Raw genomic sequence first — 54,478 nt, forward strand, 5'->3', positions numbered from 1 at the left:
AGCCGCGCGGCCTGATCGACTATATGGCGCTGAAGGACGAATCGGCGGAACGCGCGGGGGCCAAACCGAAATCCGTCATCAAGCACGTCCTGCGGCCCCGGACGCTTCTTTATTTCACGCTCTGGTCCGGGATCGGTGTGGGCCTGATCGTGGCGCTGTTCCTGCGCTCGCCCATCGACCTGAACGTGACGCCTGTCCGCAACCCGGTCTATGTGCTTCTGGCCGACGGCTCGATCCGCAACACCTATGAGCTGCGGATTCGCAACAAGCAGGCCGAAGTGCGCGATTTCGCGATCACCGCGACGCTGCCGGGGCCGGACGGGGCGCCGGTCGAGCTTCCGCTGACGCTGGAAGGGGTTGAGGGCAACGTGGCCCGTGTCGCGGCGGACGAAACGCTGACGCAGCGGGTCTATGTCACCGCCCCCCCGGGCAACGACATGGCGAACGCGGGGCTGACCGACATCACGATCTGGCTTCAGGATCAGGGTGGCTCGGATCGTGCAAGCGCCGGGACCGTGTTTACCGGGAAGGATGGCTGAGATGACGAAACCGCTGTCCGGCCGCAAGGTTCTGGCGATCACCGTTTCGGCCTTCGCCATCATCATCGGGGTGAACGTGCTGATGGCCTACAAGGCCGTCAGCACCTTCCCCGGCCTTGAGGTGCCGAATTCCTACGTCGCGTCGCAGACCTTCGACGCGGAGCGGAAGGCGCAGCAGGCGCTGGGCTGGACGTTGACCGAAAGCCATGCCGACGGGCAGTTGCGCCTTGCCTTCCGCGACCGTGACGGGCTGCCGGTTCGGGTCAAGGACCTGTCGGCGCTTGTCGGGCGCACGACCGAGGCGGCGCAGGACATCCACCCGGATTTCAGCTATGTGAACGGTGACTATGTCGCCGACGCGCCCCTGGCGCCGGGCAAGTGGATGATCCTGCTTGAGGCGTTTTCGGATGACGGCACAAGGTTCCACCAGAGGCTCGATCTTTTCGTGAAAGGCTGATGTCTACTTCGGCGACAAATATCTCTGCCTGCCCGGCCTGCGTTGCGGCCCCTTCGGCGGAATCCATCGCGGCGAAACGGGCGGAGCGGGACGCGGGCATCATCCTGTCGCTGCCGACCGCGCATTGCGCCGTGTGCATTTCGGACGTGGAGCGCACGCTGAACGCCATGCCCGGCGTGAAATCGGCGCGGGTCAACCTGACGCAAAAGCGGGTCTCGGTCGCCGCCGCGCCCTCGGTCACGGCAGATACGTTGATCGAGGCGCTGAAGGGGGCCGGCTTCCCGGCGCATGAGCTTGACCCCGGCCTTCTGTCGACCACCGCCACCGACCGCGCCGGGCGCGAGTTGCTGATGCGGCTGGGCGTTGCCGCCTTCGCGATGATGAACGTCATGATCCTGTCCTTCGCCGTCTGGTCGGGGGCCGAGGATGCGACGCGCGATCTGTTCCACTGGATTTCCGCCGCGATTACGCTGCCGACGCTGGTCTTTGCCGGGCAGCCCTTTTTCCGCTCCGCCTGGGCCTCGCTGAAAGCGCGGCGGCTGGGCATGGATGTGCCGATCTCGCTGGCGCTGATCCTGGCCGCCTCCATCTCTCTATACGAGACGATGATGGGCGGGGAGCATGCCTATTTCGATGCCGCCGTGTCGCTGTGTTTCTTCCTGCTGGCGGGGCGCTATCTCGACTATCGCAGCCGCGCCGCCGCGCGTTCGGCGGCCGAGGAGCTGGCCGCGCTTGAAGTTCCCCGCGCGACGCGGATCGGGGAAAACGGGGAAGAGATCGTCCCCGTCGCCGATCTGGCGGCCGGGGAACTGGTTCTGGTCCGCCCCGGCGCGCGGATGCCGGTCGATGGCGTGGTGACGGACGGCACGTCCGAGATAGACCGTTCCCTTTTGACCGGCGAAACGGTGCCGCTTTACGCAGGCGCCGGGACCGTCGTCAGCGCGGGGGAGGTCAACCTGACCGGCCCGCTGACGCTGCGGGTCACGGCGGCCGGGCGGGACAGTTCACTGCATCGGATGGCCGATCTGGTCGCCGTCGCGGAAAGCGCCAAGACCCGCTACACCTCGCTTGCCGACCGGATGGCGCGGCTTTATTCGCCGTCGGTCCATATCCTTGCGCTGGGCGCGTTCCTGTCCTGGCTTTTGCTGACGCATGACCTCAGGCTTGCCATCAACATCGCGGCGGCGGTCCTCATCATCACCTGCCCCTGCGCGCTGGCGCTGGCGGTTCCGGCGGTGGTGACCTCGGCCTCCGGGCGGCTGTTCCGCAAGGGGCTGCTGATCAAGGACGGCACCGCGCTGGAACGTCTGGCCGAGGTCGATACCGTCGTGTTCGACAAGACCGGGACACTGACTCTTGGCGCGCCGACGCCGCTGGCGCTGGATAGGCAGGACCCGCGCGACCTGTCGCTTGTCGCGGCGCTTGCGGGCGTTTCGGGCCATCCGTTGTCGCGCGCGCTGGATGCCGCGTTGTCGGGGATGGCGGTCGCGCCCGCGACGGTCACGGAGGCGCACGAGGTTCCGGGCTACGGGGTCGAGGCGCGCTGGCAGGGTCAGGCGGTCCGGCTTGGCCGCGCCGAATGGGTCGGCGGCGGCGAAAGCGAGGAAACCGCGACATGGCTTCGCATCGGCGATGCGGCGCCGGTGGCGTTCCGCTTTACCGACAGCGCCCGTCCCGGCGCGGAAGAGGCGATCGCTGCGCTCAAAGCCGCGGGCAAGCGGCTGATCCTGTTGTCGGGCGACAGCGAGGCGCCGGTGGCGCGGCTGGCCGCGACCCTTGGGCTGAACGAATGGCAGTCCCACGCGCTGCCCGAGGACAAGGCGGCGCTGATCGGGGCGCTTCAGGGTGAGGGTCACAAGGTGCTGATGGTCGGCGACGGTCTGAACGACACCGCCGCCCTTGCCTCGGCCCATGTCTCCATCTCGCCCGCCTCGGCGCTGGACGCGGCGCGGGTGGCCTCGGACATCGTGCTTCTGGGGCAGGACATGTCGCCGCTGCCCGACGCGCTCAGCGTGGCGGTCAAGGCCCGCCGCCGGATCAAGCAGAACTTCGCGCTGTCGCTGGCCTATAACATGATCGCGGTGCCGGTCGCGCTTCTGGGCTTCGCGACGCCGCTGATCGCGGCCTTGGCGATGTCGTCTTCCTCGATTACCGTCTCGCTCAACGCGCTTCGTCTGCGTTAAGGGCCGGTGCCATGGAAACGCTCGTCTATCTGATCCCGATTTCGTTGTTTCTGGGGGGCGTCGGCCTTGTCGCCTTCATCTGGGCGCTTCGAAGCAACCAGTTCGACGATCCCGACGGCGACGGTCACCGCGTGCTGCGCGATGACTGGGACGATCATCCGAAACCGTAAAGCGCCGGCCCTTCAGGGACCGACGACGCTGCATTCGGTCTGCCGCGCGGTCAGGCGGCGGCAGGCGAGGCTGGCCATCTCTTCGGTCATGCCGACGAAGTTGGCGTCATAACCGCCCTTGCGCGGGGTGACCTTGCGCAGCGCCTCATCCAGGGTGTTCATCTCGATCAGCGCGGTCTGAAGAAGAACCCGTTCGGCGGCATAGCGCGACGGGTAATTGCCGACATTGATCGCCCATTCGCGACCGCCGGAGGTGGAAACGCGGGTGACGACCTCAAGCGGTTCCTCGGCGACAGGGGCGGCCGGGGCCGAGGCAAGGATGATCTCTTCCGGGCGCGCTTTCGGCGCGACGATGGTCATGGTTTCGGCGGTCATGGTTTCGGCAGGCGCGACGGCGGCCAGCGCGACGGCGTCCTGCCTCACGGGCTCTTCCAGCGTCTCAACGGCTTCGGCGACGGTGGCCGGTTCGGCGACGGCCGGATTGGCCGGGGGTGGCGTCAGGGCAGCCTCGGCCAGTGCGGCGACGTCTTCGGCGGGTGCTTCGACCACGGCTTCGGCGACATCGACCGCTTCCGGCGCGGCCTCTGCCGGTCGCGGCGCGGCCTGCGGTACGGGGGAGGAGGCGAGCGCCAGCGCGGTGTCGCTTTCGGCCTGAAGCCCAAGCGTTTCGGGCTGCGGGGTGGTGGTCTGGGCGAAGGCCGGGCCTTCGGCGGCTTTTTCCTCGGCCTCGGCGGTGACCGCCGCGACCTTTTCGGCCGTTTCCTCACCCGCGAGCGTGGTCTGCGCCTCGGCCAGGGCTGCGGCGATGTCGTCCTGCATCGACGACAGCAGCATTTCGTCCAGCGCCTGTTCCGGCACGGCTGCCGGGGCGGGGGCGTTCGGGTCGGGCCGCGATTTCGGCCGCAGGCTTTTCGCGACCGCGACCTGAAGCCGGATCGTCTTGCCCGCCGCGACGCCAGAGCCGCTGTCGATGTCGCTGTCAGGCGTCAGATTCTCGGGCGCGGAGGCGACATAGGTCGGCCGCCCCGGCTTTTGCACCAGCGCGCGGTTCGGCGACTTGCGGAAGCCGAGGTCAAGCAGTTCGGCCATCCGCGCGTTGCGCATCGCGGTCGAGGTGCCGCCGAAGATGACGCCGATCACCCGCTTGTTGCCACGCTGGGCGGAGGCGACGAGGTTGAAACCCGCCGCCGAGGTATAGCCGGTCTTGATCCCGTCGGCGCCCTCATAGGCGTCAAGGAAACGGCGGTTGGTCGATCGCACCGTCGCGATCCCCGCATCGGCGGAGCGGCGGGAGAAGAGGTTGTAATATTGCGGATAGTCGAAGAAGAGATGCCGCCCCAGCGTCACCATGTCACCGGCGGTCGACAGGTGCCCGGATGCCGTCAGGCCGTTGGCATTGACGAAATTCGTCCGGGTCATGCCCAGCGATTTGGCGGTGCGGTTCATGCGTCGGGCAAAAGCCGCCTCAGACCCCTCGATCGCCTCGCCGATGGCCGTGGCCGCATCGTTGGCCGATTTGATCGCGGCGGCGCGGATCAGGTAGCGCAGGGCGATGGTCTGGCCGGGCCGCAGGCCAAGCTTCGACGGCGGTTCAGCGGCCGCGTTCTTCGTGATCGTCACCCGGCTGTCGAGCGAAATCTCGCCATGTTCGATCGCCTCGAACGCGATGTAGAGCGTCATCATCTTGGTCAGAGAGGCGGGGTTGAGACGGGTATCGGCGTTCTTCGACCGCAGCACCTCGCCGGTGCGCATGTCCATGACCAGTTCCGCATAGGGAACCGCGCCGGAAATTACCGGGTTGAGAAGCAGCATCACAAGGATCGCTGCAAACACGCCAATGCGACGGACGCACTGCCCCGGACAAGCAAACACCTGTCTCACTGTTCCTGCCTCGTTACCCCGATCTTTTGCCGGGATTTGGTGATTTGCGGAAACGATAGCACAGAGGCGTCAGGACGAAAACAGCTTGTTTTGAAAACAGTTGCGGCGTGTTTCTGCCGCAAGATCGGGGGCGGGTGAGCCTAAATCTCGCCCATGCCCCCGGCCGGACCACAACACTGGCCTTAGCCCGCCGCCTCGATCCGGTCGAGAAGCGCGGGAAGCTGGCCGAGATCGTCAATCAGACGGAAACGCGGGGCATGTTCGGGGGCGGTGTCATGTTCAAGCGCCCAGGTCAGGTCATGGGGGACATGAACGCCCCAGCCGCCCAGTGCCAGAACCGGCAGCACGTCGGATTTCAACGAATTGCCGACCATCATCGCGGCGTCGGCCCGGATCGCGCGGCGGCGGAAGATCTCGGCATAGACCTCGGGCGTCTTGGTGGAGACGATTTCGACCCCGTCGAAGACCTCGCCCAGCCCGGACTGCGCGATCTTGCGTTCCTGGTCGATCAGGTCGCCCTTGGTGATGACGAGCAGCGGGTAGCGGCCCTTCAGTTGCGCCAGCGCCGCCTCGGCATGGGGCAAAAGCTCGATCGGGTGGCCCAGCATCTCGCGCCCCGCCGCGACAATCTCGCCGATGACGGCGCCGGGGACGCGATTGCCGGTCACCTCAAGCGCGGTTTCGATCATCGAGAGGACAAAGCCCTTGATGCCGAACCCGTAGCGCCCGACGTTGCGCCGTTCGGCCGCCAACAGGCGCTCCTCCAGATGGTCGCGCCCGGCATAGTCGGACAAGAGGTCGGAGAAGTGATCATGCGTCAGGCGAAAAAAGCGTTCGTGGTGCCAGAGCGTATCGTCGGCGTCGAAGCAAACTGCGTGAAGCATCAATCGAATCGCCCATTCATGTCACACCTTGGCTTTTTGAAACCAATATAGTGCTCTGCAGCCCCAGAAATGAACTTCAAGTCAGAGAAGCCAGCGGCGAGCGCAAGAGACGATATCCCGGATATGAGATCGAGAACATACATTGGGTCTGGTTCAGAATAGCCCTCGTTCCTAGCTGCGTAGTTCGGGTTGTAGTTGGTTCGAGACAGGCCGCGAGTAATCGTTTCATCTTTTGACAAATAAAGATGTGACACTGATACAATTGCGGTGCCGTTTGGCTTTAGTACTCGCCAAGCTTCGGATAGCGCCCGCTCTATACCGAAGTAAGATGACTGGTATGTTTTTAGACAGTAGTAAACATCGAATGTAAGCGTTGTTGGCAAATCCTCAGCTTCACCGACATTGACATTTCGAAAATGTTTCGTTGCGATTTCCACGGCGCCTGCAGCTATGTCAAAAGCAAAGAACTCTTTAAATTTATCGTAAAAACCAACGCCCTCGGGTTTTGAGCCTATTCCAACGCAGATACAGCTCAATTGGCCAATTTCAGGGACTCCCATGAACTGAGAGACAAATGTAATCTCTTTAAGCCAGTCATTCCCATCGACTTCCCTCTCGTCTGGAGAGTCAATCTTCTTCCCGTACTTGGTGTTAAAGAGTTTGGATCGAGCGTCGGAAGCGATTGATTTCGCCGTCTCATATGGCATATTTGCAATACTGGAGATGTGATGAGCCGCCCCCTCGATCGAGCGAGAATATATTTGCCTATCTTCTCCAAAGCTGTAATTTATCTCAGTGAGAATATGGTTCCAGAATAGTTGCGCTGACTTGAGTTCATGAAAAACTGATAGTTTAGCAACGCTATGCTTTCTAATTTCTTTGTCTAAAGCAGTCCTTAATATATTATAATCCTGATTGCCAGCTTCATCGTGCTTGAAGAAGCATCTGATCAGCCGATTGGCGATTTCTTCATTCAGGCCTTTGCCTTTTTTGTAATTTATAATTGTATTAACGCTTTTTCTAAGCATTATTGCAATAGCGGCGTTTGTTAGCGGCTCGGATGCCCCTACAGAGTATCCGGCGCGCTTCCCCTCTTTCATTAGCTTATTTATAATAGATTGAAGGGTATAACTATTATTCAATATGCCCTCCTCAGTTGTGATGTCGTTGTGATCAGCCGTTGTGATGTTGTGAGCCGAACATCTTTACGATTGTGAAGAAAATCTGATCCGATGCACGAGTCAAGAGGAGGGCGCAATGAGTTCGGATCTCGTCGAAATCCTGGTGTATGTCGAACTGTCATTCGTGCATGCGTCGATGTGCTCGAGAAATCAGCGGTACCTAATCGCTGCTATCTGCTACCTTCTCCTGTCCTATGCAAAGCTCCAAGGCATGCCTTGACAAGGTGACGCGGCAGAAAACCGCGATCAATGCAGGGGCCGCCGACGTTTCCGCGGTTCGTCGCGAGAGCCAAATGGCCCCGGCACTGTCGCGCGGGCTGGCGCCGGGATCAATCCCCGGACAAACCAACCCTTTTCTCGCCGGGCACAGGCCCTATATTGTGGCCTCGACCCGAACCCCGCGAATCCCGGCCCCGGTGATGGAGTTTTTCGACTTGCCCTTGCACCCGCTGCATATGTCGGACCGCAAAGACGGCAATGATCAGGATGCCTCGGTCATTACCAAGACGCGCGCCAAGACGCAGCGGCCGCCGCTTTACAAGGTGCTTCTGCTGAACGACGACTACACGCCGATGGAATTCGTCGTGCATATCCTTGAACGGTTCTTCGGCATGACCCATGCCCAGGCGTTCGAGATCATGCTGACGGTCCACAAGAAGGGCGTGGCGGTCGTGGGCGTCTTTTCCTTCGAGGTGGCCGAGACGAAGGTCGCGCAGGTGATGGATTTCGCGCGGCGGCATCAGCACCCGCTTCAATGCACCATGGAAAAGGAATAGGGGCTTCGGCCCGTTCCCGAGATGCTTTCCCAACGCCTTCCCCTGGCCCTTGCCGATGCGGGGCCGCTGCCTGCCACAGGGGCCGTTCTGGTCCATGGCGCGCGGGCGGATGGTGGGCTGTCGGCGCTGCCGCGTGACCGGGTGGTGGTGGTGCAGGGCTTTCGTCCCGACCATGACGCGCTGGCGGGGCAGGGCTTTACCGTGGTGCCGCAGGCGTCGGATGTGACCGATCCCGCTGCGGCGGCCATCGTCAGCCTGCCGCGCGCCAGGGCGGCGGCGCGGGATGCGGTCGCCTCGGTCTTGCGCGGGCTGCGGCCCGGCGCGCCGGTCTGGATCGACGGGCAAAAGACCGATGGCGTCGATTCCATGCTGAAGGAGTTGCGCGCCCGCGTTGCCGTCTCGCAGCCCATCGCCAAGGCGCATGGCAAGATCTTCCGCTTCGACCGCCCCGCCGATGACAGCTTTTCCGACTGGCTGGCCGGTGACATCACGCCCGCGTCGGGCTTTGTCACCCGGCCCGGCGTGTTTTCCGCCGATGCCGTCGATCGCGGTTCGGCGCTGCTGGCCTCGGCCTTGCCTGAAAGGCTGGGCGCGCGGGTGGCGGATTTCGGCGCCGGCTGGGGCTGGCTTTCGGCGCAGATCCTTGCGCGTGACGGCGTCGCGGCGCTGGATCTGGTCGAGGCGGATCACCTCGCCCTTGCCTGCGCGCGGCGCAACGTGACCGATCCGCGCGCCGCCTTTCACTGGGCCGATGCGACACGATTCCGGCCCGAACGGCGTTATGATGCGGTTGTCACCAATCCGCCCTTCCATACCGGCCGCGCCGCCGAGCCGGGTCTGGGCGTTGCTTTCATCACCGCCGCCGCCGCGTCGCTTGCCCCGCAGGGGGCGCTCTGGCTTGTCGCCAATCGCCAGTTGCCCTACGAAGCGGCGCTGACCCGCCTGTTCCGCGACGTGCGCGAGGTCGGCGGTGACAAGGGGTTCAAGGTTCTGAGTGCTTCGGGTGTTGTCAACGCGCCTCGTTCCGGGGCGTGAAATCCACTACTCTGCCGCCAGGCAGAATCGCTGACGGATCTCATATGTCTCTTTCTCTTGCCGGCAAGACGGCCATCGTGACGGGCGCGGCCAAGGGCATCGGCCTTGCCATCGCGCGTCATTTCGTCGATCGCGGCGCCCGCGTCATGTTCGCCGATTGCGACGAAACCGCCCTTGCCGAAGCGGTCGACGGCCAGACGGGCGAGGACAGCCCGATCCGCGGCTATGGTGGCGATCTGAGCCAGAAGCTTGCCATGGCGAACTTGCTTTCGGCCACCGTCGATGCGTTCGACCGGATCGACATCCTGGTCAATGCCAGCCGCAATTGCCTTCTGAGCGATCCGTTGAACCCCGAGGATCAGAGCCTTGAGGCGATGCTGAAGCAGAACCTGATGACCTCGCTCAGGCTGTCGCAGATGACCGCGAAGCGGATGATCGCGCAGGCGGAGAAGGACGGGAATGAAGACGGGCCGGTGGGCGCGATCGTCAATATCTCCTCGCTGGCCGCGCAGCGCACCCAGCCGGAGCTTCTGGCCTATTCCATCGCCGGGGCGGCGCTCGATCAGGCGACGCGCTCGCTGGCGCTGGCGCTGGCGCCGCAGCGTATCCGCGTGAACGGCATCGCCATCGCCAGCGTGATGACGGCAAGCCTTCAGGCCGCGCTGCGCGACAACCCCGACTGGCGCGGTGAGATCGAGGAGAAAACCCCCCTTGGCCGTATCGCCGCCCCGTCCGAGCTTGTGGATGCGGTGCAGTTCCTGTCGGCCGACGGGGCCGGGTTCGTCACCGGGCAGATCCTGACCATCGACGGTGGTCGTGGTCTTCTGGATGTGGTGGCGGCGCCGGGCTATTAAAGCGTTTCGGGTTTGCGTTGAGAAAGTAACTATCAGAATTCGAACGAAATAAGTTCAAATTCTGATTCAGCGCAAACCCGAAATGCTATAGGCCCAGCGCTATTCGGGATATTGCGCCTTGCAGGCGGCGATTGCGGGGGCGGCCTGACTGGCCAGCACCTTGCGCCGCGCTGTCAGCGCCGCCAGCTTGCGGTTTTCGGCTGCCGGGTCGATGGCGACGGGCTTGCGCACCGTCCGCTCATAGGGTTCCCAGCACATGTCGCGGCCGGTACCCGCCACGTTCGGGCGGCTGGGGAAGCAGGGCTCCCAGTCCCAGTCGGTGACGGTCTGTTCGTCATAGCCATAGCCGCGTGACAGGTTGGCGCGGGTTTCGGCGATCAGCGCATCGACCTGGCGCAGTTCCTTGGTATTGGCGCGGATGCACTGTTCCTGCGGTGTGCCGCAGGCGGTCAGCGTCAGGACAAGGGCCAGCCCGGTGGCCGTGGCCAGTTTCATCGTCATGTCAGGCCCCTCCGGCCGTGCATTGCGCCGTCCTGGCGTTGATCGTGGAGCGCAGGGCCATGCGCCTCGCCTCAAGCGCCTTCAGCTTGCGTTCCTCGGCGGTAAGGTCGATGGCGACGGGCCGGGTCCTGGTCGAGGGATCGGTGCAAAGCGCCGCCCCGACATGGGACCCGCCGCCGCCAAGGCAGAAGTTGAAGCTGCCCCCGGTCTGGTCGCGTTCAGTCCGGTACCCGCGTGCGATGGCGGCCTGCGTATCCTCGATCAGCTTGTCGACGGTGCGCAGCTCGCGCATCTCCTCGCGCGCGCAACTGGCGCCGCTGTCGACGCAGGCGGGCAGGGCGGCGAGAAGGATCAGGGCGGGGAGGTGGCGAAAGGGGACCATGGCGGGCGACTCATCACTGGTGTGCGGGGTGGGGCCAGCTTACAGCCTGTTGCCCACGGGGCCAAATCAAGTTGCGGGCTGCCGATATGGCGGGTGCCGCGCAAAGCTGATAGGCCCAAGGGGAACGCCCTGACGGAGGCCCCCTTGTCCGACCCATTCGACACCCGCAAGGACCGTGCCGCGCGCTGGTTCCGCAGCCTGCGCGACGACATTACCGCCGCCTTCGAGGCGCTGGAGGACAGCCAGTCCACCGGCCCCTTCGCCGACCGTCCCGCCGGACGGTTCGAGATGGCCGAAACCCGCCGGCAGTCCGAAGATGGCAGCGACGCGGGTGGCGGGCTGATGAGCGTGATGCGCGGCGGACGGGTGTTCGAGAAGGTCGGCGTCAACGTCTCGACCGTCCATGGCCGCCTTGGCCCCCGCGCGCAGGCGGCGATGGCCGCGCGCGGCGTGCCGGGGATGGCAGAGGACCCGCGCTTCTGGGCGTCCGGCATCAGCCTTGTCGCCCATATGCAGAACCCGCATACGCCCGCCGTCCACATGAACACGCGGATGTTCTGGACCCCCCATGCCTGGTGGTTCGGCGGCGGGGCCGACCTGAACCCCTGCATCGACTATGCCGAGGACACGGCGCATTTCCATTCGGTGCTGGCGGCGGCCTGCGATGCCCATGATCCGGGCTATTACACCCGTTTCAAAAGCTGGGCCGACGAATATTTCTTTGTCCCGCACCGGGGCCGGGCGCGCGGTGTCGGCGGCATCTTCTACGACGATCTGAACACCGGCGACTGGGAGGCGGATTTTGCCTTCACCCAATCCGTCGGCCGCGCCTTCCTGCCCGCTTTCGTGCCGGTGACAGAGCGTCGCCGCGACACGGTTTGGGATGACGGCGACAAGGACCGCCAGCTTGTCCATCGCGGGCTTTATGCGGAATACAACCTTGTCTACGACCGCGGGACCAAGTTCGGGCTTGAGACGGGCCATGACGCCAATGCCGTGTTGATGAGCCTTCCGCCAATGGCCAAGTGGGTCTGACGGCGATGATCCCCACCGGCCTGCCGGCCTTCGTCCTCGCCTCCACGCTGATCGAGCTGACGCCGGGGCCGAACATGGCCTGGCTCGCCATGGTCGCGGCGACCGAGGGGCGGCGGCCGGGCTTGGCCGCCGTCGGGGGCGTGGCGCTGGGCCTTGGCGTGATCGGCGTCGCCGCCGCCTTTGGGCTGGCCGCGATCATCGCCGCCACGCCCGCGCTTTACCAGGCGTTGCGCTGGGCGGGGGTGCTGTATCTGCTCTGGCTCGCCTGGGACGGCTGGCGCGATGGCGGGGCAGAGGACGGGAACACCCATGCGGGCATCACCCTGCGCCGTGCGTTCCGGCGCGGGCTTGTCACCAACCTTCTGAACCCGAAGGCCGCGCTTTTCTACATCGCGGTTCTGCCGGGCTTCACCGATCCCGGCGCCTCTGTGCTGGTGGAGACACTGATCCTGACCGCTGCCTATGTCGCCGTGGCAACCGCGATCCATGCCGGGATCGTGGCGCTGGCGGGGTCCGCCCATGCGCTGCTCGACGATCCGGTGAAAAGCCGTATCGTGCGGCGGGTCCTGTCCGCCGCGCTTGCCCTTGTCGCGCTCTGGTTCGCCTGGTCCAGCCGTACCGGCGGCGCCTGACGCCTATAGCATTTCGGGTTTGCGCTGAATCAGAGTTTGACCCTATTTCGTTCTAATTCTGTTACTTACGTTCTCAACGCAAACCCGAAGCGCTTTAACTCCCGCGATAGGTCGAATAGCCGAAAGGCGACAGCAGCAGCGGTACATGGTAATGCGCGCTGTCGTCCGAAATGCCGAAGCGGATCGGGATCTGGTCAAGGAAGCGCGGGCTTTCCGGCGCCGCGCCGGTGCTGTCCAGATAATCGCCCGCGTGAAAGATCAGCTCATACCGTCCCGCCACGAAATCGCCCTTGGGCAGGATCGGGCCGTCGGTGCGGCCATCGGCATTCGTCACCATCCGCGCCAGCGCCACGCGCCCCTCTGCCGTCAGCCGGAAAAGCTCCACCACCATGCCCGCCGCCGGGCAGCCCCGCGCGGTGTCCAGAACATGCGTCGTCAGATAGCCCTCGACCATTCCCTACCTCTCCGCTGCATCCGGGCCAGCTTAGCGGACCGCCCGCGAAAGGCGAGCGTCGGAATTCCCGTCAAGTACTTCTGGAATTTCTTGATAATATCGCATCCAATCCGGGGCTAGGGTGCAGGCAGATCTGGAAGGGGCCGCGAATGAACCGCTATCCGCGCAACATGATCGGCTATGGTGCCAATCCGCCCGATGCCGCCTGGCCCGGCGGGGCGAAGATCGCCGTCAGCCTCGTGTTGAACTACGAGGAAGGCGGCGAGAATTGCGTCCTGCACGGCGATGCCGCGTCCGAGGCGTTCCTGTCCGACATTGCCGGGGCCGCGATGTGGCCGGGGCAGCGCCACTGGAACATGGAATCGATCTACGAATACGGCGCGCGGGCCGGGTTCTGGCGGCTCCACCGCCTGTTCACTGGCATGGACATCCCGGTGACGATCTACGGTGTGGCCACCGCGCTTGCCCGGTCCCCCGAACAGGTCGCCGCGATGAAGGAAGCGGGGTGGGAGATTGCGTCCCACGGCCTGAAATGGGTCGAACACAAGGACATGCCGGAAGAGGAAGAGAGGCGCCAGATCGCCGAGGCCATCCGCCTGCATACGGAGGTGACCGGCAGCCGCCCGACCGGATGGTATACCGGGCGCTGTTCGCTCAACACCGTGCGCCTGACGGCCGAGGCCGGGTTCGACTGGATTTCCGACACCTATGACGACGATCTGCCTTATTGGATCGAGGCGGGAGGGCGCGACCAGCTGGTGATCCCCTACACGCTTGAAGCCAACGACATGCGCTTTGCCACCGCGCCGGGCTATATCACGGGGGAGCAGTTCTTTCAGTATCTGAAAGACGCTTTCGACGTGCTTTATGCCGAAGGGCAGGCGGGCGCGGCGAAGATGATGTCGGTCGGCCTTCACTGCCGCCTGATCGGCCGGCCGGGCAAGATGGCGGGGCTGAAGCGGTTCCTCGACTACGCGCAGGCGCATGAGGGCGTGTGGTTCCCGCGCCGTATCGACATCGCGCGCCACTGGGCCGCGACCCATCCGCCGCGTCGCTTCGACCGGCCAAGCCGGATGGACAGGGCGACGTTCACCGCCCGCTTCGGCGGCATCTTCGAACATTCCCCCTGGATCGCCGACCGCGCCTGGGCGCTTGAGCTTGGTCCGGCGCATGACACCGCCGCCGGGCTCCACAACGCGCTCGCCCGTGCCTTCCGCTCGGCCAGCCGGGCCGAACGCCTTGGCGTCCTGACCGCGCATCCCGACCTTGCGGGCAAGCTTGCCGCCGCCAGGCGCCTTACCGCCGAAAGCACCGCCGAACAGGCCTCTGCCGGGCTGGATGCCCTGACCGATGCCGAACGGATCGAGTTCACCGAGCTGAACAACGCCTATACCGCGCGCCACGGCTTTCCCTTCATCATCGCCGTGCGCGACCACACCAAGGCGACGATCCTCGACGCCTTCCGCCGCCGTCTGGAACAGGACAATGAGGTGGAATTCGATGAGGCCTGCCGTCAGGTGGAACGGATCGCCGAACTGCGCCTCAAGGACATGCTGATATGACCGGCTATTACACCCCGCCCGGCGGCCTGCCGCCCCAGACCGCCCTGATGACCGGCCGCGCGGTCTTTACCGATGCCTATTGCGTCATCCCCAAGGGCTGCTTTTCCGACATCGTGACCAGCAACCTGCCGGGCTGGAAGAACACCCGCCTCTGGCTTATCGCGCGGCCCATGTCGGGCTTTTCCGAAACCTTCAGCCAATATGTGATGGAGGTCGGCCCCGGCGGCGGCGCAGACCTGCCCGAGCCTGACCCGGTCGCCGAAGGCGTGATTTTCGTGACCGGGGGGGAAATCTGGCTTTCCCTCGACGGCAAGGAACATGAACTCGGCGCGGGCGGCTATGCCTATATCCCGCCCGGCTGCGACTGGCGGCTGCATAACGGCAGCGATCATCCCGCCCGCTTCCACTGGATCCGCAAGCTTTACGAATACGCGCCGGGTCTGACTGCGCCCGCCGCCTTCGTCACCTCGGACCAGGAGGTGAAACCCATCGCCATGCCTGACACCGAAGGCCGCTGGGCGACGACCCGTTTCGCCGACCCCGACGATTTGCGCCACGACATGCATGTCAACATCGTCACCTTCCAGCCCGGCGGCGTGATCCCGTTCGAGGAAACCCATGTGATGGAACACGGGCTTTACGTCCTTGAGGGCAAGGCGGTCTACAAGCTCAACCAGGACTGGGTGGAGGTGGAGGCAGGCGATTTCATGTGGCTGCGCGCCTATTGCCCACAGGCTTGCTACGCCGCCGGTCCCGGCCCCTTCCGCTATCTGCTTTACAAGGACGTGAACCGCCACGCCAAACTGCGCGGCCCCGGCGCCTTCGGCCGCTAGGGCTTCTTCGTTGCGCAAAATACTCCACGGGGGGTTGCCATTCTTGCGCCATTGGTTCGAGCAACAATGGCGACGGGTGTGAAACCCCAGGCCCGGGCCAGAGGAAAGCGATGACTCGAACAATCGAAGCCGAACCCATCATCGCACACACCTTCGCCGCCTTCGGCGATGTCCTCGACGCGACGGGCGACTTCCGGCTTATCAATGACGGTCTTTGCCACCGTCACCACGACCGCGCGCGGCTCGATTTCGGTTCGGGCCGGGCCGGGATTTCCATCTTCGACGCGGTTCCGCGCGCCTTGCCTTACGACTTCGATCTTGTCGAACGCCACCCCGAGGGGTCGCAGGCCTTCCTGCCGATGACCGAACACCCGTTCCTTGTCATCGTCGCCCCGGATGCGGGCGGTCGCCCCGGCAGCCCGCGCGCCTTCCTGACCGCGCCGGGGCAGGGGATCAACCTTCTGCGCGGGACCTGGCATGGCGTGCTGACCCCGCTCGCCGCGCCCGGCCGCTTTGCCGTTGTGGATCGCATCGGCGACGGCCCGAACCTTGAGGAGTTCCGCTATCCCGCCCCTTGGCAGGTCATCGGTCCCGCCTGATCGCCCTAAAGGCTACCCATCCGCGCCGCCACGTCCAGCATCCGGTTGGCAAAACCCCATTCGTTGTCATACCAGCCGAAAAGCCGCAGCAGGCCGCCACTGGTGACGCGGGTCTCCGGCAGGGCCATGACGATACTTTCGGGTCGCGCGCGCAGGTCCGACGACACCAGCGGCCGGTCGGTCCGGCCGATCACGCCCCCCGCCGCCGCCAGTGCCGCGTTGACCGTCGCCACGTCCGGCCGCGCCCGTGTCATCACCGTCAGGTCCACGGCCGAGACGGAGGCGACCGGCACCCGGACCGCTGCGCCCTCGATCCGCCCGGCGATGCCCGGCAGCACCACGTCCAGCAGGCGCTGGGCCGAGGTCGTCGTCGGCACCATCGACAGCGCCGCCGCGCGGCTTCGGGCATATTCCGCCCCCGGCGCGTCGATCGTCGGCTGGCTGCCGGTGTAGCAGTGGATCGTGGTCATCCATCCCGTCTCCACGCCCCATTCTGCCTCGACCAGCCGCACCAGCGGCGCCAGCGCGTTGGTCGTGCAGGAGGCGTTTGAGACGATCCGATGCTCCGGCCCCAGCTTTTCATCATTCGCGCCCAGCACGACGGTGAAATCGGCGGTATCCGAGGGGCCTGAAACCAGCACCCGCTTCGCCCCGGCGCGCAGACCGGCCTCGGCAAAGGAGCGTTCCCCACCCAGCCCGGTGCATTCCATCACGATGTCGATGTCCGACAGGTCGAGCGATGCCAGATCGCGCGCCCCGGTCAGACGAATGCGCACCCCGTCGATGACCAGCGCGCCGTTCTCCAGCGCGACTGACCCCTTCCAGGGGCCAAAGGTCGAATCGTATTCGAAAAGATAGGCCGCCATCTCAGGCTTCGCGATGTCATTGACCGCGACGATCTCCACATCGCCCGCGCCGTCCGACAGCGCCGCGCGCAGCACCGACCGGCCGATGCGGCCAAACCCGTTGATCGCGACTCTCACCGCCATGGCGTTCCTTCCCGGATGGCTTTCACGCCAAGAAGCACGGGACGGCGCCCCGCCGCAACCACGCGATTGTGACCGTCACATCGGCTCAAGCCTGCATTTCATTGTGGTTAAAGTACTCCGGGGTCCGGGGCGGAGCCCCGGCGCTTTCCACCGGTGCGGGCGACATTGGCCTCAGCGCACCCGTTCCATCAGCGCATCCTTCATCCGGCAGTCCCGCGCGGCATCGTCGCCGCAGGGGCGGGGGGTCAGGTCGCGGGTCAGGCAAATGCGCACCTCGTCGATCCGGCCCGCCTCGCATGTGACGGTGATCATCGACCGTTCAAGGCCCGGATTGGCTTCAACGAACGCGTCCTCCACCACCTGCGCGGGCAGCTTCACGTCGCGGTCCAGATGGGCCAATACAGGCGGTATAGAGACGTTTTCATAGGCTTTCCGCGACAGCGCGAAGTAGTCATCCGCGCTTAGCCCCGAACAGCGGCCGTGCTTTTTCCATTCATGCCAGGCCAGCCCGCCGGACCCCATGATGTCGGCCATCGCGGCCGTTTCGCGCCGCGACGGATCGCGCGCGCCGGTGCGGCAGTCGCTTGGCCAGCCATAGTCGTTCTGCGGCCAAAGCCCGTGCAGGGTGAAACCGAAGTCGTGGCGCGTGTCGCACTGGTCGTCGCGGCGCGCATCGCCGGTCAGCGCGCACCAGGTCGGCGACCAGCCCAGCGACAGGATGTAATAGTCGAAATCCCCGGCCCGCTCGCCCCCGGCATGGGCGGGCAGGGCCAGGCAGATCAGGGCGGCCAGAACACGCATTTACTCTTCCCTCCAACGCGGCTTGGGACTATATAGCCCCACAACTTCCCCGAAATCGAGGAGTGGCGGTCCAAGGACCGCAGCCGATTTCCCGGCGCGGGAGAGATTTGTAAAGGAGAGATCCAGATGTCGAAACCGCTTATGGCCAAGGCCACGGCCGTCTGGCTCGTGGATAACACGACGCTCAGCTTCAAGCAGATCGCCGATTTCACCGGCATGCACGAACTTGAGATTCAGGGCATCGCGGATGGTGACGTCGCGACGGGCGTCAAGGGGTTCGATCCGATCGCCAACAACCAGCTTGACGCGGTGGAGATCGAGAAGGGCCAGAAGGACCCGCTTTACAAGCTGAAGCTGAAATTCAACCCTGCCTCGGTGGGCGAGGAAAAGCGCCGCGGCCCGCGCTACACGCCGCTGTCCAAGCGTCAGGACCGCCCGGCGGCGATTCTCTGGCTGGTGAAGTTCCACCCGGAGCTGGCGGATGCGCAAATCTCGAAACTTGTCGGCACGACGAAGCCCACGATTGCCGCGATCCGCGACCGGACCCACTGGAACATCAACAACATCACGCCGATCGACCCGGTCGCGCTGGGCCTGTGCCGCCAGACGGAGCTTGACGCCGCCGTGCAGAAGGCCGCCAAGAAGAAGGCCGCCGAGGGTGTGATGAGCGATGATGAGCGGCGCAGGCTCGTCTCGACCGAACAGTCGCTTGGCATGTCGACCGAACCGAAGATTCCGACCGCCATTGCGGGGCTTGAGAACTTCACCCTCTCCGGCACCTCCGATGAGGAAGAGAAGAACCCGGCGGATTATTCCAATGCCGACAGCTTCTTCAACCTGCCGGACAATGACGACGACGAAGACGAAGACGACGACAACTGATCCCGAAACCCCGGCCCCCCGCGCCGGGGTTTTCGTTTCTGCCGCGTCAGACCGATTTTCGCGCCCGAAGCGCCGCCTGGATCGTGCCGTCGTCAAGGTAGTCCAACTCCCCCCCGACCGGCACGCCCTGGGCCAGAGAGGTGACGCGCGCGCCCGCCCCTTCCAGCGCGTCGGCGATGTAATGGGCGGTCGTCTGGCCATCGACGGTTGCGTTCAGCGCCAGGATCACCTCGGCGATCCCCTCATCCCGCACCCGCGACAGCAGTTTCGGGATGCGCAGATCCTCCGGTCCCACGGCATCCAGCGCCGACAGCGTGCCGCCAAGGACGTGATAGCGGCCCTTGAAGCTTTGCCCGCGCTCCATCGCCCACAGGTCGGCCACATCCTCGACCACGCAGATCTCCCCCGTCGCGCGGCGATCGTCGCGGCAGATGTCGCAGATGTCGGCGGTGCCGATATTGCCGCAACTGACGCATTCGCGCGCCGTTGCCGCCACCTCGGCCATCGCCTGTGCAAGCGGCGCCATCACCTGCCCGCGCTTCTTCAGAAGATGCAGCACCGCGCGGCGCGCCGAGCGTGGCCCCAGCCCCGGCAGGCGGGACATGAGGGCGATCAACGCCTCGATGTCGCGGGTGGCGTCGGACAAGGCCGCCTCAGATCGGCAGCTTCATGTCGGCCGGCAGGCCGAGGCTTTCGTAAAGCCGCTTCATCTCATCCTGCTTGCGGTCGGCGGCCTTTTTCTGCGCGTCCTTGATCGCGGCAAGGATCAGGTCCTCGACCACTTCCTTCTGGCTGGGGTCAAAGATCGAGGGGTCGATCTCAAGCGCCTTCAGGTCGCCCTCCAGCGTGCAGGTCGCGGTGACAAGGCCCGCTCCAGCCTCGCCCACAGCGTTCATGGTCTTGAAGCTTTCCTGAAGCTCCGCCACCTTGCCCTGCATCTCCTGCGCGGCCTTCATCATCTTGGCCATGTCGCCGAGGCCTCCGAGGCCCCCAAGTCCCTTGATCATTTCCTACTCCTCAATTTTCCTCAAACGGGTCCCATTCATCCTCGACCTCGGGCAGGGCATCTGCCGTCGCCTCGGCCTTGGCCTCTTCGGGGGTCCTTATGGCGGTGATCTTCGCCTCTGGAAAGGCCGCGAAGACGGCCTGGACCAGCGGATTGTCGCGCGCCTTCTCCCGCGCCGCGATGTCCTTCGCGTCACGCTCCTCGGCGATGGTGGCGGCGCCGCCACCGGCCACGACCGACACGCCCCAGCGGGTGCCGGTCCAGCCCTGAAGCTTCTGGCCAAGTGTCTGCGCAAGGTCGGCGGGCGCATCCACCGTCGGTTCGAACTCGATCCGGCCGGGGGCGTAGCGGACAAGGCGCAGGTGGTTTTCCACCTCAAGCAGCAGCTTCACGTCGCGGTTGGCGCGGATCAGCTCCACCACCGCCGGAAAGCTCGCATAGCGGGCCAGCGCGGTTTCCGGCGCGCGGGCAAGGGCGGTTGCGGTGCCGTTTCCGGTCGGGGCCGATGTCACCTGTGCGCGGGGGGCTGCATGGGTGACGGCGCCGCCGGGGGCAGGGCCACGGCCCGCCGGGGCAGAGGGGCCGGGGCCTTCGGCCAGGCGGCGCATCAACTGTTCCGGGTCGGGCAGGTCGGCGACATGGGTCATGCGGATGACGGCCATTTCGGCGGCCATCATCGCGTTCGGCGCCGCGGCGACCTCTTCCAGCGCTTTCAGCAGCATCTGCCACATCCGCGTCAGCACCCGCATCGGCAGCGCCCCGGCCATGGCGATGCCGCGCGCGCGTTCCTCGGGCGGCACGGTCGGGTCGTCGGCCGCATCCGGCGTGATCTTGATGACGCTGACCCAATGGGTGATCTCGGCCAGATCGCGCAGCACCGCCATCGGGTCTGCGCCGTCGGCATATTGTGCCGAAAGCTCATTCAGCGCGCCTGCCGCGTCGCCTTTCAGGATCATGTCGAACAGGTCCAGCACGCGGCCCCGGTCGGCCAGGCCCAGCATGGCGCGGACCTGATCGGCGGTGGTTTCCCCCGCCCCGTGGCTGATCGCCTGGTCAAGAAGCGATGTCGCATCGCGCGCCGACCCTTCGGCGGCCCGCGTGATAAGGGCCAGCGCGTCGTCGGTAATCTCTGCCTTCTCCGCGCCGGCGATCTTTTGCAGCAGCGCGATCATCACCTCAGGCTCGATCCGGCGCAGGTCGAAGCGCTGGCAGCGCGACAGGACCGTGACCGGCACCTTGCGGATCTCGGTCGTGGCGAAGATGAATTTCACATGCGCGGGCGGTTCCTCAAGCGTCTTCAGGAGCGCGTTGAAGGCGTTCGTCGACAGCATGTGAACTTCGTCGATGATGTAGATCTTGTAGCGCGCGCTGGCGGCCCGGTAGTGGACGGAATCGATGATCTCGCGAATGTCGCCCACGCCGGTACGGCTGGCGGCGTCCATCTCCATCACGTCGACATGGCGGCCTTCCATGATCGCCACGCAATGTTCGCATTGGCCGCAAGGCTCTGTCGTCGGCCCGCCGGTGCCGTCCGGCCCGACGCAGTTCATGCCCTTGGCGATGATCCGGGCCGTGGTCGTTTTCCCGGTGCCGCGGATGCCGGTCATGATGAAGGCCTGCGCGATCCGGTCGGCGGCAAAGGCGTTCTTCAGCGTGCGCACCATCGCGTCCTGCCCGACGAGGTCGGCGAAGGTCTCGGGTCGGTACTTGCGGGCGAGGACCTGATACTTGGTCCCTTGGGTCTCGGTCATTTGGCTTCCCGGATTCGGATTGGCGGTCAGGTTAGGGCCGCGCGGGGGCGGCGTCCACCCGGCGGGTCGTATGTGAGTTGCCGCTACAGGAAAACTACGCGGAAACGACGGAAACGCGACAGGTATCCTACGGAGATTTTTCTGCAAATTCAGCGTCTTGCCCGGCAGGCGCCGTTTCAGGCAGAAACCCCATTAACCTTCCCGCAACCCTGACCTATCCTTTGCCCGACCCGGACCACCGAAAAGAGAGGCCCCATGTCCATCCATATCGGCGCAAAGCCCGGCGAGATTGCCGAAACCGTCCTGATGCCCGGCGATCCCTACCGCGCCAAATGGGCGGCGGAGACCTTTCTGAAAGACGTCGTCTGCATCAACCAGGTGCGCGGGATGCTGGGTTTTACCGGGACGTGGAATGGCCAGCGCGTGACGATCCAGGGGTCGGGCATGGGGATGCCATCGCTGTCGATCTACGCCAATGAGCTGATCCGCGATTATGGGGCCAAGTCCTTGATCCGCATAGGGTCTGCGGGCGCGATGCAGCATCACGTCAAGGTCCGCGACATCGTCATCGCGATGACCGCCTCGACGATTTCGACACCGTCGCGGGGGTTTTTCAAGGAGCTGAGCTTTGCCCCCTGCGCCGATTTCGGCCTGCTGGAAAAGGCCGTCGCCGCCGCCCGCGCCAAGGGGACGCCGACCCATGTCGGCGGCATCTATTCGGCGGATGTCTTCTATGACGAACGCCCCGACCTGAATGAGATGATGACCCGCCACGGCGTTCTGGCGGTGGAAATGGAAGCGGCAGAGCTTTACACCGTCGCCGCCCGCCACGGCATCCGCGCGCTGGCCGTGCTGACCGTGTCAGACCACCTTTTGACGCATGAGGCGCTGCCATCCGAGGATCGTGAACGGTCCTTTGGCGACATGGTCGAAGTTGCGCTAACCGCCGCGTTTTCCTAGGTTTTTCTAGCGCTAAACCGCCCCGTGGCTGCGGTTATAGACGTTCCTCTCCGGCGGCTCCCGCCCTGTCAGGGCCGCCGGATCGGGGGCGAGGATTTCCACCTTCAGCGGATAGCAGGCGGCGGTGTCCGAGGAATGCTCTGCCGAACAATCGCCCCCCGGACAGGCCGACAGCGCGCCCAGCAGGTCGATCTCGGCGAAGAACTCAAGGTAGTCGCCGGGGCGCACCGGGCTGGCCTTCATGAAGTACTGCCCGGTATCGCGGGTAAAGCCGGTACACATGAAAACGTTAAGAACATCATGAACATAGCCCTCGGCCTCAGGCAGCGGCAGGCCGGTTTCCGTAGCCAGCGCGCGGGTCAGGTTGGAATGGCAGCAGTGGTGATACTGGCCGCCATGGCTGAGCAAGGCGTGGGTATAGGGGTCGCAGCGGGTGCCGATGACGTCATGCACGGACCCGCCAAAGGCGTCGATCCCGTACCAGTCCAGCGTGTCATGGGTGATCGTCGCCATTGGCCGCAGATGCGGGAAGGCGGACCAGAGCCGTTCGCCCGTGGTCACATGGGTGCCATGCAGGGCGCGGGTCTTGCCGGAATAGAACTTCTCGGAAAGATCGTTTGCGTTCCAGAGGTTAAGGTCCCCGACCTGTGGCCCGTCAACCGAATGGATGCGAAAGAAATGCCCGGCGGGAACGCGGAAACAGCAGGCGTCGCGGGGCGGGGCGATGACTTCGTCCACCGGGCGCAGCGTGGCGCGGGCGGCGCTGTAGATCGCCATCGGGGCGGGGGGCAACGTATCGTTCGGATAGCAGATGACCGGGCGGATGGCGCGGCGGGCGTCGGCGTCGTCGGGGGCGGGCATCGTGATCTCCTCCGCTATGGGCGGTGTGACTTTGCCCGATGTGGTCCGGCTTTCAAGCCCCTCCGTCGCGTTCCAGCACCTCCACCGACAGGATCGTCGGCAGGTGGCGGGCGATCTCTGTCCAGGTTTCGCCCTCATCGTCGCTGGCGAAGACGGAACCGGAATTTGTGCCGAAATAGACACCTGCGGGGGTTCTTCTGTCCCCTGCCATGGCCTGACGCAGAACGGTGAAATAGCACCCCCTTTGCGGCAGCCCTTCGCGCATCGCCTGCCAGCTTCGGCCGCCGTCGCGCGACCGCCAGACGGCCGCTTTCGCGTCGGGCGGAAAGCGCCCGGCCATGTCGCCGTTCAGCGGCAGCACCCAAAGCGTGTCGGGGTCGCGCGGGTGAACGCGGATCGGGAAGCCGAAGGTGGAGGGCAGGCCCGCGGTGATGTCGTCCCAGCTTCGCCCGCCATCGCCCGAGCGCCAGACACCGTGGTGGTTCTGCTGGTAAAGCACCTCTCCCCCGCCCGGCGCTCGCATCATGTTGTGAACGCAATGGCCGATCTCGCCGTCCCTTGGTGCGGCGGGATGATCGTGACCGGAACAATTTCCGGCGTTGGAGAGACGATTCCGGCGTTCCCACGTCTTGCCGCCATCCCCGCTTGCAAAGACTCCGGCGGCAGAGATTCCGACCCAGAGTTTCGCAGGGTCCGCCGGATCGCCGACAATCGTGTGCAGGACCAGCCCTGCCGCGCCGGGGTTCCAATCGTCATGCGAGGGGTGGTTGGTCAGCCCTTCGACCACCGCCCATGTCGTGCCGCGATCGTCGCTGGCCAGAAGCGTCGCAGGCTTGGTCCCGGCGTGAAGCGTGCCGTGGTTCAGGCCCAGCGACCAGACCTGCTGAAAGTCGCTGCCAAAGGGCAGCGGACCGTCGGTCCAGCCGATCATTGCAGCGAAATCAGGGTCTTTTTCGGCCCAATCGTCCATTGTGCCGCGCGTCAGCCGGGTCACGGTCCAGCTTTGCCCGCCATCGTCGCTTTGCCAGATCCCGGCGCCGTGCCAGTCGCCACCGCCGCCTGCCCAGATGGTGCCAGTGTCCGGGTCGCCGATGACGTGGTTGATCGGCCAGCCGCCGCAATGCGGGCCGTTGACCTGCCAGTCCCCCGGACCGTGCAGCAGAAAGGCCCCCTTCGTCGTTCCGATGAGGAGTGTCAGTTCACCCGGCATGTGCGCGCCCTCCCTTGCGGGTCCGGGATCAGGATAGCACGGGCGGGGGGGGCCTCACAGCCGCTCGCGCGGCCTCAGGCAGTCTTTCGGCGGTCCTTCGCAGACCGCGCCACAGGCGGCACAGCGGTAATGGTCGGGACCGGCGGCGCGATCCAGACGCCAGCGGCAGTCCCGCGTCAGGGTCTTTCCGCGTCGGGACCACCAAGCATAGGCAAAGACGCCGATGGCCAGAAGGATCAGGAGAAGCGGCATCGCGCGGGCCGGGTCAGCCCGGCATCCCGCCGTCCGCGTCGTCGGCCGCCTCTTCGATAAGCCGGTCGATGTCGGGAACGTGGACGGTGCGCTTGCCCGCCAGCTCGATGATCCCTTCCCGCTTCAGGGCAGAGATCTGGCGGCTGACGGTTTCCAGCGTGAGGCCGAGGTAATCCGCCATCGCCTCGCGCGTCAGCGGCAGGTCGAAGGTCACCTGGCGCTGGCGGACCTGCCCCTGAAGGCCGGCGTCGCGGCGGGCGACGATGGCCAGAAGGCTGGCGATCTTTTCGCGCGCGGTCTTGCGGCCGAGAAGCAGCATCCATTCCCGCGCGGCGTCAAGCTCATCCAGCGTCATTTCCAGAAGCCGCTGGCCGATATGGGGTGTGCGCGCCATCAATTCTTCGAACGGTTTCTTGCGGAAACAGCACATCATCACGTCGGTCGTGGCGATCACATTATAGGGAGCGGTATCGCGCCCCGGACGTCCGACGAAGTCTGACGGGAAGAGGAGCCCGACCGTCTGGGTGCGCCCGTCCTCCATCACCTGGGTCAGCGTGGCGACGCCGGTGACGACCGAGGCGACAAAGTCCATCCGGTCGCCGGACCAGATAAGTGTCTGACCGGCCTGAAAACTCCGGTAGAACTTGATGTCTTCCAGCGCGGCGAGTTCGGTGGATTCACAGCGCGCGCAGACCGCGCGATGGCGGATCGGGCAACTGCCGCAATTCGGGGCGATGTGTAAGTCTTCGTCGAGGAGCATGGGACTCTTTGATCTGCGTCAAAGCAGGTGCGATTTCCTACCAATAACCCTAGTCCCATGGACACGAAATCGCAACTCGCTCAGCTGGGGTTATTCGAGGCGCGCGTACCGCGTTACACGAGTTATCCGACGGCCCCGCACTTCAACACCGCCGTCGGCCCGGACGAGTCGCGGTCGTGGCTGTCCCATATTCCGCAGGGCGGCGAGATTTCCCTTTATATTCATGTGCCTTTCTGTCGCAGGCTGTGCTGGTTCTGCGCCTGCCGGACACAGGGAACGACGTCGGATGACCCGGTCGTGGCCTATGTCGATACGCTGCTGGCAGAGCTGGAACTGCTGCGCGCCAGCCTGCCGGGGGGCGTCACCTTGTCGCGGCTGCACTGGGGCGGGGGAACGCCGACATTGCTGCCTCCGGCCTCGATCCGGCGCCTTTCCGCTGCAATTTTCGACGTTGTGCCGATGGCGGAGAACGGCGAATTCTCGGTCGAGATCGACCCGAACGAGATCGACGAATCGCGTCTGGCGGCGCTGGCCGAGGCGGGAATGAACCGCGCTTCGATCGGGGTCCAGGACTTCGATCCGCTGATCCAGAAGACCATCGGCCGCGATCAGAGTTTCGAGATCACGCAAGCGGCGGCCGATGCGTTGCGCGCGCATGGCATCCGGTCGCTGAACGCCGACATCCTTTACGGCCTGCCGCACCAGACGCCGGAGCGTATCGCGGTTTCGATCCAGAAGCTTCTGTCGCTGAACCCCGACCGGATCGCGCTTTACGGCTATGCGCATGTGCCGTGGATGGCGCGGCGTCAGGTGATGATCCCGTCCGACGCCCTGCCGCGCCCGGAAGAGCGGCTGAACCTGTTCGAGACGGCCCGCGACCTTCTGGTCTGGGACGGGTATGACGAGATCGGGATCGACCATTTCGCCCGCCCCGATGACGGGCTGGCCGTCGCGCTGAAGGCCGGGCGGCTGCGGCGGAATTTTCAGGGCTATACTGATGATCTTGCAACCGCTCTGGTCGGGCTTGGCGCCTCGGCCATCTCCCGTTTTCCAGAGGGTTATGCACAAAACGCCTCTGGCACCTCGGCCTATGTGAAGGCGGTGCGCGAGGGTCGTTTCGCTACTTCTCGCGGCCATGTCTTCGCGGGTGAGGATCTGGCCCGCGCCCGCATGATCGAGGCGCTGATGTGCGATTTCCGCATCGACGCGGATGAGATCGTGCGCGATTACGGCCTGCCCCGCGCCAAGCTGGACGAATATTTTTCTAGCGTTTCCAAAGAGTTCGGGAAGATGGTCAGGGTGGACGCCGATGGGCTGTCGATCCCGGTCGAAGCGCGCCCGCTGACCCGGATGATCGCGCGCTGTTTCGACAGCTACGAACTGGCCAAGGCCGGGCATAGCCACGCCGTCTGACGGGGGCGTCAGTCGATTCGCTTGCCCCTGCGTCATGCGGGTGCGTCGGGTTATCCACAGGCGCTTTGAGGGCTGTCCGGCGGGCCGGGGCAGTCAGGCGCCTTGCCCGCTTTCGACGAAATCCACCAGCCGGGGAAGGCAGTTCGACCGCAGGTCATAGCGCGTGACGACCGTTTCGCGCGCCGCCTTGCGCAGGGGGGCGGCAGCCTCGGGATCGCAGAGCGCATCGGTCAGCGCCGTGGACCAGCCCGCGACGTCGAAGAAATCCACCAGTCGGCCGTTTTCGCCGTCGCGGATCACTTCTTCGACCGGCGGGGTGCGGGAACCGATGACCATCGCCCCCATGCTCATCGCTTCCAAGAGCGACCAGGACAGGACGAAGGGATAGGTCAGGTAGGCGTGGACCCGGCTGATCTGCATCAGCGCGATGAATTGCGGGTAGGGGACTTGGCCGGTGAAATGCACCCGCGACAGGTCCAGCCCGTCCGCCACCTCATCCAGGAAGGTCTGCTTCCAGCTTTTGTCGCCCTTGGGGCGCGCGCCGTAGCTTTGCCCGTCGCCGCCGATGATCACGACATGGGCCTTGGGGCGGGCGCGGAGGACGGCGGGAAGCGCGCGCATGAAGATGTGGAACCCGCGATAGGGTTCAAGGTTGCGGCTGACATAGGTCAGCACCTCATCGCCATGGGACAGCCGCGTTCCATCGGCAAGCTGCACCTTCGCTCCGGGGTTGGGGATCAGCCGTAACGTGTCTATTCCGTCATGAATCACGCTGATTTTCGGCCGCCATTCCGCCGGGAAGGTAGAGGCCTGCCATTCGGTCGGCGACAGCGCCGCGTCGGCATCGGCGATCGCTTGGAGCACATGCGCCTTGCGGGCGGTGACGGCGATCTTCGGCATCAGGCCCGGCTGGGTGAATTCGGGGTCGAACCCGGTGTCGCGGCCGGTCGCGGCATAGAAGAACTCGGCATAGGTCAGGTGGCGGGCGTTCGGCCAGACATCGCGCAGGAACAGCGTCTCGCCCCAGCCGCCATGGCCGAAGACCACGTCAGGGACAAAACCCGTTTTGGCCGTGATCTGGTCCGCCGCCCGCGCCGCGATCAGGCCGCGGCCCGACATTTCGGCATAGACGCGGCCCGCGCCTTCGACGGTGGTTTCGGGCGGGTTGCGGTAGCGAAAGACGGGGACCGGGGACTTGCGGGCGTTGCGTTCGGCGGTCAGGGCGCGCACCTCATGCCCGCGCGCGGCCAGCGCCGGGGCGAGGTGCGGGAACTGGCCGGGAAAGTTCTGGTGGACGAAAAGGATCTTCATTCCGCCGCCAGTTCGTCAAGGAAGGCGGCCGCCATCAGTTCGCGCGTGTAATCGGTTTGCGGCGTGGCGAAGACATCGTGGGCGGAACCGGATTCGACCACATCGCCGCGCCGCATCACGATCAGCTTGTGCGACATGGCGCGGACGACGCGCAGGTCGTGGCTGATGAACAGGTAGGCAAGGCCGTAGCGGTCCTGCAAGCGGCGCAGCAGGTCGACGATCTGCACCTGCACCGTCATGTCCAGTGCCGAGGTCGGTTCGTCCAGCACGACAAGCTTTGGGCGCAGGATCATGGCGCGGGCGATGGCGATCCGCTGACGCTGTCCGCCAGAGAACTCATGCGGGTAGCGTTCCATCATCGCGGGGTCGAGGCCGACCTCGGTCATGATCTCGGCCACCAGCGTGCGTTCGTCGCGTCCGTCTTCGGTGCCGTGGACCCACAGCCCTTCGGCGATGATCTGTGCGGCGGTCATGCGCGGGCTGAGGCTTCCGTAGGGGTCCTGGAACACGATCTGCATGTCGCGGCGCAGGCCGCGCAATTGCCGGGTGGACCAGCCGGAGATGTCATCGCCCTGAAAGACGATCCGCCCTTCGGACGCGATCAGCCGCATGATCGCCAGCGCCAGCGTGGTCTTGCCCGACCCGCTTTCGCCGACGATCCCCAGCGTCTCCCCCGCCCTGACCGACAGGGTCGCGTCGTTGACGGCGTGGATATGGCCCACGGTCTTGCGCAGCAGCCCACGCTGGATCGGGAACCAGACGCGCAGCGCCTCGGTCCGCACCATCTCGGCGGCGGCTTCGGGGACCGGGTCGGGGCGGCCCGTCGGTTCGGCGGCGAGGAGTTTTTGGGTATAGGGGTGCTGCGGATCGGCGAAGATCGTCTCTACCGGCCCCTGTTCGACGATCTCGCCGCCCTGCATCACGCAGACCCGATCCGCGATCCGCCGCACGATGTTGAGGTCGTGGGAGATGAACAGAAGGCTTAGCCCCTCACGCGCCTTCAGCTCGGCCAGCAGGGCAAGGATCTGGGCCTGAATGGTGACGTCAAGCGCGGTGGTCGGCTCGTCGGCGATCAGAAGCTCTGGCCCGTTGGCAAGGGCCATGGCGATCATCACGCGCTGGCGCTGGCCGCCGGACAGCTGGTGGGGGTAGGATGGCAGCCGCTCCTCGGGCCGGTCGATGCCGACCTTGTCCAGAAGCTCCACCACCTTTGCCCGCGCGTCCGTGCCGCACAGGCCCTGATGCAGCTCGATACTTTCCGTCAGCTGCTTTTCGATCGTGTGGAGCGGGTTCAGCGATGTCATCGGCTCCTGAAAGATGAAGCTGATGTCATTGCCGCGCACCTCGCGCAGCACCTTCTCGGTGGCGCCGATCATTTCCTGTCCGTCATAGCGGATCGACCCGGTCAGTTCCGCATTGTCGCCCAGAAGGCCGACGGTAGAGAGCGCGGTTACCGACTTCCCCGACCCGCTTTCGCCGACCAGGGCCACGGTTTCGCCCTTCTCAACGTCAAAGCTGACGCCGCGCACGGCGTGGATCAGCTTGCCGTCCTGGCGGAAGTCGACCGACAGATCGCGAACCTCAAGCACCGCCGTCATTTGAAGGTCTTTCTGGGGTCGAAGGCATCGCGGACGCCTTCGAAGATGAAGACCAGAAGCGACAGCATGATGGCGTAGGTGAAGAAGGCGGAAAGACCCAGCCAGGGCGCCTGAAGGTTGTTCTTGCCCTGCAACGCCAGTTCCCCCAGCGAGGGTAGCGAGGAGGGCAGGCCAAAGCCGAGGTAGTCGAGACCCGCAAGGCTGCTGATCGCGCCGGTGACGATGAAGGGCAGGAAGGTCAGCGTCGCCACCATGGCGTTCGGCAGGACGTGGCGGACGATGATGGTGCGGTCACGCACGCCCAGCGCGCGGGCGGCGCGGACATATTCGAAGTTCCGCGCGCGCAGGAATTCGGCCCGCACCACGCCGACCAGCGCGGGCCAGCTGAAAAGGATCATCACGAAGACCAGAAGCCAGAAGCTTCGCCCGAGGATCGCGAAGAGGATGATGATGACATAAAGCTCGGGCGTCGATCCCCAGATCTCAAGGATACGCTGGAAGATCAGGTCGGTGCGGCCGCCGAAATAGCCCTGCACGGCGCCCGCCGCGATACCGATCACGCTGGCGACGGAAGAGACGAGCAGCGCGAAAAGGACGGAAAGGCGAAAGCCGTAGATGACCCGCGCCAGCACGTCGCGGGACGTGTCGTCGGTGCCAAGCCAGTGCTTTCCGTCCGGCGCCGAGGGGGCGATGCCGACATTGTTGATGGTGGTGTAGCTGTAGGGAATGGGTGGCCAGACGATCCAGCCCTTTTCAGCCGTCTCACCGTCCACCGCCCCGGTGGTCGCGGCTTGCGCGGCGACGCCTTCGGGATCGTCCCAGCAGGCTTCCATCCCGCCGGTCTTGATCAGGCACTGGATCGCGGGGTCGGAATAGACCGCCTCGGTCTGGAAATCGCCGCCGAATGCGGTCTCGGGGTAGAATTTCAGGACCGGGACGTAAAGATCGCCGCGATAGCTGACGAGGATCGGTTTGTCATTGGCCACGAACTCCGCAAAGAGCGAGATCACGAAGAGGATGCCGAAGATCCACAGCGACCAGAAGGCGCGGCCATTGGCGCGGAAGTTGCGCCAGCGGCGCCGGTTAAGGGGGGAAAGCGCCATCAGCCGCCCCGGCTTTCGAAGTCGATCCGCGGATCGACCAGCACATAGGTCAGGTCGGACAGGAGCCGGATCACAAGGCCGAGAAGGCCGAAGACGTAGAGCGTGCCGAAGACGATGGGATAATCCCGCGCCACCGCCGCCTCATACCCCAGCCGCCCAAGGCCATCGAGCGAGAAGATGGTCTCGATCAGCACGTTTCCGGTGAACAGGACCGACAGGAACAGCCCCGGAAAGCCCGCGATCACGATCAGCATCGCGTTGCGGAAGACGTGCCCGTAAAGCACCCTGCGCTCGGTCAGGCCCTTGGCCTTGGCGGTCAGGACATATTGCTTGCCGATCTCGTCCAGAAAGCTGTTCTTGGTCAGCAGCGTCAGCGTGGCGAAGCTTGAGATCGTCATCGCCACCACGGGCAGGGTGATATGCCAGAAATAATCCGCGATCTTGCCGATCAGGGACAGGCTGTCCCAATTATCGGATGTCAGGCCGCGCAGCGGAAATATGCGCCAGTAGCTGCCACCTGCGAAGAGCACGATCAGAAGGACGGCGAAGAGAAAGCCGGGGATGGCATAGCCGACGATGATCGTGCCGCTGGTCCAGGTGTCGAAGCGCGATCCATTCCGTACCGCCTTGCGGATGCCAAGGGGGATGGAGATCAGGTAGGCCAGAAGCGTCGACCAGAGACCGAGAGAGATGGAGACTGGCAGCTTGTCGATGATCAGGCTGACGACTGAGGTTGAGCGGAAATAGCTGTCCCCGAAATCGAAGCGCAGATAGTCGCCGATCATCTTGGCGAAGCGTTCCGCCGGCGGCTTGTCAAAGCCGAACTGCTTTTCCAGATCGGCGATGAATTCGGGCGGCAATCCGCGCGCGCCCATGTACTTTTCGCCTGCGCCACTACCCACCTGCATGTCCGAAGGGCTGCTGTCGCCGCTGCTGCCCGAGATACCCTTGAACACATCGCCCTGGCCTTCCATCCGGGCGATGATCTGTTCGATCGGCCCGCCGGGGACGAATTGCGTCAGCGAGAAGTTGATAAGCATGATGCCGAACAGGGTCGGAATCATCAAAAGCAGCCGTCTCAGGATATAGGCGCCCATGGGCCGTCCGCTCTTTCCCCTTGCCGCGCGGGCCTAGTTATAGGCGCCCGCAGCCTTCAGTTCGGCAGCCTTATCGGCGTCGTACCACCAGAAATCAAGCTGGCCGACCTGCAAGGGCGGCAGCGTGTCCGGGTGGCGGTAGAAATCGTAATAGGCGACCCAGTTGTCCGGGTTGTACCACAGCGGAATATCGAACGCCTTGGCCCGCAGCGCGCGGTCGAGCGCGTGGACCGAGGTCGTCAGATCCTGAACCGTCTTGGCGGCGATCACATCGCCGATCAGCGCATCCACCGCCGGGTCACGCAGCCGCATCAGGTTGCGGGAGCTGTCATCGGCGGTTTTGGAGCCGAACCACTGCTCCAGCCCGATGGAGGGTTCGAAATTCATGTCGAAGGCCTGATTGGCCAGGTCGAAGTCGCCCTTGCGGCGGCGTTCGACATATTGCGCGGTATCGACCCGTTCCAGTTTCGCCTGCACCCCGATCAGTTTCAGGTTCTCGATGAACGGATTGACGACCTTGTCGTAGAAAGGGTTGTACTGGATGATCGTCAGGCTCAGCACCTCGCCCTTGTCGTTGCGGCGGATGCCGTCGGACCCGGTCTTCCACCCGGCCTCTTCCAGAAGGGCCGCCGCGGCGCGGGCGTTTTTCCGTTCGGGGCGGTTGGTGGCGGCGGCGTTTTCGGGCGGGGCGGCCGCGTCGTCGGTCAGGATCGCGGCGTCGAGAAGGCCCTTGTCCACCAGCGGTTTCAGTAGGGCCACCTCACCCTCGGTCGGGGTGCCGGTCGCGGCAAGGTCGGTGTTCGGCCAGAACGACACGGGGCGGCTGTAAAGCCCGTGGAACAGGGTCTGGTTGCTCCAGGGGAAGTTGAACGCCATCCCGATGGCCTGACGTACCCGCGCGTCCTGCCAATGCGGCCGGTCGAGGTTGAAGACCCAGGACAGGTGGGTGCCGACATTACCGTCGGGAATCGTCTCTATCCTGGCCCAACCCTTCCTGATCGCGTCGAAATTGTAGCCGGTAGACCAGTTCTCCGGGTCGGTTTCGGTGCGGAAGGTATAGTCGCCCGCCTTGAACCCCTCAAACGCGGCGTCGCTGTCGCCGTAATACTCCACCCGGATACGGTCAAAGTTGTTGCGGCCCCTGTTCAGCGGAATGTCATTGCCCCAGTAGTCAGGGTTGCGCTTGTAGACCACGCGGCGGTTGTAGTCGAAGCTGTCCAGCACATAGGCGCCGGTGGACAGGAACGGCTCTTTCGTCGACTTGTCGAGCCGCGCGCCGGTCTTTTCGAACCAGGCTTTTGAGAAGACGGGGGTACCGCCCGCGACGCCGACCCGGTCGCGGAGCGAGGCTTCGGGCTTGAAGTAGAAGGTGATGCGGTGCGGGGTTTCGACCTCGACCCTGTCGATGAAGCCTTCGACGATGCGGCGGTATTCGCTGATGCCCTGCGTCTGGAACAGGTTGAAGCTGAAGGCAACATCCTCGGCCGTCATCGGCGTGCCGTCGGAAAAGGTCACGTCGTCGCGCAGGTTGAAGGTCACGAAGGACAGGTCGGCGGGATATTCCAGCGTGGTGCAAAGCAGGCAATAGGCGCCATAGGGGTCGTCGTAGGTGTTGGTCAACATGCTTTCGCTGCCGATGGTGTTCAGCGCGGCAGCGACGCCGTCGCGGGCATATTGGTTGAAGCTGTCAAAGCTGCCCTGCGACCAGAGAGAGATCTCGCCCCCTTTCGGCGCGTCGGGATTGACGTAGTCGAGATTGTCGAAATCGGCGGGGTATTTCAGCGCGCCAAAGTTGGAAAAGCCGTAAGAGACGGTCACATCCCCGGCCGCCTTCGCCCCCGGCAGCGTCGCGACGGTCAGCGCGACGATGGCGGCTGCGGCGAAAAACACCTGCCGCGACGGTCCCCTTTGCCCCATCGGGCGGCGGCAATCCTGCACCTGCATAGATACTCCCTTCGCGGGTCCGACCCTGGCCCGCACTGCTTTGCCGAAGCTAGAACGGCAGGCGCGCCGGATTCAAGTTGCGAATGCGTGAGGGGGGCGTCATGCAAAGGGCCGCCCCGCAGGACGGCCCCCTAATCCTGCGATGGCAGGTCGGCTTAACCGCCCAGCGTCGCCAGATAGGCGATGATATTTGCGCGATCCTCGACCTTGGGGAGGCCCGCGAAGGACATCTTGGTCCCCGGCACGACGCCCTTGGGGTTGGCGAGGAAGGCTTCCAGCACTTCCGGCGTCCAGTCGCCGCCATGGGCCACCATCGGGTCCGAATAGCCAAATCCGGCGACCGAGGCGACCGCGCGGTCGACGACGCCGTCAAGATGCGGGCCGGTGGCGTTGGTGCCGTCGATCTTGTGGCAGGCCTTGCACTTCGAAAAGACCTTTTCGCCCTTCGCCGCGTCGGCCGAGGCGTAGAGAGTGGCGAAGTCCGGCCCGGTATCGGCCTCGGCGGTGTCGCCGCTGTCGCCCGCGTCGCCGGTGTCGATCGTATAGGCCTGCGCGACCTCATCGCCGTGGCTGACGGTGCCGGTGTGGTAAAGGCCTTCCGCCGCCCACTTCCCCAGCAGGAAGATGAGGAAAGCCCCGCACAGCGCGCCGCCGGCCTTGGTTATCGTCATCGTGTCGAACATGTCGCGCCTCGTCCCTGACAATTTGGCTTGCGGCGTATCTATCCGCTTCCCCCGCCGGGTTTCAAGGTATAGTTAGCGCGGCGGATTGCCCAATATCGGGCCTGTCGCCAAGGAGCCACCCCCCATGACCGGCCGTATCGCCTTTCAGGGAGAGCCGGGTGCCTATTCGCACCAGGCTTGCATCGACGCCCGCCCGGACCTTGAACCCCTGCCCTGCCGCACGTTCGAGGACGTGATCGAGGCGACCCGTTCGGGCGCGGCAGAGCTTGCCATGCTACCGGTCGAGAACTCCACCTACGGCCGGGTTGCCGACATTCACCGGCTGCTTCCCGAAAGCGGGCTGCATATCGTGGATGAGGCCTTCGTGCGCGTCCATATCAGCCTGATGGCCAATCGCGGCGTGTCGATCGACCAGATCAAGACGGTGCGCGCGCATCTCGTCCTGTTGCCGCAATGCGCCGATTTCCTGCGCAAGCATGGCATCCGGGGCCTTGCCGCCGCCGACAGCGCCGGGGCCGCCGCCGATCTTGCGGCCTCGGGCGGGCGGGACGAGGGGGCGCTGGCCTCAGACCTCGCGGCCGAGATCCACGGCCTCGACATCCTCGCCCGGCATATCGAGGATCACGCCCATAACACCACCCGCTTCCTTGTGATGGCGCGGCAGCCGGACCTTGCCCGGCGCGGGACGTCGGGCATGATGACCACCTTCGTCTTCGAGGTGCGCAACATCCCCGCCGCGCTTTACAAGGCGATGGGCGGGTTCGCGACCAATGGCGTCAACATGACCAAGCTGGAAAGCTATATGGTCGACGGGTCCTTCACCGCGACGCAGTTTTACGCGGATATCGAAGGCCATCCCGACGATCAGAACGTCCGCCTGGCGCTTGAGGAACTGGCGTATTTCACCTCCTCGCTGACGATCCTTGGCGTCTATCCGGCCGATCCCAGCCGTCACTGATGCGGCTCAGCCCGCGGGGCGAAAGCGGTTGCGCTCGATCTTTTTCGCAAAGTTCTGCACGCCCGCCTCGAACTTGCGGGAATATCCGCCCTTCGACAGGCGCAGCGATTGCAGAAGAAGCCGCCCCGACATGGTGCGCGGGCGGATGTCCAGTTCCACCCCCATGCGGGTGCGGGCCTTTGACAGCGCGATCAGGGTCAGCGTCGCCTCGATCTGAAAACTCCGGCTTTCACCCGCGAAGCCCAGATGCTCCGGCCGTTCGAGCCGGACAAGGGAGACGATGACGCTGCGCATCTTGCCCCGAAGCCGGAATTGCAGGTCCCAGGCGCCCTCGCCCTCTGTCGTCGCGCGCCGGGTCACGCCAAGGCCGCGTTTCAGCGCCGCGCGTTCATAGGCATCGAAATTCGACAGGTTGTCGAAGACGGCCTCGATCGGGGATTCGATGTCCTGTCTGGTCGAAAACTTCATGCACTCATTCCTTTGCCATCAGGCTTGCCCTTAATCGAGCCTGTCGGCAACCCAGTTGGTCAGCAGGAACCCGGCGATGGCCCCGGCGCGGGGTTTGCGGATCTTGGGGTGTTCGCCCGCCAGAACCTGCGCCATCTCCTCGCGGCTGATCCACAGCGCTTCCTCAAGTTCTGCCGGGTCGAGGGTGATGTCGGTGCTGATCGCCTCGCCCACGCAGCCAAGCATGATGGAGCTGGGATAGGGCCAGGGCTGGCTGGCGAGGTAGTTCACGCGGCCGACGCGGATGCCGGTTTCCTCGGCCACCTCGCGCCGCACGGCGGCCTCCATCGTCTCCCCCGGCTCCATGAAGCCTGCAAGGCAGGAATACATCCCCTCGGGCCAGCCGGGCGACCGGCCGAGAAGCGTGCGGTTGCCGTGCTGGATCAGCATGATGACGACCGGGTCGGTGCGCGGGAAATGCTGGGCTCCGCAGGCGGGGCAGGACCGTTGCCACCCGGCCTGGACCACCGCGCTTTCCTTGCCGCAGGCGGAACAGAAGCGGTGGCTGCGATGCCAGCCAAGGATCGCCTTCGCGGTCGCCACCCAGTCGGCATCGGCGCGCGGCAGCATCGCCATGACGCCGCGCAACTCGGTCAGGCGCCAGTCATCGGGCAGGCCGGGAATGCGTTGTTCGGTCTGATCAAGGAAGCCGGGCTGCGGCAGGTCGGTCCCTTCCGGCGGCTGCCAGGAGGAGATGTCGCGGGCGAACAGCGCGCCGGCCTCGTCAAGGCCGAGAAAGACGGTTTCACCCCCGGTGGCGGTCAGGAACGGGTGGGTCGCGGGCAGGAACCCGGCGCCGGCGTCGCAGATCAGCGGCTTGCCGCGCCAGATCGGCAGGACGCGGGTGGCAGGGTCCGCAAGGTGCCGCGCGATCGCCCCGGCATCGCCGCGCAGCCAGGCGGCACGGTCGTTCGACGCGCCCGCAAAGGTCACCGATTCCGCGATCCGCATGGCATCCCCCCGGTTTTCGGGCGATGTTCCACGCGGCTGTTGGAATGTAAACCGGCCGCAATCCTTCCCCTACGTCACCATTATCAACCCGGGGCTGTAAAATGAAAAATCTTGGCATCCGCCGGTGGTGATTTCCACCGTCACGAGATAGATTCGTTCCATGACTAGAATAGATTAGGATGATCCCCGACAGATGATGGGAGCCTTGCCATGGCACAGCCTGAAATCAGCCGCCGAACCTTCCTTACCACGACCGGAGTCGGGGCAACCGTGATCGCGCTCCATCCCTTTTCGGCCCGCGCCGCCGCCAATCAGGCGCATCTGAGGATCATGGAAACGACGGACATCCACGTCCATGTCTTTCCCTACGACTATTACTCTGACAAGCCGGTCGATACGGTCGGTCTGGCCCGCACCGCCGCCCATGTGAAGGCGATCCGGGCCGAGGCTGCGAATTCTCTTCTGCTCGACAATGGCGATTTCCTGCAAGGCAACCCGATGGGCGATTACATCGCCTATGAACGGGGCATGAAAGAGGGCGACATGCACCCCGTCATCGCCGCGCTGAACGCCGTGGGGATCGAGGCATCGACCCTTGGCAACCATGAATTCAACTATGGTCTCGACTTCCTGATGAAGTCGCTGGCGGGGGCGGCGTTTCCCGTCGTTTCGGCCAATGTGGTGACGGAACTGGGGGGCGATCCGACGAAGGATACCGGCCTTTTCAAGCCTTACGTCATCCTCGACCGGATGCTGAAGGACGGCGACGGGGCGGAACATGCGATCCGCATCGGGCTGATCGGTTTCGTGCCGCCGCAGATCCTGCAATGGGATCGCGGGCATCTGGAGGGCAAGGTGCAGACCCGCGATATCGTTCAGGCGGCGCGGGCCTGGGTCCCGGTGATGCGGGAGGAGGGGGCAGACATCATCATCGCGCTCTCGCATTCCGGCATCGGATCGGCCCGGCATACGGAAGGGATGGAAAACGCCTCGGTCCCCTTGGCGGAGGTCGATGGCATCGACGCGCTGCTGACCGGGCATTCGCACCTTGTCTACCCCTCGCCCACCTTCGAAGGCTTCGACATGGTCGATGCCAAAACCGGGCTGATCCATGGCAAGCCCGCCGTCATGGCCGGGTTCTGGGGTGACAATCTTGGCGTGATCGACCTCCTGCTGGAGCGTGACGGCGGGGAATGGCGTGTCCTCTCCTCCGCCGTCGAGACGCGGCCGATCTACAAGCGGAATGAGGATCGCTCCGTCACGGCGCTGGTGGAGTCCGTGGCCGAGGTCGAAGCTGCCGTCGCGCCGGAACATCAGGAAACGCTGGCCTATGTCCGCCGCGCCGTGGGCAAGACCTCCGCCCCGCTTTACAGCTATTTCGCGCTGGTGGCCGATGATCCCTCGGTCCAGATCGTCAGCCAGGCGCAGGTCTGGTATATCGCCCAGATGCTGAAGGGGACGGAGTATGAAGCGCTGCCGCTTCTCTCTGCCGCCGCACCCTTCAAGGCCGGGGGGCGTGGCGGGCCGGAGTATTACACCGACGTGCCTGCGGGCGATGTGGCGATCAAGAACGTGGCCGACCTTTACCTTTACCCGAACACGATCCGCGCGGTGAAGGTGACGGGGGCGCAGTTGAAGGACTGGCTGGAACGCTCGGCCGGGATGTTCAACCAGGTCACGCCGGGCGGGCAGGATCAGCTTCTCCTCAACCCCGATTTCCCCAGCTACAATTTCGACGTCATCGACGGCGTGACCTATGGCATCGACCTGTCGCAGCCGTCGAAATACGACGCCAAGGGCGGCGATCTGAACCCCGATGCCAGCCGGATCGTGGATCTGGCCCATAACGGCAGGCCGGTGGACCCGGCGGATGAATTCGTGATCGCGACCAACAATTACCGCGCCAGCGGCGGCGGCGATTTTCCCGGCGCGAAGGGGGACACGATCATCTTCGAAGGCCCGGATACGAATCGCGACATCATCGTCCGCTTTATCGTCGAACAGGGGACGATCAACCCGACCGCCGATGCCAACTGGCATTTCAGGGCGCTGCCGGGGACCAGCGTCCTGTTCGATACCGGGCCGAAGGCGGTGGCCTATCTGGACGCGGTGAAGGGTCTTGCGATCGAAGCGGCGGGTGACGGGCCGGACGGCTTCGCGCGGTTCCGTATCCGGCTTTGATCCGGCCCTTGTCGCGCGCCGCCCCGGCGGGGCATAAGGGCGTGCAGGCCGGACAAGGGGGGCAAGATGCGGTTGTTTATGGGGTTTCTCGTGGTACTGGTGATCGTCGCCGGGGTGGCCATGCTGACAAGGCCGGGTGAGGCGGCGTTCGACGCGATGCTGAAAGAGGCGGTGCAGCAGAAGATCGCCACGACCGACATCGACAGTCAGGGCGACGATGTGATCGGCACCGTCGCGCTGATCGGGTGCAAGCTGCAACCGACCGATTGCGTCGCCATCCTTCGCGACATGCTGGACGTGACGGTCAAGGATCACACGCTTTACACCAGCTACGCGGTGAAGGGCCTGAAGCGCGAAACGACCTGCACCGGCGCCTTCACGAAGATCTGGTGCCAGCGCCCGGTGATGGGGGACTAGCGGCCCAGTCGTATTGCGCGTCGGTTTCCACTGCGCAGGGCCGGGCGGCGCGCAGGCGGGGCAGGGCGGCCTCTGGCGCCTCGCCCAGTTCGACTATCAGCCGCAGGACCGCCATCCCCGACCGGCCGCAGCCGCTCCGGCAATGGGCCAGAACCCGGCCGCCTTGCGCAAGGATCGCGCGCGCCTGGGTTGAGGTCGCCGCCCATCCTGCGGCCAGCGCCGGGCTGTCGGCCTGATAATCCTCAACCGGCAGATGGCGCCAGCCGATGCCCCTTTCGCGCAGGTCCGCGCCGATCCCGGCGGCGCCGAAGCGCGCCAGTTCCGCCGCCGTCGCCATCGTCAGGACCAGCGCCGGACCCCAGCCGGTCACGCGGGCCAGATCGCCCGCGTAGTCCCCGCCCGCGCCCGGCATCGGGCAAAGCGCCAGCCAGCCGCCCCCTGCCTCGACCGCCGCGATTTCGAACTTCGTCATCGAACCCTCCGTTATTGCCTTCCATCCTGCCCTGCCCTATATCGGAAGGCGAGAGGTTGGCGCGGGCGAGCGCCTCGCCAACCCGGTCAGGTCCGGAAGGAAGCAGCCGTAACGAGCCCCGCTTGGGTCGTTGTCCAGCCTCTCACCCTCTCAACCCCGCGAAGGAGTCGAACATGGCAGATCTTGTTTCCCTCCGGGCCGGGGCTGTCTGAGACCGGACCTGTCCCGCCCGTCCCGACACCATCCGCCCGCAGCCGAAGCTGCCGGGCGTTCGTATCGGTTTGACCAAAGGACAGATCCTTGACCCCGCATCCCACCCTTGCCAGCCTTGGCTGGACCCCTGAGTTTCAGCGCCAGATCGACCCTTCTGAGCTTGAAACCCTCACCCCCGCCCGCGTCACCGGCGTTCACCGCGCGCGACTGTCGGTCCTGACAGAGGATGGCGCGGCAGAACTGACCCTGCCGCCCGACCTGCCCGCAGGCGATGTCGCGGTCGGCGACTGGGTGCTGGCCGATCCCGCCACGGGCCGCGCCGCGCGCCTTCTGGACCGGCATTCGCGGATCTTCCGCCGCGCCGCGGGCGATGCGTCGCGCGAACAGCTTATCGTGGCGAATGTCGATGCCGTCTTCATCACCACCTCCTGTTCCGAGGAATTCAACGAGGCGCGGCTGGAACGCTACCTTGCGCTTTGCCATGCCGGGGGCGTTCCGCCGGTCTTCGTCCTGACCAAGATCGACCGATGCGAGGACCCCGACGCCTATATGGACCGCCTGCGCGCCATCGGGCCAAAGGTGCCTGCTGTCGCGGTGAACGCCAAGTCGGCCGACGCGGTGGGGGCGCTCGGCCCGTGGTGCGGGCCCGGGCAGACGGTCGCCTTCCTTGGCATGTCGGGGGTGGGCAAATCGACGCTCGCCTCGGCGCTGACGGGCCTCGCGCTTGAGACGGGTGAGGTGCGCGAAGACGACATGAAGGGCCACCATACCACCACCGCGCGCGAGATGCTCGCCATTCCCGGTGGCGGCTGGCTGATCGACACGCCGGGGATGCGGGAACTGCGGCTGACCGACATGGCCGAGGGGATTGATGAGGCGTTTGCCGAGATCGCAGGCCTTGCGGCGGACTGCCGTTTCCGCGACTGCACCCACGGACCAGAGCCGGGCTGTGCCGTGCAGGCGGCGGTCAAGGCGGGGCAGATCGACGCGGGAAGGGTCGAACGCTGGAAGAAGCTGCGGAGCGAGGATGCCGAACACACCGCCTCGGCCCTCGATCGCAAGCGCAAGGGCAAGTCGCTGTCGAAGCTGGTGAAGCAGGCAAAGCGGATCAAGCGCGGCGGGTGAAGGGGGCGGCGCGGGGGGAGACCCCGGCGCCGCCGATGATCGGGGCGCCGGGGCCGGGGTTGGTGGCCTCAGCCGACGGTCGCGCCGTCCTGACGCCAGACCGCGATCACCGAGGAGCGCGGCTTGCCCGCGCCATCGGGCCAGGACCCGCCCGGATGCTGGATCCCGACAAAGGCGGTCTTGCGGTCGGGCGACCAGGTGAGGCCGGTCACCTCGGCACCGTTCGGCGCGGTCAGGAAGCGGGCGATCTCGCCGGTTTCGGGGTTGCCGACAAGCATCTGGTTGTTGCCCATGCCCGCGAAGTCGCCCTCATTGCTGTCCTCGCCGTCGGTCTGGATCCAGAGCATGCCCTGCGTGTCAAAGGCCATCCCGTCGGGAGAGTTGAACATATTCCCCGGCGTGACGTTGGCCGACCCGCCATAGGCGTTGTCATAGACCTCGGGGTTGCCGGCCATGACATAGAGGTCCCAGGTGAACGTCGCCGCGCCGTGATCCTCGCCCTCGGGGCGCCAGCGGACGATCTGACCGTATTCGTTGGTCTCTCGCGGGTTGGCCGCGTTCACCGCCATGCCCTCGCCGCCGCGCTTTGAGTTGTTGGTCAACGCGCAATAGGCCTCGGCCTTCATCGGATGGGCGGCGATCCATTCCGGGCGGTCCATCGTGGTGGCCCCGACCCTGGTCCCCGCCATGCGGGCGTGGACGAGGATTTCCGCCATCCCCATCCCGGTGGTCTCGGGCGTCAGCGCCAGCCATTCGCCGGTCATGTCGTCGTTGAATTTCGCGACATAAAGTGTGCCGTCCGACAAAAGGCCATCGGTCGGCTGACCCTCGGCCCAGGTGCCGTTGGAGACATAGCGGTACATGAACTCGCCCCGCTCATCGTCGCCCATGTAGACGACGACGCGCCCGTCTTTCGCCTGCACCATCTCGGCATTCTCATGCTTGAAACGGCCCAGCGCGGTATGCTTGACCGGCGTGCTGTCCGGGTTGGCGGGGTCGATCTCGGTCACCCAGCCGTGGCGATGCGGCTCATTCGGCTCTTTCGAGATGTCGAAGCGCGGGTCGAACTTCTCATAGGCATAGCGGCTTTCGCCGCCGATGCCGTAGCGGTCGAAGCCCTCGGTCACCTGTTCCTGCGCCGGATCGGTGGTGCCGAAATAGGTGTTGAAGTTCTCTTCGCAGGTCAGATAGCTGCCCCACAGCGTCTTGCCCGACCCGCAATTGTTCAGCGTGCCCTTCGGCGACATCCCCTTTGGGTCCGCGCCGGTTTTCAGCAGATCCGACCCGGCGGCGGGGCCGTCCATGGTCATCTGCGTCTCATGCGTGATGCGACGGTTGTAGGGGCTGTCCAGCACGACCTGCCAGCCGTTTTCGCGCTCTGCGATCTCCATCACGGTCACGCCCTGCATGTTTTTCAGCAGCATCACCTCATCGGCGTTTTGCGGGACGCCTTCGGAGGCGGCGGGCAGGTTGACCTTGGTGTTCACATATTCGGAGTTGATCGCCAGAAGGACGTGGCCCTCATGTTCGAAGGTCTCCATTCCGTCGGTGTTTTCACCAAAGACCCGGTCCGACTGGCCGACGGCGACGCCGGTTTCGGGCGAATAGGCCCCCTCGGCGTCCGAGAACAGCGGCTGGCCCCATTTGACCAGCGGTTGCCAGTCATAGCCCGCAGGCACATGGATGTCGAAGTCAGTGGCGATGCCGACCGGCTTGAACGCGAAGGCAGGGGTCTGGGCGGGGGCCGGGGTGGAGGTGCCGAACAGGCCCGCGCCGAAGGCCATCGCGCCCGACCCGAAGGTCAGCGCGCCACCCAGAAACCCACGTCTGGAGATGGCCCGTTCGACAACGCGGTCAAAGTCGTTCCCGGCGGGGCGCGGGTCCCGCAATTCGTCGAACTCGTCAAAGGAAAGGTGAACGGTGGACTTGGTATCCATGATGGTGCCCCTGGCTGGAAAATCTGGCATGGCCCCGACACGCGCCGGGAACCGGGCCGGACCCTAAGGCCGGGGGGTGACAGCCGTGTGACACCGGCCGGGTCGGCTTTCCGGCGGCCATTGTAGCTACGGAAAACCTACGGGAAACCTATGAAAAGACCACGGGGTTCCTGCCCTGTTTTTTCAATGTTTTCAGTGTTGTGTTCGCAAACCACGTCTGCGTGCATGGGTCGCGTTAACCTTCTCTCAACCTCCCTCGTGCCGTCAGATCAGCCGGTGCGGCACGACGACCTTGTGGCCGCTGCGCGAGGTCAGGAACTCTGGCGCGACGCGATAGCTGGCCCGGATCGCGGGTTCGGAGAGGACCGCCCCCGCCATTCCCGCCGCGCGCAACCTGCCGTCCGACAAGAGGATCAGCGACCGGCAGAACCGCGCCGCCAGCGTCAGGTCATGCAGCGCCAGCAGGATCGACGTGCCGGTCGCGGTGGCATGCTGGGCAAGCAGGGTCAACACCTCGATCTGATGGCCGACATCCAGCGCGCTCGTTGGTTCATCAAGGATCAGAAGACGCGGCGCGCGGTACAGGCGCTGGGCGATCAGCGCCAGTTGTTGCTGGCCGCCCGACAACCGGTCCATCCGTTCGCCCGCCAGATGCGCGATGCCGCAGCGGGCCAGGACATCGCCCGCCGCGTGCCGCGCGCCGGGCGGGACGCGCCAGCCAAGCACCTCTCGCCGCCCCAGAAGAACGCATTCCTCCACCGTCAGAGAGGCTTTCACGGCATAGGCCTGCGGCAGAAAGCCGATCTCTTCCCGCGCCGGGGTACGGTCGCCAAGCTGCCAGTGTCCCGTATGCGGCAAAAGACCCGAAATCGCCTGTAAAAGGGTCGATTTCCCGGCGCCGTTCGGGCCGATGACGCCGATCATCCCGGCGGTGGTCAGCACCGTGTCCACCGGCGCCAGAACCTGCCGCCGCCCGCGCTGGACGGCGAGGTTGCGAAGGGTCAGAACCGTCATGCGCGCCTCCCTTGTCCAAGGATCACCGCCATCAGCATCGGGATGCCCGCGATGGCGGTGATGATGCCCACCGGGATCACCGCACCGGGGGAGATGAGCTTGCCGATGACCGAGGCGGCGACAAGGATGATCGCCCCGAAAAGCCCGGCGATGGGCAGGGCAAAGCGGTGATCCTCCCCTACCAGCGCACGGCCGACATGGGGCGCGATCAGGCCGACGAACCCGATGGTGCCGGTGAAGCTGACGGCAGCGGCGGTCAGCAGTGCGACAAGGACAAAGCCCCGCCGCCTGAGCGCCTCGATGTCGAGACCAAGGCTTGCGGCATTCGCATCGCCAAGGCGAAGGGAGGTCAGGTTCCAGGCATCGCGCAGGATCAGCGGCAGCGACAGAAGCAGGATCGCGGCGATGACCTGAACGCTGGTCCAGCTTGCCTTCAGAAGGCTGCCGAACAGCCAGAAGACGATCTGTTGCAGCACCTCCGGCGCGGCCATGAACTGAAGCAGGGACTGAAGCGATTGAAAGAAGAACAGGACCGCGATACCGGCCAGAACCAGTGTCTCGGGCGCCGCGCCGCGGAACCGGGCAATGGCATAGACCATGGCGCAGGCCGTGAGGGTCGAGAGGAACGCCGCAAGCGGGATCTGCACCCAGATCGCGATCGGCAGCGCCGCGCCGAAAAGGATCGCCAGCGCCGCCCCGAACCCGGCGGCGGCCGAAAAGCCCAGCGTGTAAGAGCTTGCCAGCGGGTTGGCGAGGATCGTCTGCATCATCAGCCCGCCCAGCCCAAGGCACCCCCCGACCAGCGCCCCGGTCAGGGTCTGTGGCATACGGATCGACCAGAGGATCGTGGCGACGGTCCGGTCGGCGCCGCCCGGCCCGGCGGCAAGGCCCCCGACCACCTTGGCCAGCGGCATGCCCGAGGGGCCGGTGACCAGATCGCACACCATCAGAAACACAAGGAGGGCGGCGGCGCAAAGCACCGCCGCCGCCCGCCCGATCCGCGGCATGTGGGACCGCGCCGGGGACCGGGACACCAGCATCACTCGTACTTCACAACAAAGATGCCCGCCGCGTCGATCGGCAGCCAGTCATGGTAGTGGTCGGCAATCTCGGCCGCAGGGTCCACGTCGGCGAAGGCATCCGGGTGCAGGGCCTTGGCGATATAGCGCACATAGACATAGTCGGAGAGCGCGCGCGTCCCGCCATGGTAGATGCCGTAAACCTCCCCGGCCTTGACCGCCGGAAGCTCTGACCAGCCGGGCCGCCCCAGATAGGCCGCCATCCGGTCCTGCGCCAGCGCGGGATCGGCGCCGAAGCCCAGCAGCACGGCGGCGGGCTTGTTCAGCCATTCCGACCCGGCCAGCAGGATGATGTCGGGCTGTTCGGCCAGGACATATTCGGGCGAGAGCGGCCCCCAGTTCTCGATCTGGCCCTTGGCGATGTTCTGGCCGCCGACCATCTCGATCACCCCGGCCCACATGCCCTTGCCATAGCTATTGCCGACCTCATCCGGTCCCTTCTGCGCCAGTTCGACATAGACCTTCTTGGCAGAGGGGCCCGCCTTGGCGACGCGGTCCAGTGTGTCCTGCATCCGCGACTGGTAAAGCGATGCCAGCTTCTCCGCCCGCTCGGGCTGGCCCATCACGGCGCCGAGAACGCGGGTGGACAGCACATGCTTTTCCACCGTCTGCGCGTTGTAGTCGAGCGTCACGACAGGGATGCCCGCCGCCTCGAACTGCGCGACATTTTCGCCCAGCGCGTCATATTGCCAGCCGGCCAGCAAGACCAGATCGGGCCGCGCCGCGATGGCCGCCTCGACCGAGAAGGTGGCGCTTTCGGTATCGCCGACATCGGGCAGGTCGTTCAGTTGCGGGAAGGCGGCGGTATAGGCGGCCCATTGTCCGGGGCGCCAGTCGGCCCAGGGGGATTTCGACAGGGCGACGATCCTGTCGACCGCGCCGGGGCCGGTCACGGCCAGGAAATCCTCATAGTAAAAGCCAAGCAGAACGCGCTCGGCGGGTTTTTCGAGCGTGACGGTGCGGTCGCGCAGATCGGTCACGGTGATCTCGGCTGTGGCCGGAAGGGTCAGGCCGAGGAAGAGGGCAGCGCTGGCAAGGCCGCGGGTGAACAGGGTCATGATATGTCTTTCCGTTCGGGCGCACTGGCCCGGATTATGAGGCCCCTTGGGGCGGTTCAGATCAGGGAAAGACGGGCTGGCGGCGCCCGGTTCGGGGGCCAGAGCGTGTGGGTCGCCGAAGGTGGGGCGATTGCCCCCGATGGCGGCAGAAGGACAGCGCGGGGCGCGGGCAGGGCGCGCGGGGTGACGATGCGGGCGGGCAGGATCGCGGTGGCGACGATGGTGCAAAGCGGGCAATGCGCCGGGGTGGCGTCCTCCGGCCCCGGCGGGTCGCCGCAGAAACCGTCGAGGAAGGCGATGTCATAGCCATCCGCCGCGGGGCGCGCGACCTCCGCCGAGCCCGCCAGCGCCAGCGCGACGAAGAGGACGGCAAGGAAGAGGCGCCTGAGGATCACCGCGCTGTCCCCTCCGGCGGGATATCGACACCCGGCAGCCAGGGCTTGATGTCGAGGATTGGCGTGCCGTCGAAGGCGTCGATCGCGTCAAGCGTCAACACCCCGGCGCTGGCGTCGATGGCAACGATCCGCGTCACGGCCAGCGCAATCGGATTTGGCCGCGCGGGGGAGCGAAGGGCAAAGGTCCCGGCGGGATCAGGCCGGTGCGCGGGCGCCTGCACCAGAAGGTCGCGCCGCGCACCGTCCATCCAGTAAAGGACGATCACCGCGTCGCCTTCGGCCAGACCGGCCAGCGCAGGTCGCCATTCAGGGTCTATTTGGGCCGAAAACGCCCCGCCACGGTCCCGCGCCTGACGCAGGTTCCTGGGGCAGTCGCCCTTGCGCCAGGGGCTGCGCAGCCGCCCGATAAAGGTCAGCGTGGCATCGGCCCGGTCCGCAGGGGTCCAGGGGCGGGCAACCTCGCCGGGGCGGGGGGTGTCGGGTGGCATGGGTGTTTCTCCTTTCGGGCGCAGGGCCGTTTGGGAAGTGTGGAGAAGGGTGCGCGAAATGCCTTTGCCGGGGCAGGCCGCTGACGTTGCGGGGCCAGTGCCGGTCAGGGAAGGCTGGGGCCGCCCGCAAAGGGCGCCCGGCCATCAGGCGAGCGGTGGCGCGCGCAAGCCCCGCGCGGGGTCGCGGCGGAACGTTATGGCAGCGGGGTCTTCCTCCGCCGCAACCTCCGCCAGCAGACGCAGTTCCGCCGGGCGGACGGGGCCGGCGTTTTCCGGCAGCGCGATTGCCGAGACGATCTGGCAGGCCGGGCAGGGGCGATGGGTGACCGATCCGTCGCCGATATCGCCGCAGATGTCCGAAAGATCGCCCCCGGCCAGCACGAAAGCCTCGACCCGCGCATCCTCCGCCGACGGCATACGATGCCCGAACCCCACCGCGATCAACGCGAGGGCAAGGATCGTCGTCACGACGAAACCCAGCGAGCGGAGGCCATTGGTCTGCATCATCGCCACGATTCATGCCGCAAGCGAGAGGGCAGTTCAATAGGATGGGATGTCGCGCATATCGTCGTTGACAGGGGCGCCTCTCAGATTTTATGAAAATGACGTCAGTTTTATTTATGGAAGGAAAGATGACTCCCGCCCCCGCCCCCGCCCTGCCTGACCGTCCGGTCCGGTCCTTTCCGCAGTTCCTTGCTACCCAAAGCGAGGGCCGCCCAAAGGGCGAACGCACGCGCGCGCAGTTGCAGATTGCCGCCTGCGCCATCCTGCGCGACAGCGGGCCAGAGGGGCTGACCATCGCGGGCATCTGCGAGGGGGCGGGCGTTTCGAACGGGACGTTCTACATCTACTTCCCCGATCGCCATGTCCTGCTTGACACGCTGCTGACCGCGTTCGTTTCCTTCCTCCAACTGTCGATGCGGGGGGCGAGCGGGCGCGGGCTTCGCGATGCGCCCCGTGCGGCGACGCGCGCCTATCTTGACCTGTTCGCGCAGAACAGCGGCTTGATGCGCTGCCTCGTCCAGCCGCTTGACGGTTTCCCCGAGGCGCAGGCGGCGTTTCAGCGCCTGAACCGGGAATGGATCGACACCGTCGTCGCGTCGGTCGAACGGCGGCAGCGGCAGGAGGGCGGCGCCGACCCGATCCCCCGCGCCGAGCTGTTGCGCCGCGCCTATGCGCTGGGCGGGATGGTCGATCAGTATCTGTCCAACCTTTTGCTGTCGAAAGACCCTAACCTTGCGGAAATTTCGCAAGATCGCGAGGCGGTTCTGGACACGCTGTCATTGATCTGGGAACGAGGAATGTCGCGATGAGGACCGTCACCGGGGCCGAGAAACTTTCCACCGCGGACCTCGCGCCGCATATCGAGGCGGCGTGGCAGGCGCAGCGGGCGCATGTCGCCGCCTCGCCCTTTTACTGCGCGCTTTGGCAGGGGCGTACACCGCCCAAGGACCTGCGCGACCTGCCGGAGCTGCCGCTGTCGGACAAGTCGCAGCTGCGTCAGTCGCAGGCCGATCATCCGCCCTTTGGCGACTACCTTGCCACGCCGCGCGCCATGGCCAACCGCCTGCACCGGACATCCGGCACCACGGGTCAGGCGATGAACCTTGCCCTCTCTGCCCGCGATGCGCTGATCACGCAGGAGGTCGGCGGGCGGTGTCATCGCTCGGCCGGGCTGACGCCCGATCATGCGGTGGTGCATTGCCTGAACTATCAGATGTGGATGGGCGGGCTGACCGATCACATGACGCTTGAGGCGACGGGCGCGCTGGTCGTGCCTTTCGGCGTCGGGTCGACCGATCTTCTGATCCACACGATCCGCGAGGTGGGGATCACGGCGATCTCTTGCACGCCATCCTATCCGGCGGTGCTTGAGCGTGTGATCGCCCAGCATTTCCCCGGCCTGAAGCCGCGCGACCTTGGGCTGAAGCTTGGCCTTTTCGGGGGGGAGCCGGGGCTGGACGATCCGGCCTTCCGCGCAAGGTTGCGTGACACTTGGGGGATGGAGCCGCGCAACGCGAATTACGGTGTCTCGGACGTGTTTTCGAACTTCGGCGCCGAATGCCCACATGACACGCGGCTGCATTTCATGGCCGCCGACGTGCTGCACCCCGAACTGATCGACCCCGACAGCGGCGCGCCCATCGCGCTTGAGGCCGGGGCGAGCGGGGAGCTGGTGCTGACCCATCTGGTGCGCGATTGCCAGCCGTTGGTGCGATTCCGCACCGGCGATATCATCACGATTGGTGAGACCGCCCCCTGCGCCTGCGGCTGCACCGGATTTCGCTTTTCGGTCGTCGGGCGGTCGGACGATATGGTGGTTGTGCGCGGGCTGAACATGTTCCCGTCGATGGTCGCCGCGGTGCTGAACGAGATCCCCGAACTGTCGGGCGATTACCGCATCACGCTCGACACGCCGCCGCCTTACGACACGCTGCCGGTCCAGGCGGAACTGGCCGAGGGTGTCGCCGCGACGCCCGACCTGGTCCACAAGGTCGAGCGGGCGATCAAGGTCAAGCTGGGCGCCAGTGCGACCGTAAGCCTTTGTCCTGCCCATACTTTCCCGAGGACCGAGGGCAAGACGAAGCGCGTCATCCGGGGGCATCAATGACCGATTTTCGCTATGAAACCGTGCTGAGTACGCTTGGCGACAAAGGTGTGCACACCATCGCGCTCAACCGGCCCGAGAGCCTGAACGCCATGAACCGGCAGTTGATCGACGACGTCGCGCGGGCCTTTGACGATGCCAATGCGGACCCCGAAACGCGGGCCATTATCTTCACCGGAACCGGCAAGGCCTTTTGCGCCGGGGATGACCGCAAGGCCCATGTTCATCCTGCAAATGAAGACGAAGCGCGGGGTCTGGTGTTGGCGATTCAGCGGGCGACGGATGCCATCGTGATGGGGACCAAGCCGGTGGTTGGTGCCGTCAACGGCTGGGCCGTGGGCGGGGGGTTTGAGTGGGCGATCAACTGCGACTTTCCGATCTGGGCGGAAAGCGCGAAGGGGTTCTTCCCCGAGGTGTCGCTGAACCTGTTCGTGACCGGCGCCGTGACCTCGCTTCTGCCCGCGCTGGTCGGGCTGAACAAGGCGCGGGAGATGCTGATCTTCGGTGACCGCTACTCCGCGCGGGAGTTGGGGGAGATCGGGCTGGCCTGGAAAGTCGTTTCCGATGAAGCGCTTATGGCCGAGGCGACCGCGGTGGCGGAGCGGCTGGCGGCGCTGCCCACGCTGTCGCTTCGGGCGATGAAACGGGTGCTGAATCAGGCCGCCCTGCCCGACCTTCACCGCGCGCTTCAGCTTGAGACGGACGCCACGGTCGCGGGCTTTCTCGACCCTGAAACGACCCGGCGGCTGAAGGCGTTCTGAGGTTGCGGAAGGGTTAACGGACGCTATGCGTTCGTGCGCGGGATTAGTTTAGGATGCTGAAATCGTTGAGGAAAGTGCGTAGGGAGGGTGTGGGTTTTCCGTAGGGTTGCTGTAGGGTTTTTGTAGCTACGGGTGTGGGGGCGAATGTTCGTAGGGAAACCTTCCCGGTCACTTCCCCCGCCCGGAACCAAGACGCGTCCCGCGCCGCCGGGCATCGCCCGACCGCCCCGCCGGGCGGGCGATTCTCCACCGCCTCAACGCGAACAGCCGTTGGAGGTGGGCCTCACCATAAAGCGCTGCCAAATAACCCTTAGAACGCCCGCCCGCGGTCGGGCGATGCCCGGCTTCCGCCCCTACTCCGCCGCCTCCGCCTTGGGCTCGGCCAGGGCCACGATGTCGAACATGATCCGGTTCAGCTCGAAATCCTTCGGCGTATAGACGCGGGCGACGCCCATGCTGGCCAGCCGAGCCGCGTCCTCGTCGGGGATGATGCCGCCGACGACGACGGGGATGTGGGAAAGGCCGGCGCTGCGCATCCTCTCCATCAGCTCCTCGATCAGCGGCAGGTGGCTGCCCGACAGGATCGAAAGGCCGACGACATGGGCGTTCTGGTCCAGTGCCGCATCGACGATCTGTTCCGGCGTCAGGCGGATGCCCTCATAGGTGATGTCCATGCCGCAGTCGCGGGCGCGGGCGGCGATCTGTTCGGCGCCGTTGGAATGGCCGTCGAGGCCGGGCTTGCCGACAAGGAACTTGAGGCGGCGGCCGAGGCGGGTTGAGACGGCATCGACGGCGGCGCGAATCTCGTCCAGCCCCTCGGTCCGGTTCGACGGGCTTTTCGATACGCCCGTCGGGCCGCGGTATTCGCCGTGGACCTGGCGCATGACGCCCGCCCATTCGCCGGTGGTCACGCCGGCCTTGGCGCAAGCGATGGATGCGGGCATGACGTTGCGGCCCGCCCTGGCATCGGTGCGGAGCGTCGTCAGGGCGGCCTGAGCGGCGCCCTCATCCCGGCCCGCGCGCCAGTCGGTCAGGCGGGCGATCTGGTCCTGTTCGACCGCCGGGTCGACGGTCAGGATGGCGCCATCGCCCGAGGTGAGGGGCGAAGGTTCGGCCTCGGTCCAGCGGTTGACGCCGACGACGACGGTTTCGTTGGTCTCGATCCGGTTGAGGCGTTCGGAGTTGCTCTCCACCAGCCGGGCCTTCATGTAGTCGATGGCGGCAATGGCGCCGCCCATGCTGTCGAGCGTGGCAAGCTCGTCCCGCGCGCCGTCCTTCAGCGCCTCGACCTTGGCGGTAATGGCGGGGTTGCCGTCGAAGAGGTCGCCGTATTCCAGCAGGTCGGTCTCATAGGCCAGAATCTGCTGCATCCTCAGCGACCATTGCTGATCCCAGGGGCGGGGCAGGCCAAGCGCCTCGTTCCACGCGGGCAGTTGCACGGCGCGGGCGCGGGCGTTTTTCGACAGCGTGACGGCGAGCATTTCCAGAAGGATGCGGTAGACGTTGTTTTCCGGCTGCTGTTCGGTGAGGCCGAGGGAGTTGACCTGCACGCCGTAGCGGAAGCGGCGGAATTTCTCGTCCTCGATGCCGTAGCGGTCGCGGCAGATTTCGTCCCACAGCTCGGTGAAGGCGCGCATCTTGCACATCTCGGTGACAAAACGGATGCCCGCGTTGACGAAAAAGGAGATGCGGCCGACCATCTCGGGGAAGGCCTCGGTGGGTACCTTGGTCTTGAGGTCGTCCAACACCGCGATGCCGGTGGCGAGCGCGAAGGCAAGCTCCTGCTCCGGCGTCGCGCCTGCCTCTTGCAGGTGGTAGGAACAGACGTTCATCGGGTTCCATTTCGGCAGATGTTCCCGCGTGTAGGCGGCGACATCCGTGATCATGGCGAGGCTGGGCTTCGGCGGGCAGATATAGGTCCCGCGCGACAGGTATTCCTTCACCAGATCGTTCTGCACCGTGCCTTGCAGCTTCGAGATATCCGCGCCCTGCTCCTCGGCCACGGCGATGTAAAGCGACAGGAGCCAGGGGGCCGTCGCGTTGATCGTCATAGAGGTGTTCATCTGTTCCAGCGGGATCTGGTCGAAAAGCGCGCGCATGTCGCCCAGATGGCAGACGGGCACACCGACCTTGCCGACCTCTCCCTTGGCGCGGGGATCATCGCTGTCATAGCCGGTCTGGGTCGGCAGGTCGAAGGCGACGGAAAGGCCGGTCTGCCCCTTGGCGAGGTTGCCGCGATACAGGGCGTTCGACTTTTCGGCGGTGGAATGGCCCGCATAGGTGCGGAACAGCCAGGGCCTGTCTTTCTGCGCCGTGGACATGGGGCCTCCTTGAATCAAGCTTGAAACTTTATTTCGCAATCGCAGAGATAAGGGACATTTCCTGACCTTGTCAATTCGCTGCGTCGCGGCATCACGGGATTTACCGCCGGGCGGGAAACTGTCAACGTCGCGTCGATGTTTCAGCCGGTGACGATCCCGCTTTGGCTTTTCGTGCTGATCCTGCTTTTCGCCGGGATCGCCTTTCTGTCGCATTTCCTGTTCCCCTCGGTCCGGTGGTTCTTTCGCAGGCGGATGGAACGGGTGGTGGCGCGGCTGAACGCGCGGCTTGAGCGGCCGATCCAGCCCTTCAAGCTGATGCGGCGGCCCGACATGATCGTGCGGCTGGTTCATGACCCGGAGGTCGCGAAGGTCATCGCCGATGAGGCGGCGGCGAGCGGGGAGCCGGAGAGCGTGCTTCAGGAACGCGCGCGGCGTTATGCGCGCGAGATCGTGCCGGCCTTTTCCGCTACGGTCTATTTCGGCATCGCGGTGCGGGCGGCGAAGTGGTTGTCGCGGCTGATCTACGACGTTCGGATCGACCGGCCGGGGGCGGCTGTCGAAGCCGGGATCGACAAGGGCGCGACGGTGGTCTTCGTGATGAACCATCGGTCGAACATGGATTATGTGCTGGTCACGCATCTGGTCTCGACCCGCTCGGCGCTATCCTATGCGGTCGGCGAATGGGCGCGGGTCTGGCCGCTTTCGTGGCTGATCCGGGCGTCGGGGGCCTATTTCATCCATCGCAGACGAAGCAATCCGCTCTACCGCCGCATCCTGTCGCGTTATGTTCAGATGGCGACGGAAGAGGGCGTGACGCAGGCGATCTTTCCCGAAGGCGGGCTGAGCCTGACGGGGGAGGTGGGCGCGGCGCGGCTGGGTATCCTGTCCTATCTGGTGGGCGCCTGGCACCCCGGCGGGCGCGACGTGGTCTTCGTGCCGGTGGCGCTGGGCTATGACCGGGTGCTTGAGGACCGGGTGCTGGTCGCGGCGCATAAGGAAGGGACGCGGCGGTTCCGTGCCTCTCTCTGGTCGATTGCGAAGTTCGTCGGGCGGCAGGTCAAGCGGGCGCTTGGCGGGCGGTTTCACAAGTTCGGTGGTGCCTCGGTCAGTTTCGGTACGCCGGTGTCGCTGGCGGCGTTCATGGAGGCGCCGCATGCCGATCCGGTCGCCGATCTGGGGGCGGCGTTGATGGAGCGTATCCGGCGCAATGTGCCGGTCCTGCCGGTGCCGCTTCTGGCGGCGGCTTTCGAGGGCGAAGGGGCCGTGGCGCGCGCGGAACTGATCCGGCGGGCGGAGGCGTTGGTCGCGCGCCTTGGCGATGTCGGCGCGCGCCCCGACCTTCCGCCGGGCGGTGCGGCGGCGGCGGTCGGGGCCGCGATCCGGCTGCTGGCGCTGCGCAAGGTGGTGTTCGAGG

Annotated in this window: 55 protein-coding genes and 1 other RNA gene (2 of these 56 running past the window's edge); 24 read left to right on the forward strand and 32 right to left on the reverse strand. The window is 65.4% G+C overall.

Going from position 1 to position 54,478, the window contains the following annotated elements:
* The 4 genes in view from ccoG to ccoS are tightly spaced (at most 11 nt apart) and all read left to right on the forward strand, a layout consistent with a single transcriptional unit that may run on beyond the window.
* Nucleotides 1-539: the 3' end of a cytochrome c oxidase accessory protein CcoG gene (ccoG, locus tag LX70_RS11260; RefSeq protein WP_245885045.1), read on the forward strand. The gene continues 910 nt to the left of window position 1, outside the view; only the last 539 of its 1,449 coding nucleotides appear in the window; its start codon lies beyond the left edge, outside the window; the stop codon is at nt 537-539.
* Nucleotides 532-996 carry a FixH family protein gene (locus LX70_RS11265; RefSeq protein ID WP_105514861.1) on the forward strand — a complete coding sequence of 155 codons (465 nt, stop codon included), beginning with the start codon at nt 532-534 and terminating at the stop codon, nt 994-996. Before ccoG ends, LX70_RS11265 begins: the two co-directional genes overlap by 8 nt.
* Complete coding sequence (locus LX70_RS11270; protein ID WP_105514862.1) at nt 996-3,179, forward strand: heavy metal translocating P-type ATPase; 2,184 nt, start codon at nt 996-998, stop codon at nt 3,177-3,179. The genes LX70_RS11265 and LX70_RS11270 overlap by 1 nt, the downstream gene beginning before the upstream one ends.
* A gap of 11 nt (nt 3,180-3,190) precedes the next feature.
* A complete protein-coding gene (gene ccoS, locus LX70_RS11275; RefSeq protein ID WP_105514863.1) occupies nt 3,191-3,349 on the forward strand; it encodes a cbb3-type cytochrome oxidase assembly protein CcoS in 159 nt (52 codons plus the stop codon).
* Between the two features lie 12 nt (nt 3,350-3,361).
* On the opposite strand, the gene LX70_RS11280 is transcribed toward ccoS, so the two are convergent.
* The 3 genes from LX70_RS11280 to LX70_RS11290 form a co-directional block, all read right to left on the reverse strand.
* Nucleotides 3,362-5,161, reverse strand: a complete 1,800-nt coding sequence (locus LX70_RS11280; protein WP_105514989.1) for a D-alanyl-D-alanine carboxypeptidase family protein — start codon at nt 5,159-5,161, stop codon at nt 3,362-3,364.
* Nucleotides 5,162-5,412: 251 nt separating this feature from the next.
* Nucleotides 5,413-6,114, reverse strand: coding sequence for an HAD family hydrolase (locus tag LX70_RS11285; protein WP_105514864.1), 702 nt, complete (start codon nt 6,112-6,114; stop codon nt 5,413-5,415).
* Complete coding sequence (locus LX70_RS11290; protein ID WP_211301706.1) at nt 6,114-7,256, reverse strand: class I SAM-dependent methyltransferase; 1,143 nt, start codon at nt 7,254-7,256, stop codon at nt 6,114-6,116. Before LX70_RS11290 ends, LX70_RS11285 begins: the two co-directional genes overlap by 1 nt.
* 494 nt (nt 7,257-7,750) lie before the next feature.
* On the opposite strand from LX70_RS11290, the gene clpS reads away from it, so the two are divergent.
* The 3 genes from clpS to LX70_RS11305 are packed head-to-tail and all read left to right on the forward strand — an operon-like array spanning nt 7,751 to nt 9,960.
* On the forward strand, nt 7,751-8,071 hold the full coding sequence (gene clpS / locus LX70_RS11295) for an ATP-dependent Clp protease adapter ClpS (RefSeq protein ID WP_170076180.1): 321 nt from the start codon (nt 7,751-7,753) through the stop codon (nt 8,069-8,071).
* 21 nt (nt 8,072-8,092) lie between these two features.
* A complete protein-coding gene (locus LX70_RS11300; RefSeq protein ID WP_105514866.1) occupies nt 8,093-9,106 on the forward strand; it encodes a class I SAM-dependent methyltransferase in 1,014 nt (337 codons plus the stop codon).
* A 44-nt stretch (nt 9,107-9,150) separates the two neighbouring features.
* Nucleotides 9,151-9,960, forward strand: coding sequence for an SDR family NAD(P)-dependent oxidoreductase (locus LX70_RS11305; protein ID WP_105514867.1), 810 nt, complete (start codon nt 9,151-9,153; stop codon nt 9,958-9,960).
* A gap of 99 nt (nt 9,961-10,059) precedes the next feature.
* Here LX70_RS11305 and LX70_RS11310 read toward each other — a convergent pair whose 3' ends face one another.
* Together LX70_RS11310 and LX70_RS11315 are read right to left on the reverse strand one after the other, a co-directional pair.
* Nucleotides 10,060-10,461, reverse strand: a complete 402-nt coding sequence (locus LX70_RS11310; RefSeq protein ID WP_105514868.1) for a hypothetical protein — start codon at nt 10,459-10,461, stop codon at nt 10,060-10,062.
* A gap of 1 nt (nt 10,462) precedes the next feature.
* Complete coding sequence (locus tag LX70_RS11315) at nt 10,463-10,843, reverse strand: hypothetical protein (protein ID WP_105514869.1); 381 nt, start codon at nt 10,841-10,843, stop codon at nt 10,463-10,465.
* Between the two features lie 144 nt (nt 10,844-10,987).
* On the opposite strand from LX70_RS11315, the gene hemF reads away from it, so the two are divergent.
* On the forward strand, nt 10,988-11,878 hold the full coding sequence (gene hemF / locus LX70_RS11320; RefSeq protein ID WP_105514870.1) for an oxygen-dependent coproporphyrinogen oxidase: 891 nt from the start codon (nt 10,988-10,990) through the stop codon (nt 11,876-11,878).
* Between the two features lie 5 nt (nt 11,879-11,883).
* The gene (locus LX70_RS11325) at nt 11,884-12,510 is read left to right on the forward strand and encodes a LysE family translocator (RefSeq protein WP_105514991.1); all 627 of its coding nucleotides are present in this window, start codon (nt 11,884-11,886) and stop codon (nt 12,508-12,510) included.
* Nucleotides 12,511-12,604: 94 nt separating this feature from the next.
* Here the strand turns inward: LX70_RS11325 and uraH are convergent, their stop codons facing one another.
* A complete protein-coding gene (gene uraH / locus LX70_RS11330) occupies nt 12,605-12,964 on the reverse strand; it encodes a hydroxyisourate hydrolase (protein WP_105514871.1) in 360 nt (119 codons plus the stop codon).
* 149 nt (nt 12,965-13,113) lie between these two features.
* Here uraH and puuE point away from each other — a divergent pair, with 149 nt between their 5' ends.
* From puuE to LX70_RS11345, 3 genes are all read left to right on the forward strand, one after another.
* On the forward strand, nt 13,114-14,526 hold the full coding sequence (gene puuE / locus LX70_RS11335; protein WP_105514872.1) for an allantoinase PuuE: 1,413 nt from the start codon (nt 13,114-13,116) through the stop codon (nt 14,524-14,526).
* On the forward strand, nt 14,523-15,359 hold the full coding sequence (locus tag LX70_RS11340; RefSeq protein WP_105514873.1) for a bifunctional allantoicase/(S)-ureidoglycine aminohydrolase: 837 nt from the start codon (nt 14,523-14,525) through the stop codon (nt 15,357-15,359). Before puuE ends, LX70_RS11340 begins: the two co-directional genes overlap by 4 nt.
* 110 nt (nt 15,360-15,469) lie before the next feature.
* Nucleotides 15,470-15,958 carry an ureidoglycolate lyase gene (locus tag LX70_RS11345; protein WP_105514874.1) on the forward strand — a complete coding sequence of 163 codons (489 nt, stop codon included), beginning with the start codon at nt 15,470-15,472 and terminating at the stop codon, nt 15,956-15,958.
* Between the two features lie 5 nt (nt 15,959-15,963).
* Here the strand turns inward: LX70_RS11345 and LX70_RS11350 are convergent, their stop codons facing one another.
* Together LX70_RS11350 and LX70_RS11355 are read right to left on the reverse strand one after the other, a co-directional pair.
* Nucleotides 15,964-16,947 (reverse strand): type I glyceraldehyde-3-phosphate dehydrogenase, encoded by a 984-nt coding sequence (locus LX70_RS11350; RefSeq protein ID WP_105514875.1) that lies wholly within the window; start codon nt 16,945-16,947, stop codon nt 15,964-15,966.
* A 171-nt stretch (nt 16,948-17,118) separates the two neighbouring features.
* Complete coding sequence (locus LX70_RS11355; RefSeq protein WP_105514876.1) at nt 17,119-17,748, reverse strand: ribonuclease T2 family protein; 630 nt, start codon at nt 17,746-17,748, stop codon at nt 17,119-17,121.
* Nucleotides 17,749-17,874: 126 nt separating this feature from the next.
* Between LX70_RS11355 and LX70_RS11360 the strand changes: the two genes are divergently transcribed.
* Complete coding sequence (locus LX70_RS11360) at nt 17,875-18,630, forward strand: DUF1013 domain-containing protein (RefSeq protein WP_105514877.1); 756 nt, start codon at nt 17,875-17,877, stop codon at nt 18,628-18,630.
* A 46-nt stretch (nt 18,631-18,676) separates the two neighbouring features.
* Here the strand turns inward: LX70_RS11360 and recR are convergent, their stop codons facing one another.
* The 3 genes from recR to LX70_RS11375 are packed head-to-tail and all read right to left on the reverse strand — an operon-like array spanning nt 18,677 to nt 21,387.
* Entirely contained in the window at nt 18,677-19,276 is a 600-nt protein-coding gene (gene recR, locus LX70_RS11365) for a recombination mediator RecR (protein WP_105514878.1), read from the reverse strand.
* A 7-nt stretch (nt 19,277-19,283) separates the two neighbouring features.
* Nucleotides 19,284-19,637, reverse strand: a complete 354-nt coding sequence (locus tag LX70_RS11370) for a YbaB/EbfC family nucleoid-associated protein (RefSeq protein ID WP_105514879.1) — start codon at nt 19,635-19,637, stop codon at nt 19,284-19,286.
* Nucleotides 19,638-19,647: 10 nt separating this feature from the next.
* The gene (locus LX70_RS11375; protein ID WP_105514880.1) at nt 19,648-21,387 is read right to left on the reverse strand and encodes a DNA polymerase III subunit gamma/tau; all 1,740 of its coding nucleotides are present in this window, start codon (nt 21,385-21,387) and stop codon (nt 19,648-19,650) included.
* Between the two features lie 255 nt (nt 21,388-21,642).
* Here LX70_RS11375 and deoD point away from each other — a divergent pair, with 255 nt between their 5' ends.
* Nucleotides 21,643-22,347 (forward strand): purine-nucleoside phosphorylase, encoded by a 705-nt coding sequence (gene deoD / locus LX70_RS11380; protein ID WP_105514881.1) that lies wholly within the window; start codon nt 21,643-21,645, stop codon nt 22,345-22,347.
* Between the two features lie 12 nt (nt 22,348-22,359).
* Here the strand turns inward: deoD and LX70_RS11385 are convergent, their stop codons facing one another.
* From LX70_RS11385 to fnrL, 4 genes are read right to left on the reverse strand one after another with little or no spacing between them, the layout of a single operon-like run.
* Nucleotides 22,360-23,208: an urea carboxylase-associated family protein gene (locus LX70_RS11385; RefSeq protein WP_105514882.1), complete on the reverse strand. Its 849-nt coding sequence runs from the start codon at nt 23,206-23,208 to the stop codon at nt 22,360-22,362.
* Between the two features lie 52 nt (nt 23,209-23,260).
* Complete coding sequence (locus LX70_RS11390) at nt 23,261-24,418, reverse strand: WD40/YVTN/BNR-like repeat-containing protein (RefSeq protein WP_105514883.1); 1,158 nt, start codon at nt 24,416-24,418, stop codon at nt 23,261-23,263.
* 54 nt (nt 24,419-24,472) lie between these two features.
* The gene (locus tag LX70_RS11395; RefSeq protein WP_105514884.1) at nt 24,473-24,670 is read right to left on the reverse strand and encodes a hypothetical protein; all 198 of its coding nucleotides are present in this window, start codon (nt 24,668-24,670) and stop codon (nt 24,473-24,475) included.
* Nucleotides 24,671-24,683: 13 nt separating this feature from the next.
* On the reverse strand, nt 24,684-25,430 hold the full coding sequence (fnrL, locus tag LX70_RS11400) for a transcriptional regulator FnrL (protein WP_105514885.1): 747 nt from the start codon (nt 25,428-25,430) through the stop codon (nt 24,684-24,686).
* A 57-nt stretch (nt 25,431-25,487) separates the two neighbouring features.
* Between fnrL and hemN the strand changes: the two genes are divergently transcribed.
* Entirely contained in the window at nt 25,488-26,843 is a 1,356-nt protein-coding gene (hemN, locus tag LX70_RS11405) for an oxygen-independent coproporphyrinogen III oxidase (protein WP_105514886.1), read from the forward strand.
* 93 nt (nt 26,844-26,936) lie between these two features.
* Here the strand turns inward: hemN and LX70_RS11410 are convergent, their stop codons facing one another.
* The 6 genes from LX70_RS11410 to LX70_RS11435 all read right to left on the reverse strand — a co-directional run bounded on the left by LX70_RS11410 (nt 26,937) and on the right by LX70_RS11435 (nt 34,579).
* On the reverse strand, nt 26,937-28,154 hold the full coding sequence (locus LX70_RS11410; RefSeq protein WP_105514887.1) for a glycosyltransferase: 1,218 nt from the start codon (nt 28,152-28,154) through the stop codon (nt 26,937-26,939).
* Nucleotides 28,151-29,752 carry an ABC transporter ATP-binding protein gene (locus LX70_RS11415; RefSeq protein ID WP_105514888.1) on the reverse strand — a complete coding sequence of 534 codons (1,602 nt, stop codon included), beginning with the start codon at nt 29,750-29,752 and terminating at the stop codon, nt 28,151-28,153. Before LX70_RS11415 ends, LX70_RS11410 begins: the two co-directional genes overlap by 4 nt.
* Entirely contained in the window at nt 29,749-30,855 is a 1,107-nt protein-coding gene (locus LX70_RS11420) for an ABC transporter permease (protein ID WP_105514889.1), read from the reverse strand. Before LX70_RS11420 ends, LX70_RS11415 begins: the two co-directional genes overlap by 4 nt.
* Nucleotides 30,855-31,952: a microcin C ABC transporter permease YejB gene (locus LX70_RS11425; protein ID WP_105514890.1), complete on the reverse strand. Its 1,098-nt coding sequence runs from the start codon at nt 31,950-31,952 to the stop codon at nt 30,855-30,857. Before LX70_RS11425 ends, LX70_RS11420 begins: the two co-directional genes overlap by 1 nt.
* A gap of 33 nt (nt 31,953-31,985) precedes the next feature.
* Nucleotides 31,986-33,896: an extracellular solute-binding protein gene (locus LX70_RS11430; protein ID WP_105514891.1), complete on the reverse strand. Its 1,911-nt coding sequence runs from the start codon at nt 33,894-33,896 to the stop codon at nt 31,986-31,988.
* A gap of 155 nt (nt 33,897-34,051) precedes the next feature.
* On the reverse strand, nt 34,052-34,579 hold the full coding sequence (locus LX70_RS11435) for a c-type cytochrome (protein WP_105514892.1): 528 nt from the start codon (nt 34,577-34,579) through the stop codon (nt 34,052-34,054).
* A 124-nt stretch (nt 34,580-34,703) separates the two neighbouring features.
* On the opposite strand from LX70_RS11435, the gene LX70_RS11440 reads away from it, so the two are divergent.
* A complete protein-coding gene (locus LX70_RS11440) occupies nt 34,704-35,537 on the forward strand; it encodes a prephenate dehydratase (protein WP_105514893.1) in 834 nt (277 codons plus the stop codon).
* Between the two features lie 6 nt (nt 35,538-35,543).
* Here LX70_RS11440 and LX70_RS11445 read toward each other — a convergent pair whose 3' ends face one another.
* Together LX70_RS11445 and nudC are read right to left on the reverse strand one after the other, a co-directional pair.
* Nucleotides 35,544-36,005: an SRPBCC family protein gene (locus tag LX70_RS11445; RefSeq protein ID WP_105514894.1), complete on the reverse strand. Its 462-nt coding sequence runs from the start codon at nt 36,003-36,005 to the stop codon at nt 35,544-35,546.
* Nucleotides 36,006-36,035: 30 nt separating this feature from the next.
* Nucleotides 36,036-36,995 (reverse strand): NAD(+) diphosphatase, encoded by a 960-nt coding sequence (gene nudC, locus LX70_RS11450; protein WP_105514895.1) that lies wholly within the window; start codon nt 36,993-36,995, stop codon nt 36,036-36,038.
* A 210-nt stretch (nt 36,996-37,205) separates the two neighbouring features.
* Between nudC and LX70_RS11455 the strand changes: the two genes are divergently transcribed.
* Both LX70_RS11455 and LX70_RS11460 read left to right on the forward strand, forming a co-directional pair.
* A complete protein-coding gene (locus LX70_RS11455) occupies nt 37,206-39,176 on the forward strand; it encodes a bifunctional 2',3'-cyclic-nucleotide 2'-phosphodiesterase/3'-nucleotidase (protein WP_105514896.1) in 1,971 nt (656 codons plus the stop codon).
* A gap of 66 nt (nt 39,177-39,242) precedes the next feature.
* Nucleotides 39,243-39,593 carry a hypothetical protein gene (locus LX70_RS11460; protein ID WP_146111590.1) on the forward strand — a complete coding sequence of 117 codons (351 nt, stop codon included), beginning with the start codon at nt 39,243-39,245 and terminating at the stop codon, nt 39,591-39,593.
* Here LX70_RS11460 and LX70_RS11465 read toward each other — a convergent pair.
* On the reverse strand, nt 39,553-40,065 hold the full coding sequence (locus tag LX70_RS11465) for a phosphatase domain-containing putative toxin (protein WP_105514898.1): 513 nt from the start codon (nt 40,063-40,065) through the stop codon (nt 39,553-39,555). The two genes, LX70_RS11460 and LX70_RS11465, sit on opposite strands and share 41 nt — an antisense overlap.
* Nucleotides 40,066-40,115: 50 nt before the next feature.
* Here LX70_RS11465 and ffs point away from each other — a divergent pair.
* An RNA gene (gene ffs, locus LX70_RS11470) (signal recognition particle sRNA small type) lies at nt 40,116-40,212 on the forward strand.
* Nucleotides 40,213-40,365: 153 nt separating this feature from the next.
* Nucleotides 40,366-41,403: a ribosome small subunit-dependent GTPase A gene (rsgA, locus tag LX70_RS11475; protein WP_105514899.1), complete on the forward strand. Its 1,038-nt coding sequence runs from the start codon at nt 40,366-40,368 to the stop codon at nt 41,401-41,403.
* A 68-nt stretch (nt 41,404-41,471) separates the two neighbouring features.
* Here the strand turns inward: rsgA and LX70_RS11480 are convergent, their stop codons facing one another.
* The 7 genes from LX70_RS11480 to LX70_RS11510 form a co-directional block, all read right to left on the reverse strand.
* Nucleotides 41,472-43,340: a PhoX family protein gene (locus LX70_RS11480; protein ID WP_105514900.1), complete on the reverse strand. Its 1,869-nt coding sequence runs from the start codon at nt 43,338-43,340 to the stop codon at nt 41,472-41,474.
* A gap of 264 nt (nt 43,341-43,604) precedes the next feature.
* Complete coding sequence (locus LX70_RS11485) at nt 43,605-44,354, reverse strand: ABC transporter ATP-binding protein (protein WP_105514901.1); 750 nt, start codon at nt 44,352-44,354, stop codon at nt 43,605-43,607.
* Nucleotides 44,351-45,394: a FecCD family ABC transporter permease gene (locus LX70_RS11490; protein ID WP_245885046.1), complete on the reverse strand. Its 1,044-nt coding sequence runs from the start codon at nt 45,392-45,394 to the stop codon at nt 44,351-44,353. The genes LX70_RS11485 and LX70_RS11490 overlap by 4 nt, the downstream gene beginning before the upstream one ends.
* Entirely contained in the window at nt 45,394-46,491 is a 1,098-nt protein-coding gene (locus LX70_RS11495) for an ABC transporter substrate-binding protein (RefSeq protein WP_105514902.1), read from the reverse strand. The genes LX70_RS11490 and LX70_RS11495 overlap by 1 nt, the downstream gene beginning before the upstream one ends.
* Before the next feature lie 56 nt (nt 46,492-46,547).
* The gene (locus tag LX70_RS11500) at nt 46,548-46,886 is read right to left on the reverse strand and encodes a hypothetical protein (RefSeq protein ID WP_105514903.1); all 339 of its coding nucleotides are present in this window, start codon (nt 46,884-46,886) and stop codon (nt 46,548-46,550) included.
* Complete coding sequence (locus LX70_RS11505; protein ID WP_105514904.1) at nt 46,883-47,374, reverse strand: SAM-dependent methyltransferase; 492 nt, start codon at nt 47,372-47,374, stop codon at nt 46,883-46,885. The genes LX70_RS11500 and LX70_RS11505 overlap by 4 nt, the downstream gene beginning before the upstream one ends.
* A 144-nt stretch (nt 47,375-47,518) precedes the next feature.
* Nucleotides 47,519-47,881, reverse strand: coding sequence for a hypothetical protein (locus tag LX70_RS11510; protein ID WP_105514905.1), 363 nt, complete (start codon nt 47,879-47,881; stop codon nt 47,519-47,521).
* Between the two features lie 125 nt (nt 47,882-48,006).
* On the opposite strand from LX70_RS11510, the gene LX70_RS11515 reads away from it, so the two are divergent.
* Genes LX70_RS11515 through LX70_RS11525 form a run of 3 tightly spaced genes read left to right on the forward strand, consistent with a single transcriptional unit; the run spans nt 48,007 to nt 50,743 of the window.
* Nucleotides 48,007-48,687, forward strand: a complete 681-nt coding sequence (locus LX70_RS11515) for a TetR/AcrR family transcriptional regulator (RefSeq protein ID WP_105514993.1) — start codon at nt 48,007-48,009, stop codon at nt 48,685-48,687.
* Entirely contained in the window at nt 48,684-49,985 is a 1,302-nt protein-coding gene (locus LX70_RS11520; protein WP_105514906.1) for a phenylacetate--CoA ligase family protein, read from the forward strand. Before LX70_RS11515 ends, LX70_RS11520 begins: the two co-directional genes overlap by 4 nt.
* Nucleotides 49,982-50,743: an enoyl-CoA hydratase/isomerase family protein gene (locus LX70_RS11525; protein WP_105514907.1), complete on the forward strand. Its 762-nt coding sequence runs from the start codon at nt 49,982-49,984 to the stop codon at nt 50,741-50,743. Before LX70_RS11520 ends, LX70_RS11525 begins: the two co-directional genes overlap by 4 nt.
* A 353-nt stretch (nt 50,744-51,096) precedes the next feature.
* On the opposite strand, the gene LX70_RS11530 is transcribed toward LX70_RS11525, so the two are convergent.
* Complete coding sequence (locus LX70_RS11530) at nt 51,097-53,064, reverse strand: protein meaA (protein WP_105514908.1); 1,968 nt, start codon at nt 53,062-53,064, stop codon at nt 51,097-51,099.
* Nucleotides 53,065-53,199: 135 nt separating this feature from the next.
* Here LX70_RS11530 and LX70_RS11535 point away from each other — a divergent pair, with 135 nt between their 5' ends.
* A protein-coding gene (locus LX70_RS11535) for a 1-acyl-sn-glycerol-3-phosphate acyltransferase (protein WP_105514909.1) crosses the window boundary here: on the forward strand, nt 53,200-54,478 show its 5' portion. 131 nt of this gene lie beyond the right edge of the window; only the first 1,279 of its 1,410 coding nucleotides appear in the window; the start codon lies at nt 53,200-53,202; its stop codon lies off the right edge, out of view.

Origin of the sequence: Albidovulum denitrificans, assembly GCF_002973535.1 — a bacterium.
Classification (GTDB): domain Bacteria; phylum Pseudomonadota; class Alphaproteobacteria; order Rhodobacterales; family Rhodobacteraceae; genus Albidovulum; species Albidovulum denitrificans.

What these genes read in the sequence shown, in the direction of transcription:
- LX70_RS11265 (WP_105514861.1), top strand. Translation starts at nt 532, where the DNA reads ATGGCTGAGATGACGAAACCGCTGTCCGGCCGCAAGGTTCTGGCGATC.
- LX70_RS11270 (WP_105514862.1), top strand. Translation starts at nt 996, where the DNA reads ATGTCTACTTCGGCGACAAATATCTCTGCCTGCCCGGCCTGCGTTGCG.
- ccoS (WP_105514863.1), top strand. Translation starts at nt 3,191, where the DNA reads ATGGAAACGCTCGTCTATCTGATCCCGATTTCGTTGTTTCTGGGGGGC.
- LX70_RS11280 (WP_105514989.1), bottom strand. Translation starts at nt 5,161, where the DNA reads ATGCTGCTTCTCAACCCGGTAATTTCCGGCGCGGTTCCCTATGCGGAA.
- LX70_RS11285 (WP_105514864.1), bottom strand. Translation starts at nt 6,114, where the DNA reads ATGCTTCACGCAGTTTGCTTCGACGCCGACGATACGCTCTGGCACCAC.
- clpS (WP_170076180.1), top strand. Translation starts at nt 7,751, where the DNA reads ATGTCGGACCGCAAAGACGGCAATGATCAGGATGCCTCGGTCATTACC.
- LX70_RS11300 (WP_105514866.1), top strand. Translation starts at nt 8,093, where the DNA reads ATGCTTTCCCAACGCCTTCCCCTGGCCCTTGCCGATGCGGGGCCGCTG.
- LX70_RS11305 (WP_105514867.1), top strand. Translation starts at nt 9,151, where the DNA reads ATGTCTCTTTCTCTTGCCGGCAAGACGGCCATCGTGACGGGCGCGGCC.
- LX70_RS11310 (WP_105514868.1), bottom strand. Translation starts at nt 10,461, where the DNA reads ATGACGATGAAACTGGCCACGGCCACCGGGCTGGCCCTTGTCCTGACG.
- LX70_RS11315 (WP_105514869.1), bottom strand. Translation starts at nt 10,843, where the DNA reads ATGGTCCCCTTTCGCCACCTCCCCGCCCTGATCCTTCTCGCCGCCCTG.
- LX70_RS11325 (WP_105514991.1), top strand. Translation starts at nt 11,884, where the DNA reads ATGATCCCCACCGGCCTGCCGGCCTTCGTCCTCGCCTCCACGCTGATC.
- uraH (WP_105514871.1), bottom strand. Translation starts at nt 12,964, where the DNA reads ATGGTCGAGGGCTATCTGACGACGCATGTTCTGGACACCGCGCGGGGC.
- puuE (WP_105514872.1), top strand. Translation starts at nt 13,114, where the DNA reads ATGAACCGCTATCCGCGCAACATGATCGGCTATGGTGCCAATCCGCCC.
- LX70_RS11340 (WP_105514873.1), top strand. Translation starts at nt 14,523, where the DNA reads ATGACCGGCTATTACACCCCGCCCGGCGGCCTGCCGCCCCAGACCGCC.
- LX70_RS11345 (WP_105514874.1), top strand. Translation starts at nt 15,470, where the DNA reads ATGACTCGAACAATCGAAGCCGAACCCATCATCGCACACACCTTCGCC.
- LX70_RS11350 (WP_105514875.1), bottom strand. Translation starts at nt 16,947, where the DNA reads ATGGCGGTGAGAGTCGCGATCAACGGGTTTGGCCGCATCGGCCGGTCG.
- LX70_RS11355 (WP_105514876.1), bottom strand. Translation starts at nt 17,748, where the DNA reads ATGCGTGTTCTGGCCGCCCTGATCTGCCTGGCCCTGCCCGCCCATGCC.
- LX70_RS11360 (WP_105514877.1), top strand. Translation starts at nt 17,875, where the DNA reads ATGTCGAAACCGCTTATGGCCAAGGCCACGGCCGTCTGGCTCGTGGAT.
- LX70_RS11370 (WP_105514879.1), bottom strand. Translation starts at nt 19,637, where the DNA reads ATGATCAAGGGACTTGGGGGCCTCGGAGGCCTCGGCGACATGGCCAAG.
- LX70_RS11375 (WP_105514880.1), bottom strand. Translation starts at nt 21,387, where the DNA reads ATGACCGAGACCCAAGGGACCAAGTATCAGGTCCTCGCCCGCAAGTAC.
- deoD (WP_105514881.1), top strand. Translation starts at nt 21,643, where the DNA reads ATGTCCATCCATATCGGCGCAAAGCCCGGCGAGATTGCCGAAACCGTC.
- LX70_RS11385 (WP_105514882.1), bottom strand. Translation starts at nt 23,208, where the DNA reads ATGCCCGCCCCCGACGACGCCGACGCCCGCCGCGCCATCCGCCCGGTC.
- LX70_RS11390 (WP_105514883.1), bottom strand. Translation starts at nt 24,418, where the DNA reads ATGCCGGGTGAACTGACACTCCTCATCGGAACGACGAAGGGGGCCTTT.
- LX70_RS11395 (WP_105514884.1), bottom strand. Translation starts at nt 24,670, where the DNA reads ATGCCGCTTCTCCTGATCCTTCTGGCCATCGGCGTCTTTGCCTATGCT.
- fnrL (WP_105514885.1), bottom strand. Translation starts at nt 25,430, where the DNA reads ATGCTCCTCGACGAAGACTTACACATCGCCCCGAATTGCGGCAGTTGC.
- hemN (WP_105514886.1), top strand. Translation starts at nt 25,488, where the DNA reads ATGGACACGAAATCGCAACTCGCTCAGCTGGGGTTATTCGAGGCGCGC.
- LX70_RS11410 (WP_105514887.1), bottom strand. Translation starts at nt 28,154, where the DNA reads ATGAAGATCCTTTTCGTCCACCAGAACTTTCCCGGCCAGTTCCCGCAC.
- LX70_RS11415 (WP_105514888.1), bottom strand. Translation starts at nt 29,752, where the DNA reads ATGACGGCGGTGCTTGAGGTTCGCGATCTGTCGGTCGACTTCCGCCAG.
- LX70_RS11420 (WP_105514889.1), bottom strand. Translation starts at nt 30,855, where the DNA reads ATGGCGCTTTCCCCCCTTAACCGGCGCCGCTGGCGCAACTTCCGCGCC.
- LX70_RS11425 (WP_105514890.1), bottom strand. Translation starts at nt 31,952, where the DNA reads ATGGGCGCCTATATCCTGAGACGGCTGCTTTTGATGATTCCGACCCTG.
- LX70_RS11430 (WP_105514891.1), bottom strand. Translation starts at nt 33,896, where the DNA reads ATGCAGGTGCAGGATTGCCGCCGCCCGATGGGGCAAAGGGGACCGTCG.
- LX70_RS11435 (WP_105514892.1), bottom strand. Translation starts at nt 34,579, where the DNA reads ATGTTCGACACGATGACGATAACCAAGGCCGGCGGCGCGCTGTGCGGG.
- LX70_RS11440 (WP_105514893.1), top strand. Translation starts at nt 34,704, where the DNA reads ATGACCGGCCGTATCGCCTTTCAGGGAGAGCCGGGTGCCTATTCGCAC.
- LX70_RS11445 (WP_105514894.1), bottom strand. Translation starts at nt 36,005, where the DNA reads ATGAAGTTTTCGACCAGACAGGACATCGAATCCCCGATCGAGGCCGTC.
- nudC (WP_105514895.1), bottom strand. Translation starts at nt 36,995, where the DNA reads ATGCGGATCGCGGAATCGGTGACCTTTGCGGGCGCGTCGAACGACCGT.
- LX70_RS11455 (WP_105514896.1), top strand. Translation starts at nt 37,206, where the DNA reads ATGGCACAGCCTGAAATCAGCCGCCGAACCTTCCTTACCACGACCGGA.
- LX70_RS11460 (WP_146111590.1), top strand. Translation starts at nt 39,243, where the DNA reads ATGCGGTTGTTTATGGGGTTTCTCGTGGTACTGGTGATCGTCGCCGGG.
- LX70_RS11465 (WP_105514898.1), bottom strand. Translation starts at nt 40,065, where the DNA reads ATGACGAAGTTCGAAATCGCGGCGGTCGAGGCAGGGGGCGGCTGGCTG.
- LX70_RS11480 (WP_105514900.1), bottom strand. Translation starts at nt 43,340, where the DNA reads ATGGATACCAAGTCCACCGTTCACCTTTCCTTTGACGAGTTCGACGAA.
- LX70_RS11485 (WP_105514901.1), bottom strand. Translation starts at nt 44,354, where the DNA reads ATGACGGTTCTGACCCTTCGCAACCTCGCCGTCCAGCGCGGGCGGCGG.
- LX70_RS11490 (WP_245885046.1), bottom strand. Translation starts at nt 45,394, where the DNA reads ATGCTGGTGTCCCGGTCCCCGGCGCGGTCCCACATGCCGCGGATCGGG.
- LX70_RS11495 (WP_105514902.1), bottom strand. Translation starts at nt 46,491, where the DNA reads ATGACCCTGTTCACCCGCGGCCTTGCCAGCGCTGCCCTCTTCCTCGGC.
- LX70_RS11505 (WP_105514904.1), bottom strand. Translation starts at nt 47,374, where the DNA reads ATGCCACCCGACACCCCCCGCCCCGGCGAGGTTGCCCGCCCCTGGACC.
- LX70_RS11510 (WP_105514905.1), bottom strand. Translation starts at nt 47,881, where the DNA reads ATGATGCAGACCAATGGCCTCCGCTCGCTGGGTTTCGTCGTGACGACG.
- LX70_RS11515 (WP_105514993.1), top strand. Translation starts at nt 48,007, where the DNA reads ATGACTCCCGCCCCCGCCCCCGCCCTGCCTGACCGTCCGGTCCGGTCC.
- LX70_RS11520 (WP_105514906.1), top strand. Translation starts at nt 48,684, where the DNA reads ATGAGGACCGTCACCGGGGCCGAGAAACTTTCCACCGCGGACCTCGCG.
- LX70_RS11525 (WP_105514907.1), top strand. Translation starts at nt 49,982, where the DNA reads ATGACCGATTTTCGCTATGAAACCGTGCTGAGTACGCTTGGCGACAAA.
- LX70_RS11530 (WP_105514908.1), bottom strand. Translation starts at nt 53,064, where the DNA reads ATGTCCACGGCGCAGAAAGACAGGCCCTGGCTGTTCCGCACCTATGCG.